This is a genomic window from Paraburkholderia phymatum (genome assembly GCF_038900715.1).
Taxonomy (GTDB): Bacteria; Pseudomonadota; Gammaproteobacteria; order Burkholderiales; family Burkholderiaceae; genus Paraburkholderia; species Paraburkholderia phymatum_A.
On record NZ_JAYMRZ010000019.1, the window covers coordinates 56,628 to 112,945 of the forward strand.

Consider the following 56,318-nt stretch of genomic DNA (forward strand, 5'->3'; position numbering starts at 1 on the left):
TTGATATCGACAGCCCAAGTTTCATGGCGATATCGCCGAGCCGTACGCGATGGGCAGACTCCTGGTCAGTGGATTTAATGGACATGATTGGCTCCTGCTGGATACCGTTTTTTCATGCTGTCTGCGCCGGATTTTCGATAGGGAAAGTCGCTAGCATTTGCATGAGGTTTGCATAGTCCGCTGATGATAAATTCTGTACAACGATCTTTATACGACATCAGATTGTGTACAGATCCAATTGCAACCGGACGGGAAAAGCGATGGCAATTCAATTTCTGAAACATGGCCGTAGCGCCGCGAAAGACGAAGCGAAAGTACGCGACGTAGTGACCGGAATTCTGTCGGACGTGTCGAAGCGCGGCGATGCCGCCGTGCGCGCGTTCTCGGAGCAGTTCGACAAATGGTCTCCAGAGTCCTTCCGTCTCAGCGACGACGAGGTCGCCGCTTGTGTCCGGCGACTTTCGCCGGGTCAGCTCGAGGACATCAAGTTCGCACAGTCGCAGGTCCGCAACTTCGCTCAGGTGCAGCGCGAGGCCATCCGCGATGTCGAGACGGAAACGCTGCGGGGTGTGGTGCTCGGGCACAAGAACATGCCGGTAGATAGCGTCGCGTGCTATGTGCCGGGTGGAAAATTCCCGCTGGTTGCGTCCGCGCATATGGGCGTGGTGACGGCGAAAGTCGCCGGCGTGTCGCGCATTCTGGCTGCATCGCCGCCGGTACAGGGTGAGCCGAATCCGGCCGTGGTCGCAGCGATGCATTTGGGTGGCGCAGATGAGATTTATACCTTCGGCGGCGTGCAGGCGATTGCTGCCATGGCGCTCGGTACTGAATCGATCGACCCAGTGGCGATGGTGGTTGGCCCCGGCAATGCTTTCGTTGCCGAAGCCAAGCGCCAGTTGTTCGGGCGTATCGGTATCGATTTGATCGCCGGTCCTTCTGAGACGCTCGTCATTGCCGACGACAGCGTCGACGCGGAAATGTGCGCGACCGACCTGCTGGGCCAGGCCGAGCATGGCTTCAATACGCCGGCGATCCTGCTGACGAATTCGCTCAAGCTGGCTCAGGAGACCATTGCCGAAGTCGAGCGACTGCTCAAGGTTTTGGCGACGGCCAACACGGCCGGCGTGTCCTGGCGAGACTACGGGGCGGTGATCGTCGTCGATACGGTCGAAGAGATGGTGAGCGAGGCGGATCGCATCGCTTCCGAGCATGTACAGGTGATGACCAGAGATCCGGATTATTTCCTCAAGCACATGAAGAACTATGGCGCGCTCTTTCTCGGGCCAAGGACAAACGTAGCCTTCGGAGACAAGGTGACCGGTACGAACCACACGTTGCCGACGGGTCGCGCAGCCCTTTATACCGGCGGGCTGTGGGTCGGCAAGTTCATCAAGACGTGCACGTACCAGAAAGTCCTCACCGACGAGGCGAGCGCCTTGATCGGCAGCTACTGTTCGCGCCTCTGCGCTATCGAGGGCATGGTCGCGCACGGGGAACAGGCCAATCTGCGCGTTCGTCGATATGGCCACCAGGACGTTCCTTATGCGGGTGTCGCGGGACGATGACTGTAGCGTAGTGACCAACGCTTAGCACCACCGCATTGCCACTGACAGATTGGGGCGCGTTTGAGCGCGCCTCCGATAGTAAGAGGGGAAAGCTTCATGGATTCGAATATAGACTTCGTGTTTTGGCCTGCGCCGATCAGGCATTTGCGATTGCTCGATCACGTAGACGCCGCGGTGGCGGGGGGATTTTCCAGCGTGGCGATTTCGCCCATCACCTATCTCGACGAGGTTGCGCGAGGGCAAAGCGCAAGGGATCTCCGGAGCTATGCTGAGGGCCACGGGGTCTATGTCCGGCATCTGGATTCGCTGACAGGCTGGGCGCCGAGCGGGAAGATGGAGGGATACGACGACGAGATGCGCGCACGCTACATGATCTCGCTCGATCAATCCATTCAGATCTGCGAGGAAATGGGCATCGAGAGCATTCTCGCCTGCGCCGCTTTTGAAGCAGGGACGGTACCGCAGCTATGTCTGGGGACCCGAACCGCCGGACGATTTCGCAACCAATTACGAGGTCGTACATACTGCGCCAAAGAAAAAGGGTGAATCATCAGATGTCTAATCATCATATGCAGCCGGCTCTGGAATTGCCGCGAACGCCGGACATTTCTCTTGAAAACAAGCGTGCGCTCGTCACGGGTGGTAGCCGAGGTATCGGGGTAGCGGCAGCGTCCGCGCTCTGCGAATACGGCGCGCATGTGACACTGGTGTCGCGCTCGGTGGAGGAGGCAGAGCTGGTCGCCGATGCGTTACGAAAGCGCGGTGGTCGGGCTAGTGCGGCTCGGTTGGACGTCACAGATTTACCGAATCTTTCTCGCACCTTGGACGCCATTGTTGGTGATGGCGAACCGTTCGATATTCTGGTAAACAATGCTGGTACGAACCGGCCTGCGCCGTTTATCGATGTGACCGTGGACGACTACGATGCAGTCATGGAGCTGAATGTACGCAGCGCTTTTTTTGTCGCGCAGTACGTCGCGGCTGCGCTGATACGGGCCGGGCGAACCGGGTCGATTATCAACATGTCGTCGCAGATGGGGCATGTCGGTGCGCCGCTTCGGACGGTCTACTGTAGTTCGAAGCATGCGATTCAGGGCTTGACCAAAGCTATGGGCGTCGAGCTAGGGCCTTACGGGATTCGGGCGAATGCGATCTGCCCGACGTTTATCGAAACGCCGATGACCCGAGGCTTCCTGGCGTCCGATGACTTTCGGCGGGATGTGCTGTCCCGTATCAAGCTTGGCCGCGTGGCGACGCAGGAGGACGTGATGGGAGCAGTGCTGTATCTCGCCAGCGATGCATCGGCCATGGTGACGGGCAGCTCGTTGGTGGTTGACGGCGGATGGACAGCCGAATAAGCGCTTGGTAGAGAAAGTTTCATAAAACTGTTCCGGATCTGTTAAGGAAATATTTAAAAGTATATTTGTTTGATATATTAAGCATTCCTATGAAATAAAGATGGTGAGATTGTCAACCATGCGATCCGGTCGCCACCGCTGATTGATGCAATTTCACCGATTCGCAGTCCGTGCGGCCATCCACAGCGTAGACCGATTGTAGTCTACGTCGATTGCGGCGGCGATTGCCGCCGCCGTCGCCAAGTTTTGGGCAAGGGCGGTATCGAGCCAGTGGTCGCCGAGCGCCGCACCGAACACAGCAGTCAACCAGTTTCCAACTTATCGAGTGCATGCATACTCGACTAAATCAGTTCCATTGCATCCGAATCAATTTCGAATGCATCCCCGATCTTTACAGCGTTTTTGTAAAACTCGGTTGCAACCAGATCTGTGTGAACGCCATCAAATGCGCCGGGTAGTCGTTATGAAGCCGTCTATTATGGATAATGAAGGAGCATTTATGCGCACACGGAAGTGGCAACGCCAGGGAAATAGCGGGATTGCGTTCACCGAACTCGGTCTTGGGACCGGTCCGCTGGGTAACCTCTACACCGCGATCGATGAGGACGAGGCGCAGTCAATTCTCGATGTTGCCTGGCGAAGCGGTATTCGGTATTTTGATACTGCACCAATGTATGGTTTGGGTCTCGCTGAAACGCGGATCAATCGATTTCTGAGAAACAAGAACCGCGACGACTACGTCTTGGGCGGTAAGGTTGGACGCCTATTGCGGCGCACTCCCGCAGCTCAGCGCGATGGCATCGGTTTCTGGATGGAGGTTCCCAACCGAAAGGTGATCTACGACTATACCTATGATGGAGTAATGCGATCGGTTGAAGATTCCTTCGAGCGTATGGGTGTTGATCGCTTTGACATTCTCATGGTGCATGACCTAGATGTTTTTACACATGGATCGAAAGAGGCTTTCGAGCAGATGGCGAAAATCTTCTTCAAGGAGGGTGGTTACAGGGCAATGGTCAAACTACGCGACGAAGGAGTGACCACGGCCATTGGCAGCGGCCAGAACGACGTAGAGTGTAGTCAGGCTATCGCGGAGCGCGGCGATTTCGATGTGTTTCTCGTGCCGGGGCGCTATACACTCCTGGAGCAGTCCGCACTCGACAATTTCCTGCCGTTTTGCGAAGAGCGCGGTATTGGCGTCGTGATCGGGGGGCCTTACAATTCCGGCATTCTCGCGACCGGCCCAGTAGAGGGCGCCTACTACAATTATTCCAAGGCTCCGCCGGAAATTCTAAATCGCGTCCGTAACATCCAGACGCACTGCGAGCGCCACGGTGTTCGATTGATTGAGGCTGCGTTTCACTTCCCTCTGATGCATCGGCAGATCGTGTCCGTCATCCCGGGTGGTGGCAACGTTGAGCAAATGAAACAGAATGTTCAGGTGGCAAATGCGACTGTACCTGAGGCTCTTTGGCACGATCTCAAATCAGCTGGCCTTCTCCACGAAAAGGCACCCATCAACTGATGATCATGTCTCGCTTACGCGTACAAATTCTCTCCGTCGACATTCCGTGGTTGTTGTTTGCGGGAGTGTTGTCTGCTAGCGGACGGCTCATCGGGAAGGGGAGGCTGAACGAAATTCTGAAGGCTTTCATGCTTTCGCATGCTCGAGGCTGGTCGTCGTGGACGCGCTTTCCGTTGCCGATACTTGCCAGGACCCCGCTCGGGGGCCTGGCAAATGACGCAGCCGGCTGGATCACCACTGGCGGAAGACGGATTTACATCGATCCTTTGAGCTCTGGCAGCAACTTCAGCCGGAAAAGCACGATATGCTCATTGTACTGGCGATAGACGAGGTCGGGAGCTTTATATCTGACGAGACAACCCGAGTGTAGGTGCAAACAACGTTGGTCGAAGCGGCAACGAGGCGGCTGAAAGGCATGGATGTGGGATCCGTTCGAACCGCCCCGCGGTTGGCTGCCAGACGACGCGGTGAGATTCCCATGAAGAACGGGATCCAGGTGTCCTGTCTAAGAAAATTTGGCGTTGACTGGATGTTTCAACACGTGACAACGGGCCATTGCTTTGCTCCGCGTCCGAAGGGCGGGCGGGCAAATCGCACCGACCAGCGTCGAACCAGCTTGTATGTAACCTTACCTAAATACAGTGATTGAAATTTTATATTCGTCACACTAATTGTATTGAACATAGTGTCAGCGACTTGAGGGCTCCCGACGTATCAGGTCGGCGGCCCTCGCACGGACACTAGCGCACGTTGGAACCAGCTACGGGCGCCGGAATTTTACGCAAGCCAAAGGTGGGGCACTGCTTCGGCGGTTCTTAAGCTCGGCCGTTACTTGCACTACTCAGCATGCCGTACGCAGGGAATCGGCGCCTGTTTGGCCGTCACGCGACATGCAATAACCTCATTCATATTCCGGTCCAAGTTCCACAGCAATAGGCAGCTCGCCGGGCGTGGACAAGAAGCGTTAGAGAGGCCACCCGTATCATGCTGCCCATGAAGGATAGCGGCTCCGCGCCATGGCATGGGTGACGAACACCACGTTGACTTGAATGCCGTTTGCGCCGATTCCTGATGCAATTGGACTCGCGTGTTACAGGACAGTAGGACAACATATCAAATAAGCAGAGGTATCCATGGATGAACAACTGAAGCAAATCGCACTCGCTTATCACTAGAATCCGAAGCCCGGCAAGATCTCGGTCACGCCGACCAAACCGCTGTCCAATCAGCTCGATCTTTCGCTCGCGTACTCGCCTGGCGTCGCAGCAGCGTGCATGGCGATCCACGAAGAACAGCTCGATGCGCAGAAATACACCTCACGCGCGAATCTCGTGGGCGTCGTCACGAACGGCACCGCCGTGCTCGGCCTCGGCAATATCGGTCCGCTCGCCGCCAAGCCGGTGATGGAAGGCAAAGGCTGCCGCTTCAAGAAGATTGCCGGCATCGACGTGTTCGACATCGAACTCGACGAAACCGACCCGGACAAGCTCGTTGAAGCCATCGCGATGTCTCGGCGATGCCGACGGCATGATCTGCGGCCTGCTCAACAGCTTCGACTATCACCTGTAGTTCGTGGAGCAGGTGTTCGGCAAGGCGAAGGAAGCCGAGAACTACGCGACGATGAACCTGCTGATGCTGCCGGGCCGCAACATCTTCATTTGCGACACCTACGTGAACGAAGTGCCGAGCGCCGCACGGCTCGCCGACATGACGATCCTGGCTTCGCGCGAGATCGAGAAGTTCGGCATCACGCCGAAGGTCGCGCTGCTTTCATCGTCGAACTTCGGCAGCGTGCGTTCGTCGACGTCGCAGCGCATGCAGGCCGCGCGCGAGCTGATCGCGGCACGTGCGCCGCAACTCGAAGTGGACGGCGAAATGCACGGCGACGCGGCGCTTTCGGAGATCATTCGCAAGCAGTCGTTCCCCGGCACGACGCTCACGGGCGAAGCAAACCTGCTGGTCATGCCGAACGTGGAAGCGGCCAACATTGCCTACAACCTCTTGAAAGTGATTGGCGGCGAAGGCGTGACGGTCGGTCCGTTCCTGCTGGGCGCTTCGAAGCCGGTGCACATTCTGACGCCGGCGGCGACCGTGCGACGCATCATCAACATGACGACGGTGGCTTCGGCGAACGCGGCAGTTGCGAAGCCAGCCGCGCGCTAAGCGGGTTTTGGCCTGCGCCGCATGCCGGCGTAATGCCCAGGTCGTGACACATGCCGTACCGACCGCTTGCCTCGCCACTATGGCGCCGGAGGGCCTCGGCAAAAAGCGAAAGAGCGAATTTATTTCCCGCCGTGGTTCATAGCGCCCTCGGGCAGCGAAAGAGCAGAGAGTGGTGGAGGGCGGTTGAATCTGGTTTTCGACGTCGGTGTTGCTCTAGCCTAGTCGGGAACTGGGTCTGCTTGCGAGCGCCGAATTCCCGTGGGTCGGAAACTTGCGACTCAGGGATGAACCCGATCCCGCAACCCTTGCACTCAGCAGTGGAACCTACTAAGATGGTTCCATATTCGGCGTGGCGTGAACGACAGCGGGCTGCGCTCCCGGTCGGCGGTGGCCGGACAGCCGCGTGAGGCACTGTGCACCTGGCTACCGCGTTGGAGATCGCGCGAACAGGATTGGACCTGTCTGAGAAGGTCCGATGGCATGACTAGACCAAATGGCGCGACTGGTCGGGTAGCTGCCTCACCGCATTCCGTCCCGTCTAACTAGGCATTGTTTTATCTGAGGTTTCGATGACGTTAGTTGCCGACGATCTGAAGTTTCGATTCACGGCAGACCGGCTGTGCCTCGATCTAGCCTCGACGCTTGGTGAGCGTGGTCATCGCGATATCGAACGTCTGAATACAGTCGAGGACCTCGAGCACTGGGTGGTCGAGTCGGAACTACTGAATGCCCCGATTGCTGCATCAAGAGGTGATCTGATCAGGGTGAAGGTACTGCGGTGCGCAATAATTGCGATCTTTGAGGGTATCCTGCGCGGGCAAACACCCCGTCAGGGCGATCTGCGTGTGGTAAACGAATTAGCGATTGCAGCGCCGATTGGGCTACAGATTGAGAGTGACGCGCAAACGTTGAAAAAGGTAGCCGTCGAAGGATATGCATGTGTATTCTCGACCATTGCCCGAGATGCAATTCAGTTGCTTGCCTCACACCCCGGAGCGCGACTGAAAGCCTGTGAAGACGCCGGTTGTAGGATGCTGTTTCTTGATACGAGCCGCACTGCGAACCGGCGCTGGTGTTCAATGGTTGGTATCGGCTGTGGAAACAGAGCAAAGAAAAGATCCTTCAACGAAAGGCATCGGGAAAAATCATCGTAAATGAGCAGGTAACTCGTTCAATGGGCATGCCGTTCGAATTTTTAAAGTAATACTGGATAAGCACTCGATGTAACTTTGGAGCGGAGGATAGACATGGGTGGAAGGCTAAATAATAAGAGGGCCATTGTGACGGGCGCATCTGGCGGGATCGGTGATGCGATCGTGAAAGTATTCTTGCGAGAGGGTGCGAGTGTCGCGTTGTTCGATATCAGTCATGAAAGGGATTCCCAGCAGGACAAAGCTATCAGTGTACAGGCTGGCACAGCTAGATTTTATGTTGTCGATGTCTCAAACGATGCCCAGGTCAGTCGCGCAGTCGGACAGGTAGAGCGAGATATCGGGCCTGTTGACATACTTGTCAATAACGCGGCCGTAACCGGCTCCTCGTCGGCTCTCCATGAAATTTCAGTTGACGAATATCGGCATGTCTTTGATGTCAACGTACTAGGCCCACTCCTTTGCACCAAGCACGTGGTGTCACGCATGCTCGCAACGGGGCGAACGGGGAGCATCGTTAACGTCGCATCGACCTACGCAGTGGCGGGAAACGGTGACATTCCCCTTTACCACTGTACAAAAGCGTCAGCCGCTATGCTCGCGCGATGTGGGGGTGTATCTTACGCACAGCACGGAATCCGCTTCAACTCGGTACTCCCAGGAACAACGCGCACGCGGATGTCAGTTCAGGCAGCATCACTGAGCGAAGACGGAGGGCGATATCTGTCGGATCTGGTGAGCGCGCATCCAATGAAACGTCAGGCGGACCCCATCGAGATAGCTAACGGCGTCCTTTTTTTGGCGTCCGATGAGGCTAGTTACATAACCGGAACAGAATTGGCAATCGACGGGGGATATCTCGCGCAGTAGAAGCGAGACGCGGTGAGGTCCGGAAGCATAACGGTGTTTTCATGGTATTAATTGGTACTACTATTAATATGAAAGATATGATATCGGATGAATCTGACGAATTCTCCACGTTGATGGAATTCTACGAGGCCGAAACAAAGTATCTCGCGGGAAACGGTGACGATTTCACGCCTATCGCGAGGACACTCGATCCGGAGTGCGTGATTCGTCAACCTTCGTCGCTCCCGTACGGAGGTGTGTGGCGCGGGCACGCGGGTTTCGAAGCCTGGATGAAGTCGTTTGGTGAGCAATGGTCTCGTCTTGAAGTTGTCGATCCAGTCTTCTACACGATCGATGAAAACATCTTCAGCCGCTCACACGTTCATGCGGTGGCGAAACATAGTGGCGTTGCGATCGACTGGCCACTTCTTCAGCACTTCGTTATTCGGAACCGAAAGATTCTCGAGCTCACACCTTTCTATTGGGATACGTCGCTTGTGGTCCGTGCTTTAGCGGGTTGACCAGTCGACAAGGTCACGAATTCGAATACAAAATGGAGACATCAAGTGAAATTATCTACCACTCCCCTCAGCAGAAGTCTGACGCTGGCACCGCTGGTGATGCAATCGCTAACCGTCGCTGTGTGCGCCCTGCTAGCAATCGAACCGTTATCGACGCGCGCTGCCACCGTGAATGTCGATGTCGGACTGGAAAAGCCGGTAGTCGTCGACAACTCGAAACCGGTAAAGCTCGCCGTCTTTATTGAAACAGCGAGCAATAGCGCTGTACAGTCAACGATTGAGGGGGCGCGCGAAAAGGCTAAACAATATGGATTTGCAGTGTCGGTCTTCGACGCTCACTTCGACGTGGCGACGCAGCTCAATCAGATGCAAAACGCCTTGCTGGCTGGCTATAACGCATGGCTCGTCGTACCCGTTGAGGGATCTCAGCTTTGTGACACCGTGGCAAAGACAGCACCGCAAGCTAACGTTCTGGTTGCGCTCGCAACCGGTGCGGCGTGTGGACGATCTTCAAACGAAGGCGAGGCGCTTTGGGCGCCGGGGACCCTGACCTATGTGGGTGGCAACGAGACACCCGATGCGTTTAAGGCCGTAATGATGCGAGCCATAAATGATGGGCGAGAACCGCAGAGGGTAGGGGTGCTAACCGGACCAAATCTCCATCCCATTACAGTCAGCTTCGACAAGGCGCTTGACGAAGTAACGAAGGAAAACCCGCAGTTCAAGGTCGTTGCGAAGTATCGGACTGACTACTCGCCGGCCGACAATCTCGCCAAAACTCAGGCGATGCTACAGGCGCACCCGGACATCACCGTAATAATTGGTGCTTACACCAACATGTCAAAGGGTGCTGTTCCTGCGATTCAGTCAGCGGGGAAAACGGGAAAGATACGCGTCTACGAGGCGGGCGGTACGAAGTGGTCCGTGAACGCGCTGAGCCAAGGTTCCATTCAGGCCACAACCGGATTTTACCGCCGCACGGCTGCTGAAACTGCGGTTCAGGCAATCCTTGATGCGCGCGCAGGCAAAAAGGTGGCGCGTGTTTTCCTCAATGATGGTCACGCGCTGATACCGGGACAAGCACCTGGATCTGTTGGGATTGTGACAAATGCAAACGTCTCGTCTTATCAGCCGGAGTCACCATGATTCGGCCGCTGGATCGTTCCCCCTCGAAGGACTTGGACAGAAAAGTCCGTGCGATTGAGGAGGCTTCGTGAGTAGATCAGATACGTCGCACCCCGCCATCGAATGCGTCGCCGTGTCGAAATCGTTTGGCTCCATTCAGGCGCTCAAACCCCTTAACTTTTTAGTCGAACCGGCAACGATCCATGCGCTCGTTGGTCAGAATGGAGCGGGTAAGTCGACGATGTTGGGTATCCTGGCAGGCAGGACCGCGGCGAGTAGCGGAAAAATCTTCGTCGATGGTGAAGCGGTCGTGCTAGGTAGCCCGAGAAAAGCAAAGGCTGTGGGCATCGCAGCCATCTACCAGGAGCTGACAATTGTGCCCCAATTGTCAGCCGTAGCGAACGTGTTCCTGGGGCAGACACTCTCATATCAAGGCGTTTTGAGCGAGCGCGCCATGCGCGTCCGGTTTCGGCAATGGTGCGAACGGTTTGGAGTGCAGATCCAACCGGACATCTTGGCCTCGTCGCTTTCGGTTGCCACACAGCAGATGATTGAGATCATGCGTGCATTGGAAGCAGACGCACGGATCGTTCTTTTCGACGAACCGACGGCGTCTCTCGCACCTCATGAAAGAGCGGCACTGTTCGGGATGATGCGGGAGTTGAAGGCAGCCGGAAAGACGTTGATTCTCGTCTCGCATAATCTCGAGGAGGTTCTCGACATCGCTGATGACATCACTGTTTTTCGTAATGGCGAGATGATTAGGTCGGATACGCGGAGCGCTTGGAGCAAGTCATCGCTGGTAGATGCAATGCTGGGGGAGCCGGTCGAGGACGTTTATCAGGCACGTCTTCGGCGCGATGTACCACAACGTTCCCACGACATTCTTACCGCCGAGGACGTGAGTGTGCCGGGGGCCATTTCGGACGTTTCAGTTTCGATCCGGCATGGTGAGGTATTGGGTATAGGCGGGCTCGTTGGCTCAGGCAGGTCGACGCTATTGCGGGCGTTGGCAGGACTCGAAACTGGATCGACTGGTCGGCTGTGGATCAATGGTAAAGCGGTTCCATGGCCTCGTTCGCCTCGTGAAGCTAGAACCCTCGGTCTTGCGCTCGTTCCCGAAGACAGGAAGGGACAAGGTCTCGTCCTGGGGATGACTTCCATGGAGAACATCGCGCTGGCCGGTATGGCCCGCAGCGCGAAGTGGGGCGTGATTTCAGAAAATCGCATGCGAGAGCTTTCCAGCCAAGCGTCCACACCACTCAGGTTGGATGTGAAACGCATCCGCGAGCCTGTCGTGAATCTGTCTGGCGGTAATCAGCAGAAGGCGCTGTTCGCGCGATGGCGCTACTACCCGCCAACTGTACTACTCATTGATGAGCCGACGAGAGGGGTTGATGTCGGTGCGAAGTCCGAGATTCTGAACGCGATTCGGGCGTTCGCTGAAGAGGGGGTGGGGGTGGCGCTGGTGTCATCCGAGTTCGAGGAAATTGTCTCGCTGGCAGACCGTGTCGTCATACTAGCGGAGGGTCGACAAGTCGATTTACTCGACACCACGCAGCGTCGGATATCCGTGGAGGCAATACTTCACGCTGCATTCGCAATTGGAGAAAAACATGCAAATTACTAAAGCAGATCAGTTTCGCCGGGCGATCACGCCGGGGATGGCTGGTGGATCTAGTGATGAGTGGTCGGAAGGGGGCTCGGCTCGACTGAAGCGATTGCGCGAGATCTTGAGACAAGGTGCTTTGGTTATCATTTTGATTGTGCTTGTGCTGATATCCGTTAGCTTGTACCCGGGATTCCTCGACCCGAGAAATCTGGGTAATTTGCTGAGCCAAAGTGCGCCGCTGGCAGTGGTAGCAGTTGCAATGACATTGGTGATGGTGACGCGTGGCTTCGATCTATCTGTCGGAGCATTGTACGCGACGGGTGCGACCGTTTACGCGAGCCTGGCATGTCTGGGCTGGTCTCTGCCTCTTGCTGCTGCGGTGACTGTCCTGGTGGGTGTGATCGGAGGAATGGTGAACGCATTCCTTATAACCAGGCTGAACGTTAACGCTTTTGTCACGACACTTGGCACGACCTCCACTTTCAGCGGACTCGCACTGATATATTCCAGATCTTCTCCCTTCGTGGTAGGCAATCCAGAGTTTACGATCCTCGGGCGAGGATCGATATTTGGCATGCCGTACTCGATCCTTATCATGCTGGCATTTTTTTTCGCGGGCCAGTTCGTCCTTTCCAAGACTGTGTACGGCCGCTCGCTTTATGCGATCGGCGGCAATGAGGAGGCCGCGCGGCTTGCGGGAATCCGAACTGCGTTGCTGAGAGGGTCAACCTATGTAATCTGCAGCGCGAGCGCAGCAGTTGCCGGTATGATCATGGCTTCGAGGGTCTCAATAGGCCAGGCGGACATCGGTGGTTCGATGGCGCTTGATGCGATCGCGGTTGTTGTTATTGGTGGCACGTCGCTTCAAGGTGGTTCAGGTGCGATCTGGCGTACCGGTGTTGGCCTTCTCATTGTGGCGACTTTGTCCAACCTGCTTGATTCGCTGGCTGTCGACGCCAACTATCAGTTGGTTATTAAAGGTGCGATAGTCGTGGGCGCGGTTGCGCTCGACGCGATTACGCATAAGCGCCGATGACGTACGTGACACACTGGTTGAAGATTAGGAACACGAATCACGGGGAATTGAGAAAAAATTCAAATTGCGATATCTTTTCTTGCCAACGGGACATAAATAAGACCACATCCCTGTTTTGAGCAACTCGTTGGCGAAGCGTTAGCGGGTGGTGATTCCTGAGCCGTACACAAATATCCCACAGCCTAGTCAGCTCGTCTTGGGACGTGACCTGACTAGGCATCCGAGCGGTCCCATGGGGCTGCCGTCTCCGTTGACGTAGCTGTTCCAGAATGCGCGCGCACGCGTCCGATCGCTTCATCGAACAGGCGGCGATCAATTGCGGCATAGAGCCCCCGCTTTGGCGCGGTCTCCGAGGAGGGCACGGAGACGCGGATGGCCGCACTGATCGTTGAGCATATCTTTAGTCGTTTGACTCCAGCCTCTCGCCTATGAACCAGTCTGTCTACTCGTCGCCTCGTGCGACGTGGCGCAGTCAGTCACGCCGCTTCCCCCGAGGCGTGCAGAAAAACGAATCGCAATTCGACTTTTGCTGTATTGCAAACAGTTGTTATACGAATTTTCGCCTTTGCGACGAAAGTGTAATTCTTGTGCGGGTTTATACCTGGTAAGCGGCTACAGGCCAAAGCCGACAAGGCGTCTACCGATGCGCTTACGAGGCATGTAGCAGCTTCCACGAACAAACGATTGACAGACTTCAACTCGACCTTAGAATGGAGATTGCTGCATCGCACCACCGACTGTGTTCTGTGTCTTATTGTCCGTGAGCGTCTCTTGTGGACATTCGGACTTTTCCATCTTTCATGGAGCCATGGATGAGCACTCTGACGACGGAGCAACTTATCGCTGCGCAGAAAGCCGGCGTCGAAACATCGTTTGTTTTCCTGAACAAGGCATTTGAAGGCATTGAAAGACTGGCCGAACTGAATGTGCAGGCGGTCAAATCGACGCTCGCTGAAAATCAGGAATTCGCCGTCACGGCACTTTCTGCCAAAGAGCCTCTGGAAACGTTTTCACAACAGTCGATCTTGGTTCAACCTGCTGTTGAAAGAGTGCAGTCTTACTGGCACCACGTCTTCGAAGTCTTCTCCAGCACCCAGGCCGAATTTGCTGCGCTCGCAGAAGCACAGGGCAAGCAGTTCCAGAGCGATGCGCAGTCTTTCATCGACGGGCTCACGAAAAATGCGCCGGCGGGAAGTGAGTCCGTAGTGGCGGCCTGGAAGACATTCATCACGACCGCAAGCGAGACAGCCAATTCGGTGTATGAAACTGCTGCGAAAGCCGCCAGGCAAGCCGTGGAGACTGCTGAAAGCAATCTCGATGCAGCGTCAGCTGCCAAACAGCCCCGCCAGGCAGTTGTACCCGTGGAATCGGATACAAAACAGTCGAGTCTTCGACGGTTCTGAAGATGAACGACTGAAAGCTCAGTGAAGACGTTGAATTAGGCGGTAGCCCGTGTGCTGAAACGCTTGCATTCTTGGCGTGATCGGAGACCTCAAAATATAAGTAGTACTTCACATATCGACATTGTTCGTGCCGTTCTCCAATAAAAGCTGAAGCACAGGCCTGATTTCCTTGCGACGGCCACTACCATCGACCGACAATATGACATTACTGATTGGCATTCCTCTGGAGACAGCCACCGGAGAGCGGCGCGTTGCGACCGTGCCCGAGGTGGTCGAAAAACTGATCAAGCTTGGGTTCCCGGTTGCCGTGCAAAGCGGCGCGGGCGCAGGCGCGAACGTTGGCGACGAGGCGTATCATGCTGCGGGTGCCGAGGTCGTCGCAACGGCCGCCGAACTCTGGGCCCGCAGTGACATCGTTTTCAAGGTGCGCCCCCCGAGCAACGAAGAAGTGGCCCTGATGCGCGAGGGCGCCACGCTGATCGGCTTTGTGTGGCCGGCCCAGAACCCGGAGCTGATGCGACAACTGGCTTCCAGGCAGGTCACAGTGCTGGCCATCGATTCGCTGCCGCGGACGCTGTCGCGCGCGCAGAAGATGGACGCGCTCACCTCGATGGCCGGCGTTAGCGGCTACCGCGCGGTGATCGAGGCAGCCATGCGTTCGGCCGCTTCCTGAACGGTCAGGTCACCGCTGCCGGCAAGGTCCCGCCTGGCATTGTCACGTTGCTGAGCTGGTCGCGTAACATATCGTGATGAAAAAGACGAAATCGCTCTACCACGGCCATCGCTTCCCCGCGACGGTCATCAGTTGCGCGGTACGCTGGTATTTCAGGTTCCAGCTCAGTCTGCGCGATATCGAGGAGCTGCTGTTCGAGCGTGGCGTGGTCGTCAGCCATGAATCGATCCGGCGATGGATAGACAAGTTTGGGGCTGGTTTCGCGCATCGTGCGAAGGCTGCCCGTCGCCAGCTGGGCAGCACTTGGCATCTCGATGAGGTGTTCGTGTCATTGCGCGGTGAACCTTATGTGCTGTGGCGTGCCGTCGACCAGCACGGCATCGAGCTCGACATCCTGCTACAGAAGCGGCGCGACAAGGCCGCCGCGAAACGTTTCTTCAAACGTGTACTGGCGGCCTGTCCCGAGGTGCCGAAGAAGATCGTCACTGACCAGTTGCGCAGTTACCCCGCAGCAAAGGCCGAAATCCCGGAACTGGCGAACGTGAAGCATGTGTTCGTCAAGGCCGCTGCCCGCGTCAACAACCGTGCAGAAAACAGCCATCAACCCACGCGTGAACGCGAGCGATGTATGCGTGGTTTCTGCCTGCCTGGACGCACGCAGGCGTTCCTGTCGTGTTTCGGTCCGATCCGGCAACACTTCGCGCTTAAGCGTCATCTGCTGCGCGCTTCGCTTTATCGAAAGCAGCTAGCGACCCGGTTCGAAGCCTGGCGGCTTTTCACCGGTCTCACCCAAAATCCGTCTGCTGTTTTCTGAGCGATTGTTTCGCCTGCACACGATTCGTCCGGTGATCGGCAACGTGACAAAGCCTTGGCCTGAGCTTCCTGATGGGAATACAGAATGCCGTCGTGACCCGCATCTCGGACGCCAAGGTCCGCGCCACACACGTTTCCGGCATGTCAACCGATATCGGCATCGAATTCGGCATGCTACTTGACATCATCCGGGGACGTGAACCGGATGTCGAGCTTGCGCCTCATTCGACCAGACTGCGTCTGCACGTTCAAACGGTGCTGTCGTTCCTGGCTGGCGGTGTCGCGGGGATGGTGGTCTATGAGGCAATCGGCACGCGGCTCCTCTTCGCGGCCGCGATACTGCTTTTCGCGATGGCAATCACGGCCATCATCCGCGCCCGGACAGAGGGCAATCAGATAACGACGCGCTGATTGCCCAGTCAGGCCCTTGCGCCTCGAGCAGACCGGCGAGTCCGTAAAGCATGACAGCGCGCGCAGAGGCAACCAAATGTCGGCCGGCATTATCAAGGGCCACACTTTCCGCCTGCCCGGAGGTCTGTGTCCGGCGGATGTCCGGCGGCTTTGTCAGATCGCTCCAGCGCGAAGCTGTTCGCCGCCGGCAGACCTACAGCGTTGGAATTACGCTCGGCACCTCCAGGTGATATTCGACGCGCTTGATACCGGGCACACCCTCGGCGGCAATGCGGATCGCGCGCTTTTCCTCCTCGGACTCGATCACGCCCCATAGATGCGCGACACCGTCCCTGACGAGCACACCCTGTTTCGGCAGCCCCCAAGGCTTCCCATGCATTTCCAGAACGATCGCGTCGCGCAGGCTCGTATCGTCGTGTGAAGCCGAATTAATGGCTGGCGCGGCGCTCGCCAGAGCGCGGATCATGTTCGAACGGCTCACGATTCCGACCAGCTTGCCGTCCCTGAGCACCGGCACGCGTTTGAGGTGTCGGCGCTCCATGAGGTCGGCAATCTTGTCGAGCGGCAAGTCCTCTGAAATAGAGATCACCCGATTGCACATCACGTCGCCGACGACATGACCGTGCTCCTTCACGTACCTCGCGGCCTGCTCACGCGGCGACGACAACAGGAATTCGAGCCACCACCGACGCTTCCCGTGGCCGGTGCCGTTCTCTACGCGATGCAGCAGGTCCCGCTGGCTGACGATGCCGATGACTTTTCCGTCCGCGTCGACGACGGGCATCCCGCTGATGCCGTTGTCGACGAACAGTCTCGCGGCGTCGTGGATCGTCATGTCTGGTGTGGCGGTAACGACGGACGTAGTCATAATGTCGAGTGCGCGCATGATCGTTCCTTCAGCGTGTCGCAACGGGTCCCCATCTGCTGCACCCGTCGCCCAGTTTCGGCAGACGTACCGGCGGCGGATCGGCCGGTGCTGAGGCGCCTTGGTTCAAAGGCAAAATGTGATATCGGGTTGAGGGCGCTACCTTTGTGAAAGGCTCACTGTGACCGAAATCTTCGTACCGTTCTTCCAATGACGCGTGGCCACGAATGGTCGCGAATACTCACGCTACCAGCCGGCCTAGCATGGCGATGAGCCCAGGAAGCACAAATGGCAACACCACTGCCGATACGATTCCATTCATGGCCATGCCGAGACCCGCGAATGCACCGGCCTCCTCGCTGATCTGGAACGCCCGTGCCGTACCTATGCCGTGCGAGGCCACGCCAATCGCGAAGCCTCGCGAGTCGTCGCGGCGAACTCCCACCAGGCCGAGCATGAGTGTAGATATCACGGCTCCCGTAATGCCAGTCGCGATCACAATCGCCGCGGTCAACGCGGGAATGCCGCCGACCCTGATTGAAATCAGCATTGCGATGGCTGCCGTGACCGATTTGGGTGCAAGCGAGACGACCGTCGTTGCCTGGCAATGAAACAGCAATGCTATTGCGACCGCCGACAACACGGCCACGGATGAACCCGCCAGCAGCCCGCACAGTAGCGGGAAACATGCCCTTCGCAGTTTGTGAATCTGCCGGTACAACGGAACCGCCAGCGCGACAATCGCCGGGCCCAGCAGGAAATGAATGAACTGCGCCTGTGCGAAATAGACGCGATAGTCGATGTGCGTCAGCTTAAGCACGACGATCAACATCATCACCGCGACGGCGACGGGGTTCGCGAACGGATGGTTCCGGCACCGGGCATGAAGCCAGCGCGCAAACAGATACGCTCCGATCGTCAGGGCGAGCGCCGGTACGGGAGATTCGCTCAGGTACGTGCGGGCGAGCGTGGTGATCTCTGGCGTGGACATGGCTGCCTCTTTGCGGATGGTATGACGCGCCGTGTCCGCTAATGCTGCGCCTCTGCGGACGGGACAGCGGAGCGCTTGCGCCTTTGCAAAAGCGCACACGTTACGATTCCGGTAACCGCGACCGAGAGGGCCGTGCTAACGACGATCGCCAGCAGGATGGCGATCAGTTGACCGTTCAATGCCCCTGACAGCCCGACGACGCCCACACCGGCTGGGATGAACAGAAGCGACAGGTGATTCAGAAGTCCAAGCGCGGGTTTTTCCAGTCGATGTCCGACTGACGGTGCGGTCGCCAATAGGGCAGCGAGCAGCACCATGCCGATGACAGGTCCCGGAATTGGCACGCGCAGGATGCGCGCGAGCAGCTCGCCGACGCCTTGAAATGCAATCAATGTCGCGAAGGTGCATACGACGCCGACATCACCGCTTACAACTGCGTTGGGTCGCGTATTGCGCAATGAAAGATTCATGTCGGCGCTCCGCATGGTGCGCCTGCCGGACGCACCGGAGAGCGCTCTCATTGAAGAACGATCAATGCGGATAACGATTTCAGTCTGGCTGCATGTGATTGCGTATCCAGGATTGTCGAACACGCTGGGCCGCGGCTGGGCAGCGCTGGCTCAAAACGCGCATCGTGAAGTTCTTGCAATCAGGCGTCGATAACAGTCTTCCCGCTTTCTGATCGGGGCCGAGAACATCGAAACAACTTATATCTGTATCGACGCCGACCTGAACAAGGGCGCGCGCACTTCTGGCACAGATTGACCGGATGTCTTTCGGATCAGGTGTCAGTTTCCACCACCATAAAATTCGTTTATCCGATCCAGTGTCCCATCCTGCTTCGCCCGGATCAGTTCCTGATAGACCTGGGCGCGCGTCTTGCCGACACCCGCTGCGCTGGCGGTGCCTGGCGTCGTTCCGCCGACGGAGTCGGTCGTCATCGCGGCATTGCTGTCGGAACTCATACTCGACGTACTGGCGTCGTCGGCGTGGACCTGCATCGCATACAGTGACAATGCTGCGACGGGAATTACAATCATCGCTTTCATGGCGTTCTCCAGCATGGTGCATTGACATTGCCGGCGCGGAACGCCGACATTGACGACTGTATGCGCTGGTCAAATGCGCATGAATAAGGTGCCCGTCCTAAAAGAGGCTCGGGGATTGCCCTATTAAGCGGTCTGGCTCCGTTCTATTGGCTTTCGATTAACTTAATATTTCCTAATCCAAAATATAATGATGATGCACTTCACGTGCGTGATGATGCTTTCATATTTGCTACACGTTCCTCAGCGTCGGGGAAAGTGGCGAAGTGGTCATTTCAGTGACAATCGTCCTCTCGTGGTGGCGTGGATCGAATTCCGGATACGAAGCGGGCCGGGCATGAAATGCGAGCGATGTATGTGCGGCAGCGGGCTGGATTGAAGATGTGCTGGAGCACCTGGACGTACGCCATCACAAGCGTAAGGCCTATGAAAAGGCCAAATGCGATTACAGACACGTCCGGAACCGAGGCGCGCATAGCGCTCGAAAGAAGGAGAATATAGTTAGCGTCAGAAGTTCGGCGATCAACCAGACGGTGATCTGTGCCTTGAATCGCATTTTCCGGTCGACCTTACGCAAGCGAAAGAAAACGCGACACGTGGAACTCAAGACTGTCGGACGTAACAAACAACCGATGAAAAATATCGTTCTTCAAGCAATGACTTCACAAAATGACATCTCCGAGTTGTTTGCAGGCCGCGGTCCGCTTGCATCGCGAATCGATCTGGGCAAGGAAGCGCGCAGAAAGGTTTCGCGAGCGAAGCTTGCCGTCTGCAAGATAGAAAGGCGAGATCCGATCGCGCTGCTCGAAGCATCCAACGTGGGCCGCGTACCGGAGCTGATTCCCATGCGTTACGGGCGCATGCTTGAGAATCCGTTCGCGTTCTATCGCGGCTCGGCGCCGCTGATGGCATTTGATCTGTCCAGATTGCCGCGCACCGATGTCATCGTGCAGTTGGGCGGCGACGCGCATCTGGGCAATTTCGGGCTTTTCGCGAGTCCCGAGCGACGGATTCTTTTCGGCCCCAACGACTTCGACGAAACATTACCGGGACCCTTCGACTGGGATGTGCGCAGACTGGCCGCCTCGTTCGTGATCGCTGCTCGTGAACATGGATTTGCAATAGGCGACCAGCGCAGCATCGTCGGCCGGTTGTGCGAGACATTCCGGCAACGCATCGCGGAATTCGGCAGAATGGATACGCTCGACGTCTGGTACCACCAGTTCAGGTCGACCAGCCTGCTGGCCATTGCCGATACAGCCGAGGAAAGGGGAAAGGAGCTCGCGGTCATCGACAAGGCGCGATTGCAGTCGTCGCGTTCTGTGCTGGGCCATTCGACCGAACTGGTCAACGGCAAGCTGCGCATCAGGGAGCTGCCGCCGCTCGTGTATCACATCCCGCTGGAAAACCGGCGCGAGCGCAAGCAGTACGACGACATGATCCGGCGTTTCTTCGCCGATTACCGACTGACGCTTGCAGACGACAGGCGCGCACTGTTCGACCGTTATGAACTGGTCGATGTCGCGATTCGCGTCGTCGGCATTGGTTCGGTGGGAACGCGTTGTTATGAGGCGCTCTTCATGGCCGACGGAGAGAGCCCATTGTTCCTGCAGCTCAAGGAGGCGAGGGCTTCCGTGTTGGAGGGCTATCTTCCGGCAAGCCAGTACCCGAACCATGGCCAGCGCGTGGTGACTGGTCAGCGGTTGTTGCAGTCGGCCAGCGACATCTTTCTTGGCTGGTCCAAGATGCATCACACGGGCAATGATTTCTATGTCAGGCAGTTGCGCGACATGAAAGGCGCATTCGATTTCACCACGTTCGACGTCGAAGATCTCGCCGAGTATGCGGTGTCGTGTGGCACCGCATTGGCCCAATCGATGGCGAAGGCGGGCGACCCCGCGCTGATCAGCGGATATGTGGGCAAGTCGGCCGCGTTCGACGAGGCTATCGAGCGGTTCGCGCTGGCCTACGCGGAGCAGAACGAGGCGGACTGGACCGTGCTGAAATCCGCCGTCAAGGCGGGGCGAATTCAGGCTATGCGTGAATGATCATATTGCGAACCGCTCGCGCAATGTCTCCCGAGACGTTTGTCATCCCTTTTGCTGTTTCTCTCGCGCGAACTCGCGGATGTGCGCCGCGAGTGAAGGTGCGCCTGAATCTCGGTCGACAAAGTGAGACACCTCGAGCGTGGTCAGGTCGATGGTCACCTGGTCGTCGGGCGCTTTCGTATGCGGTCCCGTCGACAGCGGCGTCACATTCAATGCGCAACTGACTCGCGTTGACAGTGATTCCCAGGTAACCCCGTTCGCACCGTCGCTCGTGCATCGATGCGTCGGTTCCATTCAGGAACCGGCCATCCAGGCACGCTGCCTAAAGTGTTGCTTGTCAATCTCAACTGACGCGGGCCGGTGATTCCGTCAACGTCAGCCGCGGCAGTCGACCGGTTGCGGCAGAATCGGATACACATTCCACACAGCGTTCAAGGCAATGTCCGTCTTTGCCAGTTTCGTTGGCGTATCTTCGAGACCGGCTCTGAGTAGGTCTGAGTGCCGTTGGGCTCGGTGGGTGAGCCGGGTTAGCGTGCCGTGGCTTCATACGCGGCAGCACCACTGCAACGCAAAAGCGACTCACGTGGCGCCGCGTGCATCGCTTCTGCCGCTTTCCATCGCGACCACGCGGTTCTTCCCGTCGCGCTTGGCGCGATACAGCGCGAGGTCGGCGGCCTCGATCAGCGTCGTCATCGGCGCGTCGAGCGCGGGAACCTGCGTCGCGCACCCGACGCTGATCGTGACATGCTGGCCCGATGACGCGCCCGCATGCGGAATGCGCAACGCCTCCACATGGAGCCGGATTTTCTCGGCGAGCAGGCGCGTGCCGCCCGCCGACGTACCCGGCAGCACGACCGCGAACTCTTCGCCGCCGAACCGCGCCGCGAGATCACCGGGCCGCCCGAGACAGCTTTCGACGGTCGACGCGATCTGCTTGAGCACTTCGTCGCCCGCCACGTGGCCGTACGTGTCGTTATACGGCTTGAAGCTGTCGACGTCGATCATCAGCATCGAGACTTCGGTTTGCGCCCGCATTCCGCGCCGCCATTCGGCGCTCAGATATTCGTCCAGATAACGGCGGTTCGACAGGCCCGTCAAACCATCCGATTGCGTGAGCTTGCGCAGTTCGAGATTGGCTTCGAGCAATTGCTGCTGCGATTCGCGCAGCGCGCGATACGCCTGGTCGCGTTGCAGCAGATTCACGTACGAGCGCGAGTGATAGCGGATGCGCGCGACGAGTTCAATGCGGTCGGGCAGCTTGACGAGGTAATCGTTCGCGCCTGCCACGAAGGCCGCGCTCTTGATGGTGGGCTCCTCTTTCGTCGACAGCACGATGATGGGCACGTCACGCAGTTTCGCGTTCGAACGATACGCCTTGACGAGCGTGAGACCGTCGATGCCAGGCATGACGAGATCCTGCAGGATTACCGTGGGCCGCGTGTCGGTCGCCGCGCGGATCGCATCGTCGGCGCTCGGGCAGTAGTGCAGGTCGATGCCGTCCTCGTTCGTGAACGCGCGGCGCACGGCTTCTGCGACGATCGCCTGGTCGTCAACGAGCAGCACCATGATGGGCACGTCGGACAGCGCAGCCGTGTCCAGCGCGGCGCGCGCGGCGTCGAGCGCGGCGTTCGCGCGATCAGCCGACGTCGATGTGGAACCCCCCTGGTCCCGTGCCCCGATTTGATCGAAGTCCATGTGCGTACCCCTGTTGGAATTGCCTCTCATGCGCCGTCTCTGCCCTTGACTGCGTGTCGCCCCTGCCCTGGTTCTTCTGCTGCCATCCTTGCGTCAACGTCGCGCGAACGTTGCCAGATGGTCGGCGATGCCGCCGAGCGCCACGATCCGCTGCGCGGCGCCGAGCGCCGCGGCGGCCTTCGGCATGCCGTAGACAGCGCTCGTCGCTTCGTCTTGCGCAATCGTGTCGTAGCCCTTCGCGCGCATCGCCTTCAGTCCGATCGCGCCGTCGCGGCCCATGCCCGTCAGCAGTACGCCGAGTGCCTCGCCGGGCCAATGTTCGACGACGCTGTGAAAGAACACGTCGACGGAAGGACGATAGGGCAGATCGGCAGGTTCGCGAGTGTAGTGCAGCGCGCCGTGTTGTGTCAGCAGCATGTGGTCATTCGTTGCCGCGAGCAGCGCGACGCCCGCGCACGGGACATCACTCTCGCGCGCCGTGCGCACGGTGAGCGGGGTCTGTCCGTCGAGCCACTGCGCCATGCCGTCGGCGAACACCTTGTCGACGTGCTGGACGATCACGATGGGCGCCGCGAACGATGCGGGCAGGCTGCCCAGCACGGTCGCGAGCGCGACGGGTCCGCCCGCCGATGCGCCAATCGCGACGAGCCGCTGCGCATCGTGCCTGAGCGGCGCGCGAGCCGTGTGCAGCGGCGCCGTCGGCTTGTCCATCAGCCGGCCGATCTGGTCGATTTTCTGCAGCAGCAACTGCGCGGCATCGCTCACGCCGCGCCCGGCGAGTGTCGGCGTATCGACGGCGTCGAGCGCACCCGCGCCCATCGCCTCGTAGACGCGCCACGTGTTCGTGCCGACGCTGCTCGTCACGATCAGGATCGGGCAGGGCGTGCGCGCCATGATGCGGCGCGTCGCCTCCACGCCGTCGAGCTTCGGCATGATCAGATCCATCAGCACGACGTCGGGCGTGTGCGCGGCACAGAAATCGACGGCCTCTTCGCCATCGGCGGCGACCCAAAGCACGCGATGCTCCGGGCGCAGCGCGATCACGCGGCGCAGCGCCTCGACGGCGAGCGGCAGGTCGTTGGCGATGCCGATGTTCATGCCGGGTTTCAAGAGACCGCCTCACCGATCAGGTCGCGTACGGCATCGAGCAGCGCTTCGTCGTGAAAACTGCCCTTCGCGAGATAGTAGTCGGCGCCCGCTTCGAGTCCGCGCCGCCGGTCCTCGTCGCGGTCCTTGTACGACACGATCATCACGGGCACGGGCTTGAACACCGGATCGCGCTTGATCAGCGTGACAAGCTCGATGCCGTCCATGCGCGGCATGTCAACATCCGTGACGACGAGGTCGAACGTGCCATTTGTCATGTTGTGCAGTGCGTTCCAGCCGTCCATGCCGTCGACGGCCACGGTGACGGCATAGCCGCGCTTTTCCAGCAGCTTGCGTTCGAGTTCGCGCACCGTCAACGAATCTTCGACGACGAGCACATGCTTGCGCTGCCGCACGGCGACGTTGTGCGCGCGGCCGATCCTGTCGAGCTGGCCGCCGCGCACGAGCTTGTCGACGGAGCGCAGCAGGTCGTCGACATCGACGATCAGCACGGCGTCACCGTTTTCCATCAGCGCGCCCGCGGCGATGTCCCTGATCTTGCCGAGGCGCGAGTCAAGCGGCTGCACGACAAGCATCCGCTCGCCGAGAAAGCGGTCGACTGCGATTCCATAGGTGTCTTGTTCGTCGCCGATCACGACCGCGGCCACTGAGTCGCGCGCCTGATCCGGAGCCTGCGTGCCGAGCAGCTGATGCGCGGTGACGAGCCCGATGGGCTTGCCGTCGAACGCGAAATGCTGCTGGCCTTCGAGCATGTCGATGTCGGCTCGCGCGAGTTCGAGCGTGCGGCGCACATGCGCGAGCGGAAACGCATACGCCTCGCCGCCCACTTCGACGAGCAGACTGCGCACCACCGACAGCGTGAGTGGCAACTGCATCGCGAACCGCGAACCGCGGCCCGGTTCATTGAAGATGCGCACGGTGCCGCGCACGCTCTTGACCATTTCGTGCACGGCGTCGAGCCCCACGCCGCGCCCCGATACATCCGTGATCTGCTCGCGCATCGAAAAGCCCGGTAGCAGCAGGAAGTCGAGCAGTTCCTGTTCGGACAGGCGCGCGGCTGTCTCTGCATCGGCGAGCTTGCGCCGGATCACCGACGCACGGACGTTGTCGAGATCGATGCCCGCGCCATCGTCGCTGACGCTGATCAGCAGCCTGCCTGCGCTGTGGCGCGCTTCCAGCGTCACGATGGCTTCGGCGGGCTTGCCGCGCGCGAGACGTTCGTCGGGTGTCTCGATGCCGTGATCGATCGCATTGCGCATCAGATGGCCGAGCGGCGCGTCAAGCAGATCGAGAATGTCGCGGTCCACCTGAGTGGACGTGCCGACGATCTCGAACCTCACGCGCTTGCCGAGCGAACGCGCGAGATCGCGCACGACGCGCGGATAGGCATGCGTCGCATCGCCGAACGGACGCATCCGGCATTGCAGCGCTTCGTCATAGAGCAGTTGCGCAAGGTTGGAACTGCTGCGCTCGTAGTGGTCGAGTTCGTCGATGCGCGCGCCGAGCGCATGCTGCATGCGGTGGAGCGCGGTGCGCACGTCGGCGAGCGCGGACAGCGCGGCGTCGTCGAGATGGCCGGCGAGCGTGTCGTAGAGCGCATCGAGCGCAAGCGACGTGTCGCGTTGCGTGCGCTTCATGCGCAGCATCGACGCCGTGAACGGCTTGAGCCAGCGCGATTCGACGAGCACTTCGCCCGACAGGCCCAGCACGCGATCGAGGTTGGCGGCGCGCACGCGCAGCATGCGGTCGGGGTGGCGCGCGGCCGCGTGCGTTGCCGCGTGCGTGGCCGCATCTAGCGGCGGCGCGTCGTCTTCTTCGGCGGCACGCGGCGTATCGGGTTCGCCCGTTGTTTCCGGATGCTCTGACGTCGCGGTGTCCTGCTGTTGCGTGAGCGCCTCAGCCTGCAACTGCGCCTGGAGTTGCGCGTAGGCATCGACGTCGTCGCCTGCTTGCACGTTGTCCGCGTCGGTCTGCTCGCGAGCGGTGCTTCCGGGCGACGATAGCTGCTGCACGAAGGCGTCGATATCCGCGCGCGTAACCGGGGCGTCCGGTTTCGCTTCGCCCACGCGCAACAGCAGGTCGACCCCACGCAGCAGCACGTCGATATGCGCGGGCGTCAGCGCGAGTTCGCCGCGTTGCGCGCCGACGAAGCACTCTTCCATCAGATGCGCGATATCGACGCCATCCTGCAAGCCGATGATGCGGGCCGCGCCCTTGAGCGAATGCGCGGCGCGCATGCATGCTTCGAGCGCGGAGGCGTCGGTGGGCCGCTGTTCGAGCGCGAGCAGTCCTTCGGAGAGCACGCGCGTCTGCGTGCCCGCCTCTTCGCGGAACAGGTCGAGTAGAGACAGGCGGCTCAGTTCGTCATCCGTCATCGCAGGCTCCGGGCGATCGAATCGAAAAGCCGCGCGGGATCGAGCAGGCCGATGGTCCTGTCACGCCACGCGAGCACGCCGCGCGCGTGGAAGGCCGTCGCGCGCGCAAGCGTCGCGGGCACGGGAAGCAGCGCACCCTCCGCATAGCGGACGACGCCCTCGACTTCATCGACGGGAAACGCAACGGGCTCGCTGTCGTGCGCCGCGACCAGCATGCGCGCATAACCGTTGCGCGCGGTCTGTCTTGCATCGGCGGCGTGGTCCATGTTCAGCAGTTCCCCGAGCGAGACGGCGATGGTCAGCGCACCGCGCACGTTGACGACGCCGAGCACCGCGCGTGTGCGCCGGTGAGGCAGCGAATGGATCGCGCGGATGACGTCGACCTCGCGCAGCGTGGATGTCGGCAGCGCGAGCCATTCGCCCGCGATGCGAAAGGCGAGGGCGGACTGCGTCGCCGCGTCTTCGCGCGATGCGTGCACGCGGCTCGTTTCGTCGTCCGTCTGCGTGCCCGCGTGAGCACGCTGTGCGAGCTCGGCGTCGCTCAAGGGCCGGTCGAGCAGTCGCGCGGCGCCTTGCTCGAAGACGGGACAGTTCAGGCAGCGCGCATGCTCGGCGAGGCGCGGGCAGCTCTTGTCGCCGCGCGTGCCGATGCGGTTCCAGCAGTCGTCGACGCGCAACGGCAGACTTGCGAGATCAGGAGCGTCGTGAAGCATGGAATCCTCGTGAAGGTTGCGGCTCGTCGGCTGCCGCTTGCGCCACTTGCGACGCGCGGGCCGCCGAGCGTTGCGCGCGCAGCATCAGGTTGTGCGCGCCCGCCTGGTCGCCGCCGATCTCGAGCAACGCGGCCAGATGCGTGAGCGCTTCGTAATGCGCCGGGTCCAGATACAGCGCCTTGCGATAGAAGTCCGCGGCGTCGGCGCTGCGGCCGCGCGCATCGGCGATCAGGCCCAGCAGATAAAACGCGTCGACATCGGGACCATGCACGATCGAGTGCTTGTGCGCGAGGCGTTCGGCTTCGTCGAACTCGCCGGCGTCGGCGTGACGCCGTGCGGCATCGAGCGATCTGTCGGCGGCGGGGCTGGCGGGTTGCACTGTCTGCGTCGCGTGTAAGGCCTGCGGCAGACGCGCAGGCGCCGGAGTATACACGTGACGTGCACGCGGCTGTTTCGCGGGGTCACGCGGTGCGGCGCCGTACGCGGGCGCATGCTGCCGTTGCGGTGCGCTGAACGACGGCATGGCGCGCGACGCGGCATTCGACGACGCCTTCGGCGCAATCTGCCCGACCGCGCCCAGCGCGCCTGTTTCCTCAGGCGTGCTGCGCCGGAAAGCAAAGGCGAGCGGAATGCGCGCTGAAGTCATCGCGTGCCGCATCAGCAGTCCCGTTTCCGCTGGGCCGACGAAGATCGTGCCGCCGTCGGCGAGATTCGCGTCGAGCAGACGGATCGCGCGATCCCGCGCTTCGCGGTCGAAATAGATCAGCACGTTGCGGCAGAAGATGAAGTCGTACGGCGCCTGTGCAATCGCGGGCAACTCGAACAGATTCGCCTGCGAGAAGCGCACCGTCTGACGCACGCGCCCGTTCAGTTGCCAGCCGTCTTTCAACGCGGCGAAATGCCGGTCGCGATACGCGAGCGGATGGCCGCGAAAAGAATTGCGCCCATAGATGCCGGCGCGCGCATGCTCGATCACACGCGTGCTGATATCGAACGCATCGATCGTAAAGCGGTTTTCGCCGATGCCGTCGTCGAACAGCGTCATCGCGATCGTGTACGGCTCTTCACCCGTCGAGCACGGCAGGCTCAGCACGCGCAGCACATGCATCGGATCGCGCGCGAGCCGTTCGTTCGCGAGCCGCACGAGCGCGACATACGCCTCGCGATCGCGATAGAACCATGTCTCCGGCACGACGAGCGCTTCGATCAGTGCCTGCCGCTCGTCGGCCGACATCGTCAGCTGCTGCCAGTATGCTTCGATGTCGGCGGGATCGACGGGTACGCTCGTGTCGTGTGCCGCCGCGTCCAGACGTGTCACCCGCACGCGTTCGAGCACGGCGCGCTCGAGCGCGTTGACGCCCAGCGACGACGCCTCGATACCCGTCTCCCGCAACAGCCAGGATTCGAAGCGCGGCACAAAGGCGGTCGTTACGTTCATCGCGTTTGGGATTCGGGTTGCGGGAAGAGGAGGGACTTCACGTCGTCGTCGAGCATCTGCTGCACGTCAACCCACTGGATCATGCCGAGCTCGTCGCTGACGACGGGGCCGAGCCAGCGTGCGTGCGGCGTCGCGATGCCGCTGTCGGCGAATCGCTCGCGCTCGATGCGGCGCGTCTGCGTCGCGTGTTCGACAATCAGGCCCAGGAGCCGCGACGGCGTACCGGCGTCGCGGCTTTCCCGCGCATCGCGGTAGCGGATCAGCACGAGCCGCGTCGAGCGCCATTGCTGCGATGGCCGGCCGAGCGCAAGCTGCGCGAGGTCGATGACGGGTACGGGCTCGCCATGCCGCTCGATCACGCCCGCGACCCACGCGGGCGCGCCCGGAATCGCCTTGGCGGCCGTCAGCGCCCGTACTTCGACAACGTCGGCGACATCGAGCGCATAGCGGTCGCGGTCGAGTTCGAAGAGAAGGAAGAGCATCGCGATCACCGTATCAGACGTGCGGCACGCGCGCTTGCGCAGATGTCGTCACGCTTCGATCTTGAAGCGCGAGACGCCCGTGCGGAGCTGGTTCGCAACGAGCGTCAGATCGTCGATGGCCTGCGACGACTGGCGCAGCGAGTCCGCCGTCTGCTGCGCGGCTTCCGACAGCTGAGACAGTGCCTGTGTGATCTGCTCGGCGCTCGTCGCCTGCGTGTGCATGCCTTCGTTGACGAGCTGGAAGCGCGGCGCCAGTGTTTGCACTTCCTGGATGATCTGCGACAGCTGCTCGCTCACCTGCTGCACGTCGCGCATGCCGCGCCGCACTTCTTCGGAGAACTTGTCCATGCCCATCACGCCCGCCGAGACGGCCGACTGGATCTCCTTTACGGTCTCTTCGATGTCGTAGGTGGCGACGGCCGTCTGGTCCGCGAGGCGGCGGATTTCCGTTGCGACGACGGCAAAGCCGCGGCCGTATTCGCCCGCCTTTTCGGCCTCGATCGCCGCGTTCAGCGACAGCAGGTTCGTCTGGTCCGCGACCTTCGTGATCGTCGCGACCACCTGATTGATGTTGACAGCCTTTTCGTTGAGGATCGCGAGCTTCGCATTCACGGAGCCCGCCGCGTCCATCACGCTGCGCATCGTGTCTTCCATGCGAGTGAGCCCGCTCTGGCTCGCGCCCGCGAGCGTCGCCGACTGGTCCGCGACAGCCGACACTTCATTCATCGTGCGCAGCAGGTCCCGCGAGGTCGCGAAAATCTCGCGCGAGGTCGCGCCGATCTCCGTCGTCGTCGCGGCTGTTTCGGTGGCGGTGGCCTGCTGTTCCTTCGATGTCGCCGCAATCTCGGCAACGGATGTCGTCACCTGCAGCGACGACTTCTGCGCCTGGGCGACGAGGCTGTTCAGTTCCTCGGCCATCCGGTTGAAGCCGTCCTCGAGCGTACCGAACTCGTCGCGGCGGCCGAGCTTCAGGCGCTGCGTCAGATTGCCCGTGCGCATCACGTTATGCACTTCGACGAGGCTCGCCATCGGTACGGTGATCGCGCGATGCAGCGCATAGCCCGTGAGCAGCGCGACGAGCAGCGTGATGCCGAGTGCCGTCGCGAGTGTGATCTCGGTGCCTGTCACCGAATCGCGGATCGCTTTGGCGGAGTCGTCCGCCTGTGCACGGTTCTCGCTGACCAGTTCGTTCGCCGCGCGCATGACACCATCCCACGCCGGCAAAAGCTTGACGAACGCGGCCTGTCCGCCGGACTTCGAGGTGGGGGCGATGCGCATCGCCTCGTTCAGTTGCAGCTGGTACTGGTCCCACGCAGCCTTGAAGGTACGAAAGCGCGCGCGGTCATCGTCGCGAAACAGGGTGCCCTGGTATTCGGCCGACACCTGATCGAGCTGACGCAGCAACTGTGGCACGCGGTCGAGATCGCGCTTCATCGCGTCTTCGCTGCTCTCGACGAAGAGCGCGCGTTCGAGCGTGGTATAGCTCTCGTTGGCCGTCGCGCGCAGCGTGGTCGCGAGATAGAGGCCGGGCACGGAGTCACGGCTCATGCTGAGCGCCTCGTCGTCCATCACGCGCAGCCGCGTCCAGGAAAGCGCGGCCATTACCAGCATGAGCACGAACAGGGCGCCGAAGGTCAGCAGGATACGGTTGCCGAGCGTGAAGCGGCCTGCGTGCTTTGGATCCTGCACGGTGGTGTCGCCGGTGCGTGACGTCGCAGTGGCCATTGTCGATGACTCTCTCATTGAAGTTGCTGGGCGGTGCAAGGGACGGTGACTGTCTGGACGGCCCACGCCGAGGTGATAGAGGAAACTGCAACAAGCTACACGACTTCCCTGCGATGCATTTCCCCGAAAAGTAGACGCAACCGACGCCAGTTCGGTGATTTGAAAGAAAGGCGGACGGTTGCCGCGAACGACAATCTGGTGCCTGGACCGGTTGGCTGGTGGTCCTGTTCCCGACGTTGGCCGATCTCGGGATTGCCGTGGAGTCGCCTGCGACTTGCATTTTGCATGCATGTGGCTTCATGCGCAAAGCAATGGCCTTGGCCACATGCCGCAACGCGAACGGCTTACAACGTTGCATTGCACCGCCTCGGATGACATACGGGTACAGGCGGCAGAGAGGGCGTTCCGACTCTTGGGGCGGAGGCTGCCACCGGACCATGAACGATCATTCGGCTACTTTTTTACGATGCCATTTGACTGCCCGTGTACTTCCCCGGAAGCCACTGTCCATGCCAGCTGCGAATTTCGGATCTTACAAAGCCGCGTTTCGGCCATGAAGCGTCATTCGCCGGAAGGGTTGCCCGGACGTTCAGACGTCGCTTCCGCCCAGCAAGCGGACATTGCGGTCGCGGGCGCTCCTGGATGTGTCATCGACGAGGCGGACAACTACCGACCGATTCGTTACTACGGGAGCCTCCGGCTGCCTGGACGGCTATTCTGGCTTGCGCTGCCTGAATTTTTTCGGGGTAATGCGGATCAAAGGTGCCCGGCGTATATCCGGCCCCTTCGAGTTGCGCGATCTGTTCGCGCACCTGTGCGCGTGTGAGCGGTCCATCCGGCTGTTGCGCGAAAGACGCAAGTGGCATGAGAAGCGAGCTGACGAGAAGCGTCGCAAAGAGCGGTTTCAATGATTTCTTCCCTTTCGCGTGGTAAGGCGATGGCGCAACCTGCGCAGGATTGCTAACACCATCTAGCATACCCGTCCGACTGGCGGGCATTAAGCCTAAACAGCGCGATTGCATCTTTCCTGAGTCGCAACAATGGGTCTGACGCACAACGATGGACGGCCGGCCGTTGTCCGACTACCGGACGTCCTGGGAATTTGCATTGAAGAGGCAGGTGCGTGCTCATAGAGTGAAGTCACGGAAGACGCATGACGAGAGCTCAATCCTTAGGAGCGCTAGATGAGGCACCTGCAATCCTTGTGGGCTCTCGCGCGCCGTCGCCGGTCAAACAAAATCATGGACGGAGACCCGCATGAAGAAGGCTCTTGCGATTGCCGCTGCGCTTGCATTGCCGCCTCTCGCGCACGCGCAGAGCTCAGTGACACTGTACGGATTGATCGACACAGGCCTGAGCTATGTATCAAATGCCGGCGGCAAGAGCGAAGTGGTCGCAGCCGACGGCATCATCCAGCCCAGCCGCTTCGGCCTGCGCGGTATGGAGGATCTGGGCGGCGGCACGCACGCGGTCTTCACGCTGGAGAATGGCTTCTCCCTGAACACGGGCGCGGACTCGCAACCGGGGCTGATGTTCGGACGGCAGGCATTCGTCGGCCTCACCAGCAACAAGTGGGGATCACTGACGTTCGGCCGCCAGTACGACTTTATCTGGGACTACATGACGTTGTTCTCGATCGGCTCGCGGCTCGGCGCATATGGCTTCCATCCGGGCGACTACGACCACCTGGGCGGGTCGCTGCGGATCAACAATTCGGTGAAGTACTCGGTGACGCCGATTGCCGGTCTCAGTCTGGGCGCACTGTACGCGTTCGGCGCCGATTCGGCGAGCACCGGCAACGGACGCGTCGTCGCCGTTGGCGTTCAATACAGCGGCGGCGTATTCGGCGCTGCGTTCGCGTATAACAACGTGCACGACATGACGCTGAATCCAGCGGCGCAGATCGGCACGTCGCTTGGCCCGTCGTTTCCTTCGGGCTCGTTCGTGGCGAGCAATATGGAGAACATCGAGGCCGCTGCCAGCGTAACGTTCGGCCCTTCATCCACGCGCGCGCTCTTCACTGCGACGACCATCAAGCGCCAGAGTGCGTCTATCACGATGCGCTCTTACGAGATCAGCGAGGTCTATCAGATCACGCCAGTGTTGTCGGCGAGCGCCGGCTTTTCGCTCACACACATGTCGCCTTCGACATGGCACGTGGCAAGCGCCATTCTCGACTATTCGCTATCGAAGAGGACGGATGTGTATGTCAGCGCTGCGTTCCAGAGTGTGACGGGCGGTGCGCATGCCACCTTCCTGACCCTTCCCGCTTCGTCCAACGGGCACGATGCCGCTGCGCGCATTGGCATCCGCACGCTGTTCTAGGCGGTGTCGGTGAGGAGAATCGACGAATGGGCCAATTGACGGATGGACCAGTAAGCGAATGGGCCGAGAACGCCGTCATGGTGACGGAGGCGGCCATGAGGAGAAGCGATGAGGAACATGACAAGAAACTTGATGGCAGGGGCGCTCGTTCTGCTGTCGTTCGTCGGCGCGAATGCGCAGCCTGGCCAGTCCGCTGCGTCGAGTGGCGCGACTCCGGCATCGAACGCAAAGCAGATGCGCGCACCCGACCAGGCATTGCAGAAGAGCGTGCGCCGCGCGCTCGCGAAGACGAAAGGGCTCGACGTCATCAACATTACAGTTCGCGCGCGCGGCGGCGACGTGGTGCTCGAAGGTTCCGTGCCCGAGCAGTCGCAGATCGACCAGGCGACGCGCGTGGCCCAGGGCGTGCCCGGCGTGAACTCGGTGAAGAACGCGCTGATCATTCACATCCCGCAGTAAGACATGGCAGACGTCGATGTGCCCACATCTCACGCGACGATCAGGCATCGCCCGTTCGAGGATGCCGTTGCCCTCGCGGTAGGCGCGCTGCTCGTTTCGCTCGGCGTCAACCTGTACAACCGTGCGGGGCTGCTGACGGGCGGCACGGCGGGGCTCGCATTCCTCATCCACTATGTCTTCGGTTGGGCGTTCGGACCGGTCTATTTCGCAATCAACGCGCCGTTCCAGTACTTCGCCTTTCGCCGCATGAGCCGTCAATTCAGGATCAAGACGTTTTGCGCGATGGTGCTTGTCTCGGGCTTCTCGATGCTGCACCCTCGGTTCATCCATTACGACAGGCTCGATGCCTTCTACGCGGCCGCCCTTGGCTCAAGCGTGATGGCCACGGGCTTCGTGGTGCTGTTCCGGCATCGGGCGAGTCTTGGCGGCGTCAATATCGTCGCACTGTTCCTTCAGGAGAAGCATGGCATACGCGCCGGCAAAGTGCAGATGTCCGTCGACCTGTCGATCGTGGCCGCGTCGTTGTTCGTGGTGTCGCCGCGCGTGCTCGCTGCGTCGCTGCTCGGCGCGCTTGCGCTCAACCTCGTTGTTGCGCTCAACCATCGTCCGGGCCGCTACGTCGGGATGTAACGCTCGCTGTCCGGCCATCGGACAAAAGCGACGCCGTAGTTGATGCGCTTTCTGCGGCCTCATAGAGTGAACTCACGTCGATGCGCTGCGGCAACTTCGCAGCGCAGAGGGTGAGCAAAAGATAGCAAGCGTCAATCGTTCGAGGAAAAGCATCGTCATGGAATTCGCTCTCGCCAATCTCAGCACCGCCGACGGGGACCGCGCGGCGATCGCGCTGCCCTCCGGCTACTTCCGGCTGGACCGGCTCGGCACTGCATTCGAAGCCGGGCTTGATCGCGGGTTTGGCCCGACCCTGCGCGACGTGATGAACTGCTGGCAGAGCGCCTGGCCCTTGTTGGCGGAAGTGGCGAAGCTATGCGCGGCGGCGGGTGCATCGTCGGGCGCATACGTCGCGGTGGCGGACGCCACGGTAGTCACGCCGATCCGCTTTCCGAACAAGCTCGTGTGCGTGGGCGCCGTCTACCGTGACCATCTTCGCGAATTCAATCTGCCCGCCGAGCGCTGGCCGAAGATGCCGATGTTCCTGCGTCCGCCGTCGACCTCTATCGTCGGCCCCGGCGACGATATCGCGATCCCTCCCGATACGAAGCAATTCGATTGGGAGGTCGAGCTGGCCGTCGTGATGGGCGCGCGACTCACCGACGCCGATCTCGACTCGGCGCAGGCGGCCATCGCGGGCTACGCGGTGGGTATCGACCTGACCTGCCGCGATCTGCTCGATCGCGAGTCGACAATCGGTATCGATCTCGTGCGCGCCAAGGCGCAGGACGCGATGGCGCCCGTCGGGCCAGTGCTGATGCCCGCCGCGTTCGTAGGCAATCCGCAGCAGCTCGGGCTGCGTCTCTATGTGAACGATGAGATCAAGCAGGACGGCTGCACGTCGGACATGCTCTACACGGTGTACGAGCAGGTCGCCACGATCAGCCGCTTCATCACGCTCGAACCCGGCGATATCGTGTTTACAGGCTCGTGCGCGGGCTCGGGCGCATCGATCGGACAGTTCCTTCAACCAGGCGATCGCATCCGCGCGGAGATCGACAAGGTGGGCCGTCTCGAAGTGTGCATCGCCGAGGCGCGCTGGCGTCCGGCCGGATATCGCGAGACCCTCGTCGGATGATTACCGCATCAAACCAGAGCACGCCGGTCGACCGGCACCATGAATGATGGAGAAGACGATGACCGAAGAGGCACTTCCAAAGGACGCCACGAAGACGACGCGGCTGATCGACGCGCGAGGCCGCGGCACGCGAATCGAATTTTGCGGCGACGACGAGTTTCATGCCTGCTGGTATCCCGTTGCGCTATCGTCCGAGGTCGGGCAAGGAAGCCTGATCGGTGCGCCGTTTCTCGATGGGCGCGTGATCGTCTATCGCACCTCGGATGGCCTCGCTCACGTCAGAAGCGCGTATTGCCGGCACCTCGGCGCGAACCTGTCGATGGGGCGTCTCGTGAACGACCAGGTGCAGTGCCCATTTCATTTCTGGCGTTACGACTCGACGGGTTCATGCATCGACGTCCCGGCGGGTGATCCGCCGCCGCCCCATGCGAAATTGTTCAGCTATCCGACGGCGGAGTCGCTTGGAATCATCTGGGCCTTCAACGGCGAAACCCCGCTTCATCCTGCTCCGCACTTCGGGCAGCGCGACGAAGCGCTCTTGATCGATGCGTACCGCAATCCGCTTCAAATGCACGTGGAGAGTTCGATCGTGTTCCTCAACAGCTTCGACCTCCAGCACTTCCGGGTCGTGCACGGCATGCCGATCGAAGTGGACCCGGACTGTGTGAGCGAGCACGAGCACACGCTTGCCTACGAGGCGCGCGTGAGCGCGCCGGAGTTCGGCGACGTGATCCAGAATCGCAGGCTTTGGGGAGTCAACACGGTGACGATCGCGAGCGAGACGGAGGGCCGCAGGCTCTATCAGATGCATAGCCTTTGTCCTGTCGGAAAGAATGCGACACAGGGGTTTCTCGTCAGCGCTACAACGATGCCAGCAGGCGTCACGGACGACGTCGGCGCAAAGGCGCTGCTCGTCCAATCGCGTGACTATGCGTTGCGCCTCGTGAACGAGGATGCGCCGATCTTCGATACGCTGAGCTTTCGCCGCGACAACGTCACCGCATCGGACCGCTTCCTTGCGTTCGGGATCCAGTACATTAGACGCTACCCGCGCGCCCATCCCGGCCGCGAGCTGATCCGCTAATGGACGGCCGCGAAAGCGCGCATGTTAAATGTGAGAATGAGCCCGGGGTTCCAGACGGGGTTCCTGCCATGAACTCGAATGTCAGGTCGAAACGCACGGATGACGAAGCGGGCCTGATGCGCGGCCCGCTCAGGACCATCACGGTGCTGAGAGCGCTGAATGTCCGCAACGGGGCGACCGTGGCGGAGTTGTCTGCGGCAACAGGCATCTCGCGGCCGGCGCTCTATCGGATCCTTGAGACGTTGCGCACGGCGGGCTACGTGTCGGTCAATCTGCGGCAGCAGCGCTATTGCCTCACGATGCTCGTGCGCACGCTCGCCGAGGGTTTTTCCGACGAAGACTGGGTGACGCAGGTCGCAAGGCCTGTGTTGAGCGCGCTCCAGCGCAAGGTGCTCTGGCCCGTCGATCTCGGCACCTTCATGAACAACGCCATGTGGATTCGCGAGACGACACGCCAGTCGAGTCCGCTCACGATCGATCGCGGCGTGGTCGGCCTGCGCTTTCCAATGCTGCAAGGTGCAACGGGCAGGGCATACCTTGCCTTTTGCCCGGAAAACGAGCGCAAGCAGATTCTCGCCAATCTCGCGCGGTGTCCCGAACCCGGCAACGAACTGATTGAACAGCCGGGCGAGGTGATAGCCCTGCTCGATCGCACGAGAGAGCAGGGCTATGGCCAGCGCTACGGCGAACAGCCCACAGAAACGGGTGCGATAGCGGTACCGATCCTGCTCGAAGAGCGCGTGATCGGCTGCATCAACCTGACCTTCATTGCGAGCGCCTTGAGGCCCGAAGAAGCGGCACGGCAGCATCTGGCCGCGATGGTCCGCAGCGCGAAGAAGATCGCCGCGGGCGTCCAGCACCTGGAGACGGAAACACCCGCCCACAGCGCGCGGGACATCGAATATCAGGACAAGGACAACCGGGACAAGGACGAGGCATGAGCGCCTTCATCGATGAACTTCGCAGTGGCTGGCGCGATCTGATCGGCGCCATGATCGGGCTTGGCCTCGGCATCGGCGCCTACAACCCGGTGTCGAGCTTCTTTTTTCGAGCACTTGAACAGGAGTTCGGCTGGTCGAAGGCGGCCGCTGCTGTTTCCCTCGTTGCACTGCCTGTGACGGCGGCCGTCCTGCCGTTCGCCGGTCTGCTGCTCGACCGCTTCGGCGTGCGCCGGGTGGCGATGTTGTCAGCGCTGGGCATGTCCGTGTGCTTCGTCTGGCTGGCGAAGATGAACGGCGCGCTGTGGATGTTCTACGCGGCCTTCATCGCGCTCAATGTCCTTGGCTGCGCAACGGGGCCTGTGAGCTATACGCGGAGCATCTCGTCGCGATTCCGGAAATCGCGGGGTACGGCGCTCGCCTGCTCCCTACTCGGGATCGGTCTCGCGGCAATGATCCTGCCGCCCGTGCTGGCGTCCATCCTCGCGCACTGGGGATGGCGCGGCGGCTACCTGTTCTTTGCGGCCGTCGTGCTCGTCGCAGGGATTCTTGCGCTGTCGCTGATGCGCGATCCGGGCAGGAACGCTGATTCGCCCGATACGCAGGCAGGCGAGACGCTATCGAGCGCCGTAGTCAGGCGTTCGTTCTGGCTGCTGGGTACGGCTGTTTTCGCGTTGAGCGTCGCCTCGCTCGGATTTGTATCGCAGTTCCAGTCACTCGTGATCGAGCGGGGACTCGCGGTGCAAGCGGCACCTCTGCTTCTATCCGCGCTCGCTGCGTCGGTGTTTGTCAGCCGGCTCGTGATCGGATGGGCGCTGGATATGTTTCGCCCCGAGCGTGTTGCTGCAAGCGCGCTACTCCTCGCCGCGTTCGGCATGCTGTTGTGGATCATCGGCGGACCAGGCACGGGATGGGCCTTGTCGGCCGTCCTTCTCATCGGACTGAGCATCGGCGCCGAACTGGATTTTCTCTCGTTCTTCTGCGCGCGGCTCTTCGGTCTCAGGCACTACGGCGCCGTGTACGGCGGGCTCGCGGCGTTCTTCTATACAGGCATCGCGGCAGGTGGAATCGTGTACGGCGCGATTCATGACCGCACTGGCACGTATGCGATGGCAGCCGCGATGTCTGTGGTCCTCTTCATCGTTGCCGCCGTCCTGTTTCTTACCCTTGGGCCTGCGATGCGCGGCGCGGAGAACACCGAAAACATCGTCACGGACGGTGCGCCTGCGCTTGCAGCGAGACGTTAGCCGATTCTGTTTCTCTCGCACTTCCGATCGATAGTAATTTACATCACCAACGCCAGGAAATTATGAGCCCACCGACCATCGCAGGCATTCATCACCTCAAGTTCAACGTGTCGAATCTCGATCGCAGCCTCGATTTCTATTCAATTTCGTTCGGTGCTAAACGCCTGCCCGAGCTGGATCATCGCCGTGCGGACGGAGAGCTGTTCGCCTACATACTCGCAATCGAGAATCTCGGCACGTATCTCGAGTTGCGCGCGTCGCCAGAGCGTGCGGCACGCGAGGCCGGGCTCGATCCCGTGACGTTCTCGGTGCACTCCCGCCGCGATTTGCTCGCGTGGCACGATCATCTGGAGGCGAACGGCATCCTTCATTCGCCCGTCTTCACGGGCGTGCTCGGCTGGCTGCTGGCTGCGGAGGATCCGGATGGCAGGCATCTCCGGTTCTATACGTTGGAAACGCATCCGGTCACGAGCGATTTTTCGTCTGATCCATACTGGCTCGGCGCCTGAGATATGATCCCTCTGGACTCCGCGTCGATTCGCCGGTAGGAGAAACCTCCTCGGCCGCAACGCTCGGAAGCCGGTCGCGCGCTTCGCGTCTCAAATCCTGAGTGGGACCTGATCCCGGCAAGTCGTCCTGCATTCCGGGCGTGCGAAGGTCACAAGAAACGAACTGAGGCGACTGCGTCAGGCAGAGCTCGGCCAGGAACGGCCATTTGCGCGCGCGGTAGCACGGACACTCAAACGTCCGAAGGGCGTCATAAAGCTGCCAGCCCATTCGCGACGATGAACGCATTTTCGGCACTTGAGTACAGCAGTTGAGCCGACGCATCTGTCCAAGTGGCCGGCCTGTACGAATGGACGCTTCATCACTGACACATTGCACCATTTCGTCTCACTAACTATCGCACAGCCACCGTCAGTAGACGCTGTCACACGAGCTCACCAAGGCGAACTTTCCGATGCGCGTCGCTGGACTTCAAGTCCTTACCGCAAGTAAAGCAATGTGCGAACAGCGCATATGCGACAGGTTTGTCGGGAAGCTCAATGAGTCCGGCCAGCAATTCACTCCGACCGTTCTCGAAAGAACCCTTCTGCTTCATCATCGCCGTGGTCTCCTGGTCGCGACATCTCGGATGTCCGAGACGAGAGGCTGGAAAATAAACCTGCGACGCACCACGTCGACGGGGCGCCGTGCGAAACGCAGGAAGAGGCTCAGACCTTTGCAGCACCGGCGACCGGCGCGCCTGTGTCATCGTCGCCCGCCTGCCCTAGCGCAGGCAGGTACCTGCCGAAATTCAATTCGAAATCGCTCGGAACTCCGTAGGCCAGAGTCCGGAGCTTGGCGCGACGGGCCTGCCCACTTGGCGAGGCCAGCGCCGGAAAGAACATGTCAATGCTCGACTGGATCTCGCCAGCCGCCGGCATTCCGAAACGATTGATTTGAGCTTTCGCCGCGCCGAGTGTTTCGCGGTCAAAAGAGGCCAGGCGGTGGGCCAGCGTATCGACAAATGTGTCGAGAGCGTCATCTTCCAGCGTGCGATTCACCCATCCATAGCGTTCGGCTATGTCGGCGTCGAAGTCGTCGGCGCTGAGAACAAACTCAAGTGCCCGCGACCGACCGACCAGGCGCGGGAGCCATTCCAGTGCTCCGCCTCCCGGAACCAGACCAACCCCGACTTCGGGGTTGCCAAATATGGCACTCTGCCTGCTGGCAAAGCGCATGTCGCAGGCAAGAACAAACTCGTTCCCGATGCCGCGCGTGCGTCCACGAATCTTTGCAATGCTTACCACTGGCGATGACGCGAGTCGCAGTACGAAGTCGCGCCAAAGACCCAACACCTCTGGCCGTTCGGCCGCTTTAGCTACATCAAGATGGGCGACGAAGAAATCGGGATTCGCCGACTGGAAGACTACGACCTTCACGGACGGGTCTGAGTCAAGGTCGGTCATTACTGTACCCAATTCGACGATCGTCGCAGGAACAAACATGTTGATCGGCGGGTTGCTGAAGGTGATTGTCCACCGGCCCGGACAACTGGGGTCGATGTCGAACTGTGAAGAGTCAGGCATGGTGCTTCTCCTGGCGATTGCTAAACCAGTATTAAGTTCAGGGCGACTGCTGGCCCCGGCAGCTTGCACGTCCGCTGACAATTTCGACGCGCGAGCAGTGCAACGACGAACTTCGTCTACATGACGGGGACATCCAAAACGATGTTCAGTGACGGCGCGTGCCCATGGCGATCATGCTGCGACGATGTTCGTGCTGACTTCATGTTTCCGCGCAGACTTTGAGTACGGTCAGATCTGATGGGCCAGGTCCGCGATCTTCTCGACGACGCCTCTTCCATTGCCGTGCACGCGGATATTGAACTTGGCACCGAGGAACAGCGCGGGCCGGCCTGCTCGATGTACACCTGGATGTCCACGGAATGGGCGAGCGGGCAGTGTGACCTTCCATAGCTGTCCTGCCCTGCCGAGCACGATGGTTTAACAGGCCGACCAGACGCCGGAAACACCTACTCGGCTCTTGCTACCGACGAACTCGACATTTTCAACGCCAGCCACCGCCAACTTAACCTCATATGCACCTAACTTGCCGCGATGGATCCGCAGCGGCCAGTATGGTGCCACCTGTCTTGCGCGCTGTCTCGCCCGTCACCAGAGTGTAGGTCAATTCCGGCGCTACGCCGGGTTAATCGAAGCGCGCCGCTGGCACGGTAGACGCTCCGCTGGACGGTGGGCTGCAGACGTTTCAACTTCAGGCGAGTCGTCAGGGAAGCCGCGCAGCGCTTGACGATATGATTATCATAGTTATATCCTTCGGTCATTGTCTTCGATGCGTTAGGCGTCACGAATCGTCCAACAAAAGCAACCCGGCGCCGACTGTGCAACGCGAATGCTTCATTCGCACATTGACCTAATCTAACGGAGTATTGAAATGTCCAAACCTGCATACGACGCGGACCGCACCGGACTCTTGCTGGTCGATCCGTACAACGACTTTCTTTCGGACGGCGGCAAGCTCTTTCCGATGCTTCGCGATATCGCCGCCGAAGTCCGGCTGCTCGACAATCTCCGTGCTGCTGTCGCTAGCGCGCGGAAAGCAGATATCCAGGTTCTTTATGTGCCGCATCGCCGCTGGCAACCTGGTGATTACGAAAACTGGGACCATCCGAACCCAACTCAACGCCTCGTGCAGAAGCGCCAAACGTTCGCCAAGGGCACGTGGGGTGGTGAGTGGCATCCTGACTTTGTGCCGCAGGAAGGCGACATCGTCATTCACGAGCACTGGGGCCAAAGCGGCTTTGCTAACACTGATCTCGACTTCCAGCTCAAACAGCAAGGCATCACGCACGTGATCGTGGTCGGCCTGCTGGCGAATACATGTATCGAGTCCACGAGCCGCTTTGCAATGGAGCTGGGTTATCACGTCACGCTCGTTCGAGACGCCACAGCCGCTTTCACCAAGGAAATGATGCGGGCCGCGCACGAACTAAACGGCCCCACGTTCGCCCATGAAATCCTGACGACGGCAGAGCTGGTTGCTGCACTTCCCGCCTGATCGAAAGGAACTCTCATGAAACTCACCGGTAATCTACTAATTGGTGCGCACGAAGTCGCAGGGACGTCCGGCAGCATGAAAGCACTTAATCCGGCATTGAATGTCGAGATTGAGCCGACCTTCGCGTTTGGCGGAATTGAAGAGGTTGATCGCGCAGCACATCTCGCGGACGACGCATTCGATAGCTACAGCCACACGAGCCTTACGGAACGCGCCGAGTTCCTCGATCGAATCGCCGACGGCCTCGACGTTGTCACGCCGGAGCTCGCGCGACGCGCGTCGCTCGAGAGCGGCTTACCGGTCGAGCAACTCGAAGGAGAAGCCGCGAAGTCCGCACTCCAGTTTCGTCAGTTCTCGACCGTCGTCCGTCAGGGGCGCTTCCGCCAGGCGACGATCGACCGTGCTCAACCGGAACGTCAGCCGCGCGCACGAATGGACCATCGGATGCAAAAAATCGGACTCGGGCCGGTCGCGATTTTTGGCGCGAGCAATTTTCCGATTTCCTACTCGGTCGCGGGCGGAGACACTGCGTCGGCGCTGGCCGCAGGCTGCACTGTCGTTGTAAAGGCCCACAACGGGCACCCCGGCGCGTCAGAAATGATGGGACGGGTAATCCAGCAGGCTGTGAAGAACTCAGGCTTGCACGAAGGTGTGTTTTCTCTAATCCGCGGTGGCGGGAACGAAATCGGGGAGGCGCTGGTCGATCACCCGCTCATCAAGGGGGTCACCTTCACCGGGTCGGAGGGCGGAGGAATGGCACTGTTCCGACGCGCCCAGCAGCGTCCAGATCCAATACCGGTCTTTACCGAAATGACGAGTGTGAATCCGACTTTCGTAATGCCGGCTGCGCTCGCTGCCCGGGGTGGCGTCATTGGCGATGGTTTCGCCGAACGCATGCTCGTTACCGTCGGTCAGGCATGCCTGAAGCCTGCCATCCTGCTCGCCATTGATGGGCCAGGTTACCTTGAACTGAAAGCGGCGATGATCTCCCGCGTCGAAGCAATGCAGGCGCGCACGATGTTGACGCCTGGCATTTTCACGGCTTATCGGAAGAACGTCGAACGCCAGAGCAACGCCGGGGCGACGCGAATCGCGGCGGGCGGCGAACCGCAGGGTGCGTGGGACGGTCAATCGATTCTCTTCGAAATCGACGGCGCCCGGATGTTGGAGAATCCGGCTTTGTCGGAAGAGGTTTTCGGACCCGCTGCACTACTGGTGCGGGTGAGGGACCTCGAGCAACTGATCGGTATCGCTAGGCGGTTTCGGGGCCAGCTCTCGGCAACGATGCACATCGATTCCGCTGATCACACACTCGCCGCCCGCCTGCTGCCCCTTCTCGAACGCCGTACGGGAAGGATTGTCGTCAATGCGTTTGCGCATCCACAAGAGGTGTCTTATGCGTCGATCCACGGTGGCCCCTTCCCTGCAACGTCGGATAGCCGCTTTACCTCCGTCGGCATGACTGCGATCGAGCGCTTCCTGCGGCCTGTCTGCTACCAGGGATTTCCGAACGAGCTGCTGCCGGAAGCCTTGCGGCATAACAACCCTTGCGGCATCTGGCGTCTGACCGACGGTGAGTTGTCCAAGGCCTGAACCGCGGTCAGCTTAAAAGTAGCGGGCCAGCAGCGCGTAATCCGCGCAGGCTACGAAGTCATGGGTTCGCCGCGCATGCGTGCGACGCGAACCCGTGCTATCATTAATATGATTATCATATTCAGGCTCGTTGCGAGGTCTTGAATGGCTGCGTTGTCCAAAAGTAGCGATACGCTGTGCCCGGTCGCCCGGTCTCAGGATGTCATCGGCGACCGCTGGACTGTCTTGATCGTGCGTGAGCTGTTCATGGGCAACCGGAGGTTCGACGGGCTGTTGGCGCAGTCGCAGGCAACACCGCAGATGCTCTCGTCCCGCCTCAAACGACTCGAGGCAGATGGCATGATCGAGCGCAAGCGCTACATGAAAAAGCCCCCGCGCTACGAATACGAACTCACGGACATGGGCCGAGCGTTCTATCCGGTCATCCTTGCGCTCCGCGAATGGGGTGAAACATGGCACAAGTCGCCGGACGAGGACGTCGCGGTTCACTATACGCACCTTACCTGTGGCCACGATGCCGGGATTGGCACAGTGTGCGAGGCCTGTGGTGAACCACTGCGGCGCGAAGATCTGAAGGCTGAATTGAGCCCTTCCTACGCGCAGGAGCGGGCGGCGCGACAGGACGCGGTGAAGACCGCCAAGTCTGCGTGATTCATACGCATCGCTAGTCTGCCCTGACTGCACCCGTTCGATTGCCCCCAAATCCAGGATGTTTTAGCCAACGAGGTCGGACCAGCGGCTACAGATCGGGTCGGCTTTCTGGCCAGTTCCTCCTGCATCAGGCCGACTGCACGAATAGAGAAGCGCAGATTAAGCTATAGCCGTGACAGCAGACAGCACTGCGGTGCCGTCTCAAGCGACGCTGAAATCCAACAAAATAAGCTTGTCGCCGCCGCCTGCGTTCAAATTTCTCTTCGACGTCATATCTTATACGATTCGATCGTATACGATGTGACGTATGAATTCGACGCGACAGAACAACTTTCAGGAGACTTCGCCGCGAAAACAGGCTCCCCCGCTCGCGGCAACTGCGTGACGAACTAACGCCGCTCAACGACTAACCGCAGCATTGAACTTGTTCCACAACAGCTCTAACAACGAGCAAAAGGAACCATTGACGATTGCACAACAACTCAACAGCAAGGACTACAAAGACATCCGTATTCTGCTATTGCTGGATTCGGGACAAGTACCAGGGATCAGCGTACAGCACGAGTCGGTCTCGCAAGCGTACAAGCATACGGAGACGCCATCGTCGCCTCCCGGGAATCGGCTGGTCCAAGCGATCGTTCAGGCGTTTTCTCAACTGGGACTCGCTCTCCCATTCGGCCAAACCGGTACGCCTGCAACCGGAGAGGCCCAGGGCATCAGCTCCACGTCGCATGCGGGGTCGCTATCCGGAGCAGGTGTTGATGCGATATTTGAGCAGTTTATCGGCCAGATCCTTCAGGTAGCCCCAGGTCTGCAATACGGAACCGCCTCCTCACCAGCATCGCAGGGCAACTCTGGTAATCAGGGGAACGGCCCATCTGCAACGACGGCTTACTCGAATCCCCTTGCTGAAGGACTTGAATCGCTTGCACGGGCCGTTGGCGCGGGAAGCATCCAGACCGGAGAAGCCAGCGGGAACAGTGAGACAGGTTCGACGACGTCATTGAACAACGCGGTATCGAAGTTGCAGCAGGACTTCAACACCTTGTTTGGCTCAACTGGCGCGGACAACCGTGCATCGCTTAAGACTTTTCTTCAAACGTTCGCCAGCAACGTCACAGAATTATGGGCCTCCAGATCCGGCGGCACCTTCGTGCTGACATCTGCCTAAGCCGGGCGATGCGGCATCGCAAGCCGGTTGTGATGAGGTAGTAGAGCGGATGGCGTTACGCCATGAGCGACCCACCACTCCTATCATACGGGAATCTCAGGGAACGCAAACATAGACTGAGGAGTGCGTCTGCAGACGCTAGGACCAATGGTGTAGTCGACACGCGCGGGGCGAATACGCCATGGCGCCCAGTTTTTGCCCGTCCCGTCGTCGCGCCCGCGCGGTTTGTCGCGACGGGCATCTCGCAGAGGTCGACTAGCTTCGGATGCTCTCTCCGAACGTATCCCGCCTGATCAGATCGTCCGTATGCTGGGCCAGCGAGTCCGTTGTATGTCTGCAAAAGGACGCCGCTGCAATACCGCCGGTAAGCGCTTATTCTCCGCTTTGAACTGACTTGATAAGGTTGTCCGCAACGTCACGACCGCCGACTGAACATGCGCGAACTCGTCCGGCGCGAGGCCTGTCTCGACGGGGTCCATCTTAAGAGCTTCTTCGCACAGCCGCCGGCCGCTCTTCGTGAGACTGATTCGCACCCGGCGCTCATCACCAGGATCGCGCTGTCTTTCCAGATAGCCCATCGCCTCGAGCTTCTTCAGCATTGGCGTAAGTGTGTTGGACTCGAGAAACAGTTTTGCGCCAAGACTGCTGACGGTCTGGTTGTCTTCCTCCCACAACGCAACGATCGTAATGTATTGTGGGTAGGTAAGTCCGAGTTCCTCGAGTATCCGCTTGTATGCTTTGCCAAAAGCCAGGTTTGCCGAGTAGACCGCGAAGCACAGGTAGTCGGACAGCATTAGACTTTCCGGTGCCAGTTGATCCTTGGATTTCACGTGAGTCCTCCTTGGCTTTTGCTCGTTGTCATCCTCAAGTTCCTTCACCATAGCGGAGCGGTCTCAGCACGGCATCGTCGAACCGCTTCGCTTTTCCCAGGTCGTCGGTGCCGACCGCTACATGGTTGAGCATTGCCTGCTTCTTTCTCCGATAACAAATCATCGACCGCCTGATGCTGTGGCCGGCGCGCAGGAGCAAGAAGATGCGCGACGACCCAGCGGCGGAAAGATGCACGACTTAGTGATGCGCGAAAAAGTTGTCGCGCGACGCCACAGCAAGACTGCTCCCCGCTTCCGACATTCCGTAAACTGCACCGCCGTACGCCTTTTCCGGGCTGGTTGCATCTTCGCGTTCGGCGGCGACGGTTCGCAGACTCTGACCGCTTTGCGATGCGGGTGCGCCAACCGCGGGCTTATAGAAAGGAGCCGGTCCGTAGCCGCTGGCGAACGCGGGTGCGGTGACGGATGCCGAAACTGCGATGAGCAGTGCAACAATGAACTTGGTCTTCATGATGGAAACTCCTGGAAGATGTTCAGTAAAGGGCGCGTGCTCCCCGAAGAGAGACACGTGCCCAGGCGCATCACGCCGCGACGATGTTCGTGTTGATCTCGATGTTGCCGCGCACGGACTTCGAGTACGGGCAGATCTGATGGGCCAGGTGCGCGATTTTCTCCACGACTGCCTTTTCCACACCCGGCACGCGGATGTTGAGTTCTGTGCCGAGGAACCAGGCTGCACCGGTTTGCCCGATGTTCACTCGGATGTCCACGGAATAGTCGGGCGGCAGCGTGACCTTCTGCAGTTGGGCCGCCATGCCGAACACGGTGGTGTAACAGGCGGACCAGGCACCGGCAAACAGCTGCTCGGCTCTCGGGTGCGGCTCGGTACCGATGTAATCGAGGTTCTCAATGCCGGAGGCAGTCAGCTTGAGGTCATAGACGCCATACTCGCCGCGCTGGGCATCGGGGTCGCGATTGACCGTGGCGTGGGAGTTGCCTGCAGCGAGGACTTTTTCGATCTTTTCCATGATGGATTCCTGTGTATATAAAGGTAATAAAAGCTGTTTAACTCTTGTCCGATGTTGTCGTATGCGATGTATTTGTCACGCAACTACGACGTTCAGGCCGATCTCGATGTTGCCGTGAACGGCCTTCGAATACGGGCAGATTTCGTGGGCGCGCTTCGCGATTGCCTCGACAACTTCCGTTGCCAGACCCGGCGCTCGGATGGTGAAATCGGCGGCGAGGCAGAATCCGTTACCGACCGTTCCGATACTGACCTGGATGTCCACGGAATAGTCGGCCGGCAGGGTGACCTTCCTGAGCGAAGCAGCGATTTCGAATGCGCTGATGTAACACGCGGACCACGCACCGGAAAACAGCTGTTCGGCTCGTGGGTGCAGCTCGGTGGCAATGAAATCGCGGCCTTCACTGTTGAGTGCCGAAAGCTTGAGGTCGAGTACGCCGTGCTCACCACGCTGGACATCGGGGTCGTGGTTGACCGCGGCGTTGGAGTTGCCTGAGAAGAGGACTTGATCGATCTTGGTCATGATGGGTTCCTATGTGAATAAGGGGGGTAAGCTCTTAAATCGCATGCGATGTAATCGCTTGCGTCGCATAATGAAGAAGGACGCGCACAATGTCAATCGCAAAATATTTAATCGCATGCGATTTTGCGATAGCGCGAACATAGATCGGACGCTCGACCAGCATGGTGCCGCCTGTCCAGCAACCTGTCGCGCGCGGTGTAAGCAAACAAGCGATCTCCTGGCCGACTTGGGCGTCGGCGACTGATGTGAATTGCCGGCGCGTCCTTTCGGGGACAAGCGTGCCCCGCCTGCGTGGCTTGTTGCTCCCCTATCAGACAGTGACGGCGTGCAGCACGTTACGACTGGGGCAAACGCTGCCACGGGGACGCCAGTCGGTCGACCCGTCTGTCCGGTACGCGCCGCCGCGGGGCGAACTCCATTGCCACGAACTTTCCGGCCCCCACAGGAAATCGTTGGCAAACTCACGCCACAACTTGACGATATGATTTTCATAGTTATATCCTTCGCCATCGTCGTGTGCGATGCGTAAGAGGTCACAAATCGTCCGACAAAAGCAATCCGGCGCTGGCTGCGCGTCGCGATTAGCTGCTGCGCGGGAAGGCACGGCGCAACGTTTCGGTAAGCGAATGCAGCCTTGTTCCCAACAGATCCCACGCGCACGGCGAGCCGACGCGCATGCGATTCAACATGCGAAAGGAATGACTATGAAGATCGAAGATGCTGTCGTTTTCGTAACGGGCGCGAACCGCGGGCTTGGCCTCGAGTTCGCAAAACAGGCGCTGGAAAGAGGGGCGTGGAAGGTATATGCAGCTGCACGCGATCCGGGCAGCGTGACGTTACCGGGAGTGATTCCCGTGAAGCTCGACGTGACCGATCCGGCAGCCGTAGCCGCGGCCGCCGATGCAGCGCGAGATGTCACTCTACTCATCAACAACGCGGGTATCGCGCGGCTTGGGAGTCTGACCGACGGCGGCGCAATCGAGGCGCTGCGCGATCACTTCGAGACCAATGTGGTCGGCATGCTCGCGACGTCGCGAGCGTTCTCAGGGAACCTTGCCGCCAACGGCGGTGGCGCAATCCTGAACGTGCTATCGGTCGCGAGCTGGGTGAACCGGCCAATTCTGTCTGCCTACGGCGTGTCGAAGTCGGCCGCGTGGGCGTTGACGAACGGCCTGCGCCAGTCGCTGCGCGAACAGCGCACGCAGGTTGTCGGGCTGCATGCCGGCTTTATCGATACGGATCTGGTGCGCGGACTGGAAGTCCCGAAAGCAACCCCGGCCGACGTCGTGCGCCAAGCGTACGAAGCCATTGAAGCCGGCGCGGACGAAGTGTCCACCGACGCTGTCACTCGGCAAGTAAAGGCCGGGCTGTCGGAGGGCATCTACCTGAAAGACGCGGCGCAACGCTAACGGCGCCGAACCGGTCCCGTAGCCTGACGCCCGGGACCCTCACATCTGGGCTTCGTCGATGCATGCCAACACCATTCATGGACAGATGCTGGCATGAAAGCTGGAGCTCGTTCAGCTCGCGCATCACGCAGGTTTCAACGTCGCGGACCTTATGTCCGTCAGGAAAAGCAAACTGTTATGCCGACTCTTTTTGACCCTCTCCAGGTTGGCGACCTCACGTTGCCGAATCGGATCATCATGGCCCCGCTGACCCGCAAGCGCGCCGGTGATGAACGGGTGCCTAATGCGCTGATGGCGAAGTATTATGCTGAACGCGCGTCTGCCGGACTGATCCTCACGGAAGCCACTTCGGTCACGCCACAAGGTGTCGGCTATGCCGCGACGCCGGGCATCTGGTCGCAGGAACAGGTCTCAGGCTGGAAGCTCGTTACCGAAGCCGTGCACGCCGCCGGGGGCAGGATCTTTCTGCAACTTTGGCATGTCGGCCGCATGTCGGATCCGATCTTCCTGAACGGTGATCTGCCGGTTGCGCCGAGCGCAATCGCACCACAAGGCAACGTGAGCCTCGTGCGTCCGCCGCGACCATTCGTGACGCCGCGCGCGCTCGACCTCGCCGAAATCCCAGGCATCGTCGATGCCTATCGTACGGGTGCCAGGAATGCCAAGGCCGCGGGCTTTGATGGCATCGAAGTGCACGGTGCGAATGGCTATCTGCTCGACCAGTTCCTGCAAGACAGCACAAACCATCGTACGGACGAGTATGGCGGCTCAATCGAAAATCGCGCCCGCCTCCTCCTCGAAGTAACCGACGCGTGTATCGACGTATGGGGCGCTAACCGTGTTGGCATGCACCTCGCGCCGCGCGGCGACGTGGGTACGATGGGCGATTCCGACCCAGCGGCTACGTTCGGCTATGTCGCTCACGAGCTCGGCAAGCGCAGGATCGCGTTCATCGCCGCCCGGGAATCGCTCGGCGAGAACCGTCTTGGTCCAAAACTGAAAGCCGTGTTCGGCGGACCGTACATCGCGAACGAGAAGTTTACGCGGGCATCGGCTCAGCAGACGCTCAATGCAGGTGACGCGGATGCCGTCGCGTGGGGTCAGTTGTTTATAGCTAACCCTGACCTGCCGCAGCGCTTCAAACTCGACGCACCGCTAAACCAGCCCAATCCTTCCACTTACTACGCCGAAGGGGAAACCGGTTACACGGACTACCCGGTGCTGCAAACGGCCGATTCATCGCTCGGCGTTGATACTTGAGCTACCCGTGTAGATTGTCAATTACGATGGCCGCCCGGCCAAGATAATTGTCGTTCTCTATACCCGTCGCCGCGATCATGCGGTGGAAGTTGCCCTATGCGAACCGCGTCATTTCGCGGGCGTTGCTAGAGCGAAAGACAAATAGCCACGGTCGCTGCTTCTGCGGACGCTCATGCTTAGGTTCTCTAAGGTTATGTGGCTCGGTCCAAGACCATTTGAACCACTGATAAGTTCACGCGGCATGTGAAACGGGGCCGTCCGCGAGCGTCTTTCTAAATGGGCTACGCTTTCCCCATCCCCTACCGATCGCATGCGATTAGACCGCATGCTATTGACATTGACGAGTCTTTGTCGCATCCTTACACGCATGCGAGTACATCGCATGCGAACTATAAACCCGGCCCGGAATGACTGGGCAATGTACTGAGGAGATCTCGTCGTGAATGTCATGCTCGTCCACACATCGAATACCAAATTGCAGGTCACTCGCGCCGTCAAATCCGCTGTCACTGCTTTCGCGTTGACGCTTTCCCTTGGTGTACATGCACAAGACGCAACGTCACCATCGGCTCCGACAAATGCTGCGGTGCCGACGTCACCCAAAACTGCAAAGGCCGCAAACCGCGCGCTCGCGAAGAAGGTCCGTCATGTGCTCTCGCGCACCAAGGGATTGAGTCCCGCGAATATCTACGTCAGGGCCGTCGACGGTATGGTCACGCTAACCGGCAGTTGCATCAGCGACGATCAGATCACCCTTGCCGGCAATGCGGCCGGGAAAGTAGAGGGTGTGAACTCTGTGAACAACCGGCTTGGCGTCAGGACGCCTCGGTAATTGCTTTCCCGCTGTTATGTCAGGTAGTTTGTATTCCGCCCGACGATCACGAGTCAAGCAGAACTTCGATTGGATGCCAGCGAGGCATCCATCGACTATGAAAAAGGGATGAAATGACGACGGAAACTGAAACTGCCATTTTGGCTGGTGGGTGCTTCTGGGGAATGGAAGCGCTACTGCGGCGCTTTCCCGGCGTAGTCTCAACGCGCGTCGGCTACACCGGTGGCTCCACGCCTAACGCCACCTACCTCGATCATGGCACACACGCAGAAGCCGTTGAGGTCGTATTCGACAAGCGAACAATAAGTTATCGCCAGCTCCTGGCATTCTTCTTCCAGATACATGATCCGACGACTGCTGACCGACAAGGCAATGATATCGGGCCGAGTTACCGGTCAGCAATCTTCTACCTCAGCGAAGAGCAAAAAGCGATAGCCGGTAACACGGTGGCCGAAATCGATGCGTCCGACCTCTGGCCTGGTAGGGTTGTCACCCAGATTGCGCCAGCGCGGGAATTCTGGGAAGCGGAGCCGGAACATCAAGGCTATCTGGAACGCAATCCCGACGGATACACCTGCCATTTCGTTCGACAGGAATGGCAGGTGGATAGGTGAGCCGAACCGGACAGCCAATATGGCTGCAAAATGCTTACGTATCGGGTTGCAAGATCCACGCGCCACAAGGCCCCCAACTCGCCAAGGCGTTGCTGATATTACTCGAGACGACAACGACCAGCTTTGATCCCAATGGTGTCACGATACCGGTTGCCGTATGAACTCCATCAGACTCCGCGGGGTTGGGCGGAACGAGAGTGTCCCGAACTGCTCCACTTCAACAAGCTCGACAGCGCCGGCCTTCTGTAACCTGTCGCCTGGCGCTCCGTCGTGTTTTATCTGCTCACACAGCAGCCTGGAGGCGCATGCAGGTAGCAGTCGTTCGTGATCCCGAGCTATCCAGATTACCATACGAGAGTCTCATTGGATTCCTACGTTTTTCAAGATGATGCAGACGAGATCTAAAGACCACCCGTTCGCGGCACCCGTAAAGCTTTCTGAATCGCTCTGTTTCGCGATCTACTCAGCAAACCTTGCCTTCGGCAAAGCCTATCGTCCGATCCTCGACGAACTGGGGCTCACCTATCCGCAATACGTCACAATCATTGCGCTCTGGGAGCGCTCACCCCAGGCCGTCGGCGAGCTAGGAGCAAAGCTGCTTTTAAAAACCAACGCGCTAACGCCAATATTAAAACGGTTGCAACTCATGGGCTATCTGGATAGACAGCGCGATCCAAAGGATAAACGTCGCATACTGGTCAGCCTCACAGGAAACGGTCGGCAGCTTCGCGAGAAAGCACTGAGCGCTGATTCCGCTAGGACCATGGGTCTAGTGCTTGGCGAGGTCCTGTATGTACAGGAGGCCATTTCGAAGCTGCGGACCAACCTCGAGCGCCCTCCACAACTGACGTCAGCCATGAGGGACTGAATCTCGTCGCGCTTTCCACATATATCGCGCCAGACTAAATACGGCCCGGCTAACGTCTGCTCAACATCAGCAAAAGCCCAGTTCGCGGCTGGCACTCAGATCCAATCACCATTCAAGCAGGAGATTGCCAGTAATGTTCAGTCACATTGCGGTAGGTACCAACGACCTCGAAAAAGCTAGGCGATTTTACGATGCCGTACTGGGCGCACTCGGCTATGACGAAGGCATCAAAGATGACAACGTCCACCGTCGACGCTACGTGTATCGCAACAGCGCGGGAATGTTCATCATTACCGAGCCGCTCGATCGGCGACCGGCCACGTACGCCAACGGCGGAACAGTCGGCTTCGAGTGCTCGTCGGCCGCGCAGGTAGATCTCTGGCACGCGGCTGGTCTTGCGAATCACGGTACGTCGATTGAAGCGCCGCCTGGTGTGCGTGAAGCACCTGGTGGTCGGCTGTATCTCGCTTACCTACGCGATCCGGATGGCAACAAGATATGCGCGTTGTACCGCATTCGCAGTTAGCGCCGCTTCCTGAGCCAGTTGTCACGGGCTGGGATCAGCGTAAGCTCTCTTTAGAAGGGGGCGCGCGGACATCGGGTCGCGCGTCGTCGAAAGTTTGCGCTCAACCAGCGCGGGACGACACATGACGCGCCGAGTTCACCCGTTAGCTGAGTCGTCCTCCGACTGATGGACACATAAGAGCGAGAACTGATGTTGTCGCTCGCGCCGGAAGTGATATCGCTCTAAGAGAAAGCGATCCGTGTCGGCTACCCCGCTTCCGGAGAAAGCGCGTCAGAGTGAGTTGATCAAATTACCGCGCAACGTCACGATCGCTTTCTGCAATTTCTGGAATTCGTCCGGGCTGAGCCCAGTCGCATCGGTAAGGTCTGCAATTTTCAGGCTTTTCTCGCGCCACCGCCGGCCGCTTTTCGTCAAGCTGACGCGCACCTGGCGCTCATCCTCGGGATCACGCTTGCGCTCCACGTAGCCCATCACTTCGAGCTTCTTCAGCAGTGGTGTAAGCGTGTTCGATTCCAGGAACAACTTCTCCCCCAACCCGCTCACTGTCTGATTGTCTTGCTCCCAGAGCGCTATGATCGTAATGAACTGAGGATACGTGAGGCCAAGTACATCGAGGACGGGCTTGTAAGCCTTGCCGAACGCCAGATTCGTGGAGTACACAGCAAAGCAAAGATAGTCCGCAAGCGGCACGGGTGCCGGTTCTGGCAGTTCAGTAGGTTTCATGTACATCCTCTTCGAACGAAGGTCAATGACTCGCTGTTTCGATATATCGCTTGCGATTATATCGCAATATGGTCTAAACACGTGGGCCGCATTTCACGGAAGTCACATGGCTACCATCACGCGCAGCCAGGGTGGCCCCGCGAAAATCGAATCGCTACCAGACGCGTGCGAAGGTGGGAGCAGCCACGAAAGCCGAATGTGCGATGAGCACTCCAGTGAACCGCATCTCCATGATCGAATGCGATGGCTTCAATGGCGTCCCAGGCTAGTCCCGGAAAAGCGGATCGGGTATACGAAACGTCGGCTTGGATGTTGCCGGGCACGCGACAGCGAACGACCGATAGACCCCGAGAACGGTCGTCAAGGTGCCGTGCCATAGATGACCGAAACGGGTCGAAGAGTGACCACTCTCTCGAGCGCACAATCGATCTCCCTTCGTTGAAGAGGAGATTGACATGGAAACGCTTAATTCTTCCGCTGGGCGGCGGGTGCCGTGGAACAAGGGCAGATTGACCGGCCAGAAGCCGCCATTGAAGCTCCGGGAAATATGGGCGATTCGGACGAGACTTCAGATGTCGTCGAATGTTCGTGAACTGGCATTGTTCAACCTGGCGATCGACAGCAAGCTTCGGGCGTGCGATCTGACGCGGCTGCAGGTGCAGGACATTTGCATAGGAGGCCACGTGGTCTCGCGGGCAACGTTCATGCAGCAGAAAACTCAACGACCAGTGCAGTTCGAAATCACGGAGCAAACTCGGCAGAGCGTCGCAGCCTGGATTTCTGCGCGAGGACTGAAACCCGCGGACTTTCTCTTTCCGTGCCGGCTTCATGCCTCACCACATGTGTCGACACGCCAGTATGCCCGCATCGTCCACCGTTGGGTCGCATCGATCGGACTCGATGACGCGGCGTACGGCACTCACACGATGCGCCGCACGAAGGCTTCGCTGATTTATCGACGCACCAAGAATCTGCGCGCGGTTCAGTTGCTGCTAGGCCATACCAAGCTTGAAAGTACAGTGCGATACCTGGGGATCGAGGTAGACGACGCGCTCGAGATGGCCGAGCAAACCGAAGTCTGATTCCTTCATGGCCGGCGAGGGGACACTTGGCGGCCATGAAGGGTCATTCGCTGGGATCATCGCTCGGACATTCAGCCGCCGGTTCCACTCAGTAACCGGCCATTCAGCTTGCAGTGTATCTCTCAGAAAACGGTCACGCCGTCGGCCGCCCCGCCGTGAGCAGTTTTAGTTTCATGACATCGTTACTTAAACTACGCCGGCCTCCGCGACACCGAACACGAAGCTCCTATGGTGGTTAGCGAAGGGCTGGCGCAACAAAGCACTGCGACGTGACTCTCGCAGTTCACCCTTCTGCGTTTCTGGTGGTTGTACATTTGCTTCCACCACGAGCACGGATACGAGCTTGCAAACATTTCAGCCGTTAGAGTGTCGCCTCGATTTAGACTCAGGGCGCATCGCCGACAAACGTGCAAGATGGGCTTCGAGGCGCTTCGCCTCCTTCACGAGATGCCTACCAACCTCAGACTGTCGGTCCCTGGGAAGGCGCGACTCCACTGCAGCGATCGACAGCGCACCTATTACGTCGTCGGTTGGGGAATGCACTGCGACACCAACACCCCATGAGCCGCTTACTACTAATCCCTCATTAACGGAGAAGCCTCGCTCACGGGTACTCGCCACCTCGCTTCGCAGAAAGGCGGGAGAAAAACCAGCGTACGTTCTCCTGAGAGTTTCTTCGTTTTCCTCCAGACAGCGAGTTACCTCAACGTCATTCAAGGCTGCAAGCATCGCCAAGCTGCCAGCACCGACGCCGAGAGGATGTCGGGTGCCAGGCTGGAGTACGTGCGTCTTCAGCGGGTAATCACCGTCTTCCCTCAATACACAAACCGAAAAGACATCGCTGCGAATCGATAAGAAGGCCGAGTCGCCCGACCACCGAGCGAGACGCGCGACTGCATCAACCGCTTCCCGTCCCAAACCGAACCGTTCGCTGGCTATGCCGCCAAGTACATAGCACTCTCGTCCAACGAAATAGCGCAGCGATTGAGGATCTTGCTCAACCATTCCTTCAGCGATTAGGGCAAGCACCAATCGATGCGCTGTTGGCTTGTTGAGCTCGGTCTCTCGAACTAGCTGCGCGAGATTGATGCCGACGGTTCGGCTGCGCGCTACTGCCCGAAGTACGCGAAGCGCGCGAGAAACCGCTTGGGCACC

General features: G+C 59.7%; 54 protein-coding genes and 4 pseudogenes (2 of these 58 cut by a window edge). 37 read left to right on the top strand and 21 right to left on the bottom strand.

The annotated features are described in order from the left end of the window. A protein-coding gene (locus tag VSR68_RS29385; RefSeq protein WP_342943201.1) for a LacI family DNA-binding transcriptional regulator crosses the window boundary here: on the bottom strand, positions 1-85 show its start. Its footprint begins 968 nt before the window's first position; only the first 85 of its 1,053 coding nucleotides appear in the window; its start codon is at positions 83-85; its stop codon lies beyond the left edge, outside the window. A gap of 175 nt (positions 86-260) precedes the next feature. Here VSR68_RS29385 and hisD point away from each other — a divergent pair, with 175 nt between their 5' ends. From hisD to VSR68_RS29460, 16 genes and pseudogenes are all read left to right on the top strand, one after another. Beyond that, positions 261-1,565 carry a histidinol dehydrogenase gene (gene hisD / locus VSR68_RS29390; RefSeq protein WP_342943202.1) on the top strand — a complete coding sequence of 435 codons (1,305 nt, stop codon included), beginning with the start codon at positions 261-263 and terminating at the stop codon, positions 1,563-1,565. 96 nt (positions 1,566-1,661) lie between these two features. Beyond that, positions 1,662-2,111 carry a hypothetical protein gene (locus VSR68_RS29395; RefSeq protein ID WP_342943203.1) on the top strand — a complete coding sequence of 150 codons (450 nt, stop codon included), beginning with the start codon at positions 1,662-1,664 and terminating at the stop codon, positions 2,109-2,111. A gap of 8 nt (positions 2,112-2,119) precedes the next feature. Next, positions 2,120-2,923 carry an SDR family NAD(P)-dependent oxidoreductase gene (locus VSR68_RS29400; protein ID WP_342943204.1) on the top strand — a complete coding sequence of 268 codons (804 nt, stop codon included), beginning with the start codon at positions 2,120-2,122 and terminating at the stop codon, positions 2,921-2,923. 499 nt (positions 2,924-3,422) lie between these two features. Further along, positions 3,423-4,448: an aldo/keto reductase gene (locus tag VSR68_RS29405; RefSeq protein ID WP_342943205.1), complete on the top strand. Its 1,026-nt coding sequence runs from the start codon at positions 3,423-3,425 to the stop codon at positions 4,446-4,448. A gap of 1,217 nt (positions 4,449-5,665) precedes the next feature. Then, positions 5,666-5,878 (top strand): annotated as a pseudogene (locus VSR68_RS42900) (hypothetical protein); the annotation flags it as partial. Positions 5,879-5,957: 79 nt separating this feature from the next. Beyond that, positions 5,958-6,611: pseudogene (locus VSR68_RS29410) on the top strand (phosphate acyltransferase); the annotation flags it as partial. Positions 6,612-7,180: 569 nt separating this feature from the next. Beyond that, entirely contained in the window at positions 7,181-7,765 is a 585-nt protein-coding gene (locus VSR68_RS29415; protein WP_342943206.1) for a CGNR zinc finger domain-containing protein, read from the top strand. A 93-nt stretch (positions 7,766-7,858) separates the two neighbouring features. Continuing rightward, a complete protein-coding gene (locus VSR68_RS29420; protein ID WP_342943207.1) occupies positions 7,859-8,632 on the top strand; it encodes an SDR family NAD(P)-dependent oxidoreductase in 774 nt (257 codons plus the stop codon). Between the two features lie 113 nt (positions 8,633-8,745). After that, entirely contained in the window at positions 8,746-9,132 is a 387-nt protein-coding gene (locus VSR68_RS29425; RefSeq protein ID WP_342943208.1) for a nuclear transport factor 2 family protein, read from the top strand. A 45-nt stretch (positions 9,133-9,177) separates the two neighbouring features. Then, entirely contained in the window at positions 9,178-10,278 is a 1,101-nt protein-coding gene (locus tag VSR68_RS29430; RefSeq protein WP_342943209.1) for a sugar ABC transporter substrate-binding protein, read from the top strand. Positions 10,279-10,345: 67 nt separating this feature from the next. Next, on the top strand, positions 10,346-11,887 hold the full coding sequence (locus VSR68_RS29435; protein ID WP_342943210.1) for a sugar ABC transporter ATP-binding protein: 1,542 nt from the start codon (positions 10,346-10,348) through the stop codon (positions 11,885-11,887). Between the two features lie 199 nt (positions 11,888-12,086). Continuing rightward, the gene (locus VSR68_RS29440) at positions 12,087-12,905 is read left to right on the top strand and encodes an ABC transporter permease (protein WP_342943298.1); all 819 of its coding nucleotides are present in this window, start codon (positions 12,087-12,089) and stop codon (positions 12,903-12,905) included. 812 nt (positions 12,906-13,717) lie between these two features. Beyond that, on the top strand, positions 13,718-14,308 hold the full coding sequence (gene phaP / locus VSR68_RS29445) for a TIGR01841 family phasin (RefSeq protein ID WP_342943211.1): 591 nt from the start codon (positions 13,718-13,720) through the stop codon (positions 14,306-14,308). Positions 14,309-14,507: 199 nt separating this feature from the next. Continuing rightward, positions 14,508-15,025: pseudogene (pntA, locus tag VSR68_RS29450) on the top strand (Re/Si-specific NAD(P)(+) transhydrogenase subunit alpha); the annotation flags it as partial. 32 nt (positions 15,026-15,057) lie between these two features. Beyond that, entirely contained in the window at positions 15,058-15,795 is a 738-nt protein-coding gene (locus tag VSR68_RS29455; protein WP_342943212.1) for an IS6 family transposase, read from the top strand. A gap of 92 nt (positions 15,796-15,887) precedes the next feature. After that, on the top strand, positions 15,888-16,205 hold the full coding sequence (locus VSR68_RS29460; protein WP_428983610.1) for a DUF1275 family protein: 318 nt from the start codon (positions 15,888-15,890) through the stop codon (positions 16,203-16,205). Positions 16,206-16,398: 193 nt separating this feature from the next. On the opposite strand, the gene VSR68_RS29465 is transcribed toward VSR68_RS29460, so the two are convergent. From VSR68_RS29465 to VSR68_RS29475, 3 genes are all read right to left on the bottom strand, one after another. Further along, the gene (locus VSR68_RS29465) at positions 16,399-17,091 is read right to left on the bottom strand and encodes a CBS domain-containing protein (RefSeq protein WP_342943213.1); all 693 of its coding nucleotides are present in this window, start codon (positions 17,089-17,091) and stop codon (positions 16,399-16,401) included. Positions 17,092-17,311: 220 nt separating this feature from the next. Further along, positions 17,312-18,061: an LrgB family protein gene (locus VSR68_RS29470; RefSeq protein WP_342943214.1), complete on the bottom strand. Its 750-nt coding sequence runs from the start codon at positions 18,059-18,061 to the stop codon at positions 17,312-17,314. 38 nt (positions 18,062-18,099) lie between these two features. Further along, positions 18,100-18,531: a CidA/LrgA family protein gene (locus tag VSR68_RS29475; protein WP_342943215.1), complete on the bottom strand. Its 432-nt coding sequence runs from the start codon at positions 18,529-18,531 to the stop codon at positions 18,100-18,102. On the opposite strand from VSR68_RS29475, the gene VSR68_RS29480 reads away from it, so the two are divergent. Further along, the gene (locus VSR68_RS29480) at positions 18,530-18,724 is read left to right on the top strand and encodes a hypothetical protein (protein ID WP_342943216.1); all 195 of its coding nucleotides are present in this window, start codon (positions 18,530-18,532) and stop codon (positions 18,722-18,724) included. The two genes, VSR68_RS29475 and VSR68_RS29480, sit on opposite strands and share 2 nt — an antisense overlap. 125 nt (positions 18,725-18,849) lie before the next feature. Here the strand turns inward: VSR68_RS29480 and VSR68_RS29485 are convergent, their stop codons facing one another. Continuing rightward, a complete protein-coding gene (locus tag VSR68_RS29485) occupies positions 18,850-19,110 on the bottom strand; it encodes a DUF4148 domain-containing protein (protein WP_342943217.1) in 261 nt (86 codons plus the stop codon). Between the two features lie 542 nt (positions 19,111-19,652). Between VSR68_RS29485 and VSR68_RS29490 the strand changes: the two genes are divergently transcribed. Next, complete coding sequence (locus VSR68_RS29490) at positions 19,653-21,155, top strand: DUF2252 domain-containing protein (RefSeq protein ID WP_342943218.1); 1,503 nt, start codon at positions 19,653-19,655, stop codon at positions 21,153-21,155. A 579-nt stretch (positions 21,156-21,734) separates the two neighbouring features. On the opposite strand, the gene VSR68_RS29495 is transcribed toward VSR68_RS29490, so the two are convergent. The 8 genes from VSR68_RS29495 to VSR68_RS29530 all read right to left on the bottom strand — a co-directional run bounded on the left by VSR68_RS29495 (position 21,735) and on the right by VSR68_RS29530 (position 31,712). Further along, positions 21,735-22,850: a diguanylate cyclase gene (locus tag VSR68_RS29495; RefSeq protein WP_342943219.1), complete on the bottom strand. Its 1,116-nt coding sequence runs from the start codon at positions 22,848-22,850 to the stop codon at positions 21,735-21,737. Positions 22,851-22,943: 93 nt separating this feature from the next. Next, positions 22,944-23,948, bottom strand: a complete 1,005-nt coding sequence (locus VSR68_RS29500; protein ID WP_342943220.1) for a chemotaxis response regulator protein-glutamate methylesterase — start codon at positions 23,946-23,948, stop codon at positions 22,944-22,946. 8 nt (positions 23,949-23,956) lie between these two features. Continuing rightward, complete coding sequence (locus VSR68_RS29505) at positions 23,957-26,332, bottom strand: hybrid sensor histidine kinase/response regulator (protein WP_342943221.1); 2,376 nt, start codon at positions 26,330-26,332, stop codon at positions 23,957-23,959. Further along, positions 26,329-27,045 (bottom strand): chemotaxis protein CheW, encoded by a 717-nt coding sequence (locus VSR68_RS29510; RefSeq protein ID WP_342943222.1) that lies wholly within the window; start codon positions 27,043-27,045, stop codon positions 26,329-26,331. Before VSR68_RS29510 ends, VSR68_RS29505 begins: the two co-directional genes overlap by 4 nt. Then, positions 27,026-28,483 (bottom strand): CheR family methyltransferase, encoded by a 1,458-nt coding sequence (locus VSR68_RS29515; RefSeq protein ID WP_342943223.1) that lies wholly within the window; start codon positions 28,481-28,483, stop codon positions 27,026-27,028. The genes VSR68_RS29510 and VSR68_RS29515 overlap by 20 nt, the downstream gene beginning before the upstream one ends. Continuing rightward, positions 28,480-28,965, bottom strand: coding sequence for a chemotaxis protein CheW (locus VSR68_RS29520; protein ID WP_342943224.1), 486 nt, complete (start codon positions 28,963-28,965; stop codon positions 28,480-28,482). The genes VSR68_RS29515 and VSR68_RS29520 overlap by 4 nt, the downstream gene beginning before the upstream one ends. A gap of 48 nt (positions 28,966-29,013) precedes the next feature. Next, complete coding sequence (locus tag VSR68_RS29525; RefSeq protein WP_342943225.1) at positions 29,014-30,690, bottom strand: methyl-accepting chemotaxis protein; 1,677 nt, start codon at positions 30,688-30,690, stop codon at positions 29,014-29,016. A gap of 647 nt (positions 30,691-31,337) precedes the next feature. Beyond that, positions 31,338-31,712: a DUF4148 domain-containing protein gene (locus tag VSR68_RS29530; RefSeq protein ID WP_342943226.1), complete on the bottom strand. Its 375-nt coding sequence runs from the start codon at positions 31,710-31,712 to the stop codon at positions 31,338-31,340. A gap of 235 nt (positions 31,713-31,947) precedes the next feature. Between VSR68_RS29530 and VSR68_RS29535 the strand changes: the two genes are divergently transcribed. From VSR68_RS29535 to VSR68_RS29570, 8 genes are all read left to right on the top strand, one after another. Further along, positions 31,948-33,015 (top strand): porin, encoded by a 1,068-nt coding sequence (locus tag VSR68_RS29535; protein WP_342943227.1) that lies wholly within the window; start codon positions 31,948-31,950, stop codon positions 33,013-33,015. Between the two features lie 117 nt (positions 33,016-33,132). After that, positions 33,133-33,474, top strand: coding sequence for a BON domain-containing protein (locus VSR68_RS29540; protein ID WP_428983613.1), 342 nt, complete (start codon positions 33,133-33,135; stop codon positions 33,472-33,474). Between the two features lie 3 nt (positions 33,475-33,477). Beyond that, a complete protein-coding gene (locus VSR68_RS29545) occupies positions 33,478-34,104 on the top strand; it encodes a YitT family protein (RefSeq protein ID WP_342943229.1) in 627 nt (208 codons plus the stop codon). A gap of 157 nt (positions 34,105-34,261) precedes the next feature. Next, on the top strand, positions 34,262-35,221 hold the full coding sequence (locus tag VSR68_RS29550) for a fumarylacetoacetate hydrolase family protein (RefSeq protein ID WP_342943230.1): 960 nt from the start codon (positions 34,262-34,264) through the stop codon (positions 35,219-35,221). Between the two features lie 58 nt (positions 35,222-35,279). Beyond that, entirely contained in the window at positions 35,280-36,305 is a 1,026-nt protein-coding gene (locus VSR68_RS29555) for a Rieske (2Fe-2S) protein (RefSeq protein ID WP_342943231.1), read from the top strand. Between the two features lie 68 nt (positions 36,306-36,373). Further along, entirely contained in the window at positions 36,374-37,246 is an 873-nt protein-coding gene (locus VSR68_RS29560; protein ID WP_342943232.1) for an IclR family transcriptional regulator domain-containing protein, read from the top strand. Beyond that, positions 37,243-38,490: an MFS transporter gene (locus VSR68_RS29565; RefSeq protein ID WP_342943233.1), complete on the top strand. Its 1,248-nt coding sequence runs from the start codon at positions 37,243-37,245 to the stop codon at positions 38,488-38,490. The genes VSR68_RS29560 and VSR68_RS29565 overlap by 4 nt, the downstream gene beginning before the upstream one ends. Before the next feature lie 62 nt (positions 38,491-38,552). After that, the gene (locus tag VSR68_RS29570; protein ID WP_342943234.1) at positions 38,553-38,999 is read left to right on the top strand and encodes a VOC family protein; all 447 of its coding nucleotides are present in this window, start codon (positions 38,553-38,555) and stop codon (positions 38,997-38,999) included. Between the two features lie 422 nt (positions 39,000-39,421). Here the strand turns inward: VSR68_RS29570 and VSR68_RS29575 are convergent, their stop codons facing one another. Further along, positions 39,422-39,595, bottom strand: a complete 174-nt coding sequence (locus VSR68_RS29575) for a hypothetical protein (protein WP_342943235.1) — start codon at positions 39,593-39,595, stop codon at positions 39,422-39,424. Between the two features lie 109 nt (positions 39,596-39,704). Continuing rightward, the gene (locus VSR68_RS29580) at positions 39,705-40,562 is read right to left on the bottom strand and encodes an enoyl-CoA hydratase/isomerase family protein (RefSeq protein ID WP_342943236.1); all 858 of its coding nucleotides are present in this window, start codon (positions 40,560-40,562) and stop codon (positions 39,705-39,707) included. An 868-nt stretch (positions 40,563-41,430) separates the two neighbouring features. Between VSR68_RS29580 and VSR68_RS29585 the strand changes: the two genes are divergently transcribed. From VSR68_RS29585 to VSR68_RS29600, 4 genes are all read left to right on the top strand, one after another. Continuing rightward, positions 41,431-42,054: an isochorismatase family cysteine hydrolase gene (locus tag VSR68_RS29585; protein ID WP_342943237.1), complete on the top strand. Its 624-nt coding sequence runs from the start codon at positions 41,431-41,433 to the stop codon at positions 42,052-42,054. 15 nt (positions 42,055-42,069) lie between these two features. Beyond that, positions 42,070-43,647 carry an aldehyde dehydrogenase (NADP(+)) gene (locus VSR68_RS29590; RefSeq protein WP_342943238.1) on the top strand — a complete coding sequence of 526 codons (1,578 nt, stop codon included), beginning with the start codon at positions 42,070-42,072 and terminating at the stop codon, positions 43,645-43,647. Positions 43,648-43,791: 144 nt separating this feature from the next. Then, on the top strand, positions 43,792-44,298 hold the full coding sequence (locus VSR68_RS29595) for a helix-turn-helix domain-containing protein (protein ID WP_342943239.1): 507 nt from the start codon (positions 43,792-43,794) through the stop codon (positions 44,296-44,298). A gap of 424 nt (positions 44,299-44,722) precedes the next feature. Then, positions 44,723-45,469 (top strand): hypothetical protein, encoded by a 747-nt coding sequence (locus VSR68_RS29600; protein WP_342943240.1) that lies wholly within the window; start codon positions 44,723-44,725, stop codon positions 45,467-45,469. A 398-nt stretch (positions 45,470-45,867) separates the two neighbouring features. Here VSR68_RS29600 and VSR68_RS29605 read toward each other — a convergent pair. The 4 genes and pseudogenes from VSR68_RS29605 to VSR68_RS29620 all read right to left on the bottom strand — a co-directional run. Beyond that, positions 45,868-46,263 (bottom strand): annotated as a pseudogene (locus VSR68_RS29605) (MarR family winged helix-turn-helix transcriptional regulator); the annotation flags it as partial. A gap of 274 nt (positions 46,264-46,537) precedes the next feature. Continuing rightward, complete coding sequence (locus tag VSR68_RS29610; protein ID WP_342943241.1) at positions 46,538-46,810, bottom strand: hypothetical protein; 273 nt, start codon at positions 46,808-46,810, stop codon at positions 46,538-46,540. Positions 46,811-46,880: 70 nt separating this feature from the next. Further along, positions 46,881-47,327, bottom strand: coding sequence for an OsmC family protein (locus tag VSR68_RS29615; protein ID WP_342943242.1), 447 nt, complete (start codon positions 47,325-47,327; stop codon positions 46,881-46,883). 75 nt (positions 47,328-47,402) lie between these two features. Further along, positions 47,403-47,849 carry an Ohr family peroxiredoxin gene (locus tag VSR68_RS29620; RefSeq protein ID WP_342943243.1) on the bottom strand — a complete coding sequence of 149 codons (447 nt, stop codon included), beginning with the start codon at positions 47,847-47,849 and terminating at the stop codon, positions 47,403-47,405. A 704-nt stretch (positions 47,850-48,553) separates the two neighbouring features. On the opposite strand from VSR68_RS29620, the gene VSR68_RS29625 reads away from it, so the two are divergent. The 6 genes from VSR68_RS29625 (at position 48,554) to VSR68_RS29650 (ending at position 53,358) form a co-directional block, all read left to right on the top strand. Beyond that, positions 48,554-49,258 carry an SDR family oxidoreductase gene (locus VSR68_RS29625; RefSeq protein WP_342943244.1) on the top strand — a complete coding sequence of 235 codons (705 nt, stop codon included), beginning with the start codon at positions 48,554-48,556 and terminating at the stop codon, positions 49,256-49,258. Between the two features lie 177 nt (positions 49,259-49,435). Continuing rightward, positions 49,436-50,518, top strand: a complete 1,083-nt coding sequence (locus VSR68_RS29630; protein WP_342943245.1) for an alkene reductase — start codon at positions 49,436-49,438, stop codon at positions 50,516-50,518. Positions 50,519-50,966: 448 nt separating this feature from the next. Then, positions 50,967-51,350, top strand: a complete 384-nt coding sequence (locus tag VSR68_RS29635) for a BON domain-containing protein (RefSeq protein WP_342943299.1) — start codon at positions 50,967-50,969, stop codon at positions 51,348-51,350. A gap of 113 nt (positions 51,351-51,463) precedes the next feature. Beyond that, positions 51,464-51,964, top strand: a complete 501-nt coding sequence (gene msrA, locus VSR68_RS29640; RefSeq protein WP_342943246.1) for a peptide-methionine (S)-S-oxide reductase MsrA — start codon at positions 51,464-51,466, stop codon at positions 51,962-51,964. Positions 51,965-52,349: 385 nt separating this feature from the next. Further along, positions 52,350-52,832 carry a MarR family transcriptional regulator gene (locus VSR68_RS29645; RefSeq protein WP_342943247.1) on the top strand — a complete coding sequence of 161 codons (483 nt, stop codon included), beginning with the start codon at positions 52,350-52,352 and terminating at the stop codon, positions 52,830-52,832. Positions 52,833-52,965: 133 nt separating this feature from the next. Then, positions 52,966-53,358 (top strand): VOC family protein, encoded by a 393-nt coding sequence (locus VSR68_RS29650; protein ID WP_342943248.1) that lies wholly within the window; start codon positions 52,966-52,968, stop codon positions 53,356-53,358. Between the two features lie 270 nt (positions 53,359-53,628). Here the strand turns inward: VSR68_RS29650 and VSR68_RS29655 are convergent, their stop codons facing one another. After that, positions 53,629-54,081 (bottom strand): MarR family transcriptional regulator, encoded by a 453-nt coding sequence (locus tag VSR68_RS29655; RefSeq protein ID WP_342943249.1) that lies wholly within the window; start codon positions 54,079-54,081, stop codon positions 53,629-53,631. A 455-nt stretch (positions 54,082-54,536) separates the two neighbouring features. On the opposite strand from VSR68_RS29655, the gene VSR68_RS29660 reads away from it, so the two are divergent. After that, on the top strand, positions 54,537-55,163 hold the full coding sequence (locus VSR68_RS29660) for a tyrosine-type recombinase/integrase (protein ID WP_342943250.1): 627 nt from the start codon (positions 54,537-54,539) through the stop codon (positions 55,161-55,163). A 354-nt stretch (positions 55,164-55,517) separates the two neighbouring features. Here the strand turns inward: VSR68_RS29660 and VSR68_RS29665 are convergent, their stop codons facing one another. After that, a protein-coding gene (locus VSR68_RS29665; RefSeq protein ID WP_342943251.1) for an IclR family transcriptional regulator crosses the window boundary here: on the bottom strand, positions 55,518-56,318 show its 3' portion. The gene runs 18 nt beyond the window's last position; 801 of the gene's 819 nt are visible here — the last part of the coding sequence; its start codon lies beyond the right edge, outside the window — the gene reads right to left on this strand; its stop codon occupies positions 55,518-55,520.

What these genes read in the sequence shown, in the direction of transcription:
- hisD (WP_342943202.1), top strand. Translation starts at nt 261, where the DNA reads ATGGCAATTCAATTTCTGAAACATGGCCGTAGCGCCGCGAAAGACGAA.
- VSR68_RS29465 (WP_342943213.1), bottom strand. Translation starts at nt 17,091, where the DNA reads ATGCGCGCACTCGACATTATGACTACGTCCGTCGTTACCGCCACACCA.
- VSR68_RS29590 (WP_342943238.1), top strand. Translation starts at nt 42,070, where the DNA reads ATGAAACTCACCGGTAATCTACTAATTGGTGCGCACGAAGTCGCAGGG.
- VSR68_RS29535 (WP_342943227.1), top strand. Translation starts at nt 31,948, where the DNA reads ATGAAGAAGGCTCTTGCGATTGCCGCTGCGCTTGCATTGCCGCCTCTC.
- VSR68_RS29500 (WP_342943220.1), bottom strand. Translation starts at nt 23,948, where the DNA reads ATGAACATCGGCATCGCCAACGACCTGCCGCTCGCCGTCGAGGCGCTG.
- VSR68_RS29575 (WP_342943235.1), bottom strand. Translation starts at nt 39,595, where the DNA reads ATGATGAAGCAGAAGGGTTCTTTCGAGAACGGTCGGAGTGAATTGCTG.
- VSR68_RS29620 (WP_342943243.1), bottom strand. Translation starts at nt 47,849, where the DNA reads ATGACCAAGATCGATCAAGTCCTCTTCTCAGGCAACTCCAACGCCGCG.
- phaP (WP_342943211.1), top strand. Translation starts at nt 13,718, where the DNA reads ATGAGCACTCTGACGACGGAGCAACTTATCGCTGCGCAGAAAGCCGGC.
- VSR68_RS29480 (WP_342943216.1), top strand. Translation starts at nt 18,530, where the DNA reads ATGTCGGCGCTCCGCATGGTGCGCCTGCCGGACGCACCGGAGAGCGCT.
- VSR68_RS29475 (WP_342943215.1), bottom strand. Translation starts at nt 18,531, where the DNA reads ATGAATCTTTCATTGCGCAATACGCGACCCAACGCAGTTGTAAGCGGT.
- VSR68_RS29540 (WP_428983613.1), top strand. Translation starts at nt 33,133, where the DNA reads ATGACAAGAAACTTGATGGCAGGGGCGCTCGTTCTGCTGTCGTTCGTC.
- VSR68_RS29545 (WP_342943229.1), top strand. Translation starts at nt 33,478, where the DNA reads ATGGCAGACGTCGATGTGCCCACATCTCACGCGACGATCAGGCATCGC.
- VSR68_RS29505 (WP_342943221.1), bottom strand. Translation starts at nt 26,332, where the DNA reads ATGACGGATGACGAACTGAGCCGCCTGTCTCTACTCGACCTGTTCCGC.
- VSR68_RS29615 (WP_342943242.1), bottom strand. Translation starts at nt 47,327, where the DNA reads ATGGAAAAGATCGAAAAAGTCCTCGCTGCAGGCAACTCCCACGCCACG.
- VSR68_RS29655 (WP_342943249.1), bottom strand. Translation starts at nt 54,081, where the DNA reads ATGAAACCTACTGAACTGCCAGAACCGGCACCCGTGCCGCTTGCGGAC.
- VSR68_RS29520 (WP_342943224.1), bottom strand. Translation starts at nt 28,965, where the DNA reads ATGCTCTTCCTTCTCTTCGAACTCGACCGCGACCGCTATGCGCTCGAT.
- VSR68_RS29510 (WP_342943222.1), bottom strand. Translation starts at nt 27,045, where the DNA reads ATGCTTCACGACGCTCCTGATCTCGCAAGTCTGCCGTTGCGCGTCGAC.
- VSR68_RS29595 (WP_342943239.1), top strand. Translation starts at nt 43,792, where the DNA reads ATGGCTGCGTTGTCCAAAAGTAGCGATACGCTGTGCCCGGTCGCCCGG.
- VSR68_RS29645 (WP_342943247.1), top strand. Translation starts at nt 52,350, where the DNA reads ATGATGCAGACGAGATCTAAAGACCACCCGTTCGCGGCACCCGTAAAG.
- VSR68_RS29525 (WP_342943225.1), bottom strand. Translation starts at nt 30,690, where the DNA reads ATGGCCACTGCGACGTCACGCACCGGCGACACCACCGTGCAGGATCCA.
- VSR68_RS29400 (WP_342943204.1), top strand. Translation starts at nt 2,120, where the DNA reads ATGTCTAATCATCATATGCAGCCGGCTCTGGAATTGCCGCGAACGCCG.
- VSR68_RS29425 (WP_342943208.1), top strand. Translation starts at nt 8,746, where the DNA reads ATGGAATTCTACGAGGCCGAAACAAAGTATCTCGCGGGAAACGGTGAC.
- msrA (WP_342943246.1), top strand. Translation starts at nt 51,464, where the DNA reads ATGACGACGGAAACTGAAACTGCCATTTTGGCTGGTGGGTGCTTCTGG.
- VSR68_RS29415 (WP_342943206.1), top strand. Translation starts at nt 7,181, where the DNA reads ATGACGTTAGTTGCCGACGATCTGAAGTTTCGATTCACGGCAGACCGG.
- VSR68_RS29565 (WP_342943233.1), top strand. Translation starts at nt 37,243, where the DNA reads ATGAGCGCCTTCATCGATGAACTTCGCAGTGGCTGGCGCGATCTGATC.
- VSR68_RS29630 (WP_342943245.1), top strand. Translation starts at nt 49,436, where the DNA reads ATGCCGACTCTTTTTGACCCTCTCCAGGTTGGCGACCTCACGTTGCCG.
- VSR68_RS29560 (WP_342943232.1), top strand. Translation starts at nt 36,374, where the DNA reads ATGAACTCGAATGTCAGGTCGAAACGCACGGATGACGAAGCGGGCCTG.
- VSR68_RS29395 (WP_342943203.1), top strand. Translation starts at nt 1,662, where the DNA reads ATGGATTCGAATATAGACTTCGTGTTTTGGCCTGCGCCGATCAGGCAT.
- VSR68_RS29555 (WP_342943231.1), top strand. Translation starts at nt 35,280, where the DNA reads ATGACCGAAGAGGCACTTCCAAAGGACGCCACGAAGACGACGCGGCTG.
- VSR68_RS29470 (WP_342943214.1), bottom strand. Translation starts at nt 18,061, where the DNA reads ATGTCCACGCCAGAGATCACCACGCTCGCCCGCACGTACCTGAGCGAA.
- VSR68_RS29570 (WP_342943234.1), top strand. Translation starts at nt 38,553, where the DNA reads ATGAGCCCACCGACCATCGCAGGCATTCATCACCTCAAGTTCAACGTG.
- VSR68_RS29660 (WP_342943250.1), top strand. Translation starts at nt 54,537, where the DNA reads ATGGAAACGCTTAATTCTTCCGCTGGGCGGCGGGTGCCGTGGAACAAG.
- VSR68_RS29580 (WP_342943236.1), bottom strand. Translation starts at nt 40,562, where the DNA reads ATGCCTGACTCTTCACAGTTCGACATCGACCCCAGTTGTCCGGGCCGG.
- VSR68_RS29485 (WP_342943217.1), bottom strand. Translation starts at nt 19,110, where the DNA reads ATGAAAGCGATGATTGTAATTCCCGTCGCAGCATTGTCACTGTATGCG.
- VSR68_RS29550 (WP_342943230.1), top strand. Translation starts at nt 34,262, where the DNA reads ATGGAATTCGCTCTCGCCAATCTCAGCACCGCCGACGGGGACCGCGCG.
- VSR68_RS29650 (WP_342943248.1), top strand. Translation starts at nt 52,966, where the DNA reads ATGTTCAGTCACATTGCGGTAGGTACCAACGACCTCGAAAAAGCTAGG.
- VSR68_RS29420 (WP_342943207.1), top strand. Translation starts at nt 7,859, where the DNA reads ATGGGTGGAAGGCTAAATAATAAGAGGGCCATTGTGACGGGCGCATCT.
- VSR68_RS29635 (WP_342943299.1), top strand. Translation starts at nt 50,967, where the DNA reads ATGCTCGTCCACACATCGAATACCAAATTGCAGGTCACTCGCGCCGTC.
- VSR68_RS29455 (WP_342943212.1), top strand. Translation starts at nt 15,058, where the DNA reads ATGAAAAAGACGAAATCGCTCTACCACGGCCATCGCTTCCCCGCGACG.
- VSR68_RS29610 (WP_342943241.1), bottom strand. Translation starts at nt 46,810, where the DNA reads ATGAAGACCAAGTTCATTGTTGCACTGCTCATCGCAGTTTCGGCATCC.
- VSR68_RS29585 (WP_342943237.1), top strand. Translation starts at nt 41,431, where the DNA reads ATGTCCAAACCTGCATACGACGCGGACCGCACCGGACTCTTGCTGGTC.
- VSR68_RS29405 (WP_342943205.1), top strand. Translation starts at nt 3,423, where the DNA reads ATGCGCACACGGAAGTGGCAACGCCAGGGAAATAGCGGGATTGCGTTC.
- VSR68_RS29625 (WP_342943244.1), top strand. Translation starts at nt 48,554, where the DNA reads ATGAAGATCGAAGATGCTGTCGTTTTCGTAACGGGCGCGAACCGCGGG.
- VSR68_RS29495 (WP_342943219.1), bottom strand. Translation starts at nt 22,850, where the DNA reads ATGGACTTCGATCAAATCGGGGCACGGGACCAGGGGGGTTCCACATCG.
- VSR68_RS29530 (WP_342943226.1), bottom strand. Translation starts at nt 31,712, where the DNA reads ATGCAATCGCGCTGTTTAGGCTTAATGCCCGCCAGTCGGACGGGTATG.
- VSR68_RS29515 (WP_342943223.1), bottom strand. Translation starts at nt 28,483, where the DNA reads ATGAACGTAACGACCGCCTTTGTGCCGCGCTTCGAATCCTGGCTGTTG.